Consider the following 55,036-nt stretch of genomic DNA (forward strand, 5'->3'; position numbering starts at 1 on the left):
CGAGGACAAGCTGGCGCTGCGGTGTCAGCCGGTAACCCCGCTGCCGCAGATCACTCTTCCAGTCGGTGCTCACCACGCCCCCAGTGTAGGCAGCCGCGCCCCCGGCCCCGACGGACCGTTCGGAAGCGGCCCACGTGAAGGGAGAGGGCATGCTCGAAGGAGACGGCCTACTTGAAGAAGGCGATCCCGTCGTCCGGCAGGTCACCCAGGTCCTTGGCCCAGGACTCGACCTGCTCCGGGGTGACGACCTTCTTCAGGTGCGCCGACATGTACGGCCGGAGCGGCACGTCGGGGGTGGCCTTCTCGCCCACCCACATCAGGTCGCTCTTGACGTAGCCGTAGAGACGCTTGCCGCCGGTGTACGGGCCGGAGGCCGCGGTGCGCGCGACAGCGTCGGTGACCAGGTCGATCTGGGGCTTCTGGTCGGCGAGCTCGCCGTGCCAGATCTCGACGATGCCCTGGTCGCGGGCCATGACGACCTCGACCTTGCGGTCCTTGTCGATGCGCCAGTAGCCGCTCTCGCTCTCCAGCGGCTTGACCTTGTTGCCCTCGGCGTCGAGCACCCAGGAGTGCGAGACGTACTCGACGAAGTCCCGGCCGTCGTGGCTGAAGGTCACGGACTGGCCGAAGTTGCACTTCTCGGCGCCGGGGAAGTCGGAGACGCCCGCGCCTTCCCACGTACCGAGGAGGAACGCGAGGGGGACGAGGTCCGGATTCAGGTCGGACGGGATCTCGATCATGAGCAGCTCTGTCGATCTGTAGTGATATGGGGGACTATCGCTGACCCTGGTACAGCTTCTTCACGGTCAGACCGGCGAAGGCGAGGACGCCGACGCAGACCAGAACCAGCAGAGCTTCGAAGAAAACGATCACGGGGTGCTCCTCGAATGAGCGTGAAGGCAATAGCGGGCCGGACCCCAGCTTAGTGGGCCCGGGTCCGGCCCGTTCTGTGAGGTCCCGCGTCAGCCGAGCAACTGGTTCTGCAGGATCACCGTCTGGTGGAACGGGACCTGGGCCGCCTCGCCCTTGCGGCTCTGCACGATCAGGGCGAGCGTGTCACCGGCCGCGAGATACGCCCCGCGGGTCTGCTCGGCCCCGTACGGCTTCTGCTCCTTGTAGACGTACGCCGCCGTGTCCGGCACGTCGCCCGAGTTGTTCCACCGGTCGTCGAACTGGACCTCCGGCTTGCCCGCCAGGGACCGGCCGGCGCGCAGGCCCACGTCGAGCACGCGGTCCTTGAACGTCTCCGCCGAGTCGGCCGAGTCGAACCGGAGCAGGTAGACGTGGGTGCGGGTGCCGTCGGGCATGGTCCAGCCGCGGGCCGCGACATGCCGTACGGCGTAGTCGGCCAGCGCCTGCCGCAGCTCGGCGTGGCTCTCCTTGTCGTACTCCTCGACGAACCGGTCCTCGCTCACCCAGCCGCCGTTCAGCTTCTTGTCGGGCGTCGCGCCCTTGGGCGCGGGCAGCAGCAGTTTGCGCAGGTCGGCGTGGTGGATCTCGCCGCGATTGCCGTCCGTGAAGGGCCGCGGGGTGCCTTTGGGGAGTGCCGGGAGGGACAGCTTCGGGTAGTCCCAGCGGCCGTCGTGCTCCGTCGCGAGGCCGGGGACGTCCGTACGCTCCATGGAAGTGATGCCGTACGCGGTTCCGGCCCCCACTCCTCCGAGCACCAGGACGGCGACGGCCCAGCGGGCGACGGCCCGAAGGACGCGGCGGGGCGGCTTGGGTGCGGCGCCCCCGGTCGGCTGGGCAGCGGCCGCCGCCGGCGCGGGCTCGAGTGCGGACGCAGGCGCAGGCGCGGGCTCGGAAGCAGGCGCGGGCTCGGAAGCAGGCGCGGGCTCGGAAGCAGGCGCGGGCTCGGAAGCTGGCGCGGGCGCAGGCTCGGAAGCAGGCGCAGGCTCGGGCTCGGCCGCGGACTCCGGCTCGGGCGCCGGCTCGGCTTCCGGGCCGGGGAGGGTCGTCGGCTCGGTCATATGTACTCCCCCGGGGACGAAATGTGGTCGAGCTGGTCCTTCACCAGCTCTGCCACCTGGGCCTTCTCGAACGGTTCTATGCCGAAGCCGCGGACGCTCACCAGGAATTCGGACTCGTAGGCCGTACAGACCATTCCGTCGAGCTTCGTCTTCTCCTTGTCCTTCAGGTCCCTCTCCTGGGGCATGAGGAAGCACGCGGACCGCTTGTGGCCCGTGATCTTCGGGCCCTTGGGCAGGTCGAGAAGACCACCCAGCAGCTCCGTCTGGAGCTCGTACGCGTCGTGGATGTACTTCTTGTCGTTCATCCGCGTGATCTCGATCTCCACGACGAGGTCGCTCGAGTTCGTGGCGAAGGAACGCACGGCGATGCCCCCGACACCCAGCTTGTCGACGCGCTTCTCGAACTCGCGGCGCTCCTTGCCGGACAGACCGCGGCCGTCCTCCTTCATCAGCGCGGCGGCCTCTTTGCCGCTCAGCTCGGCGTCATTGCCGTGCGACTCGATGTCCGGCCCCAGGCGGTAGCCCTCGGGTACCGGCAGCAGCAGCTTGCTCAGCGGCGTCGAGGCGCGGCCCCGGCCGACGTTCCCCGCTGGATCCTTGGCCGGGGTCTCGTGGGGCTCCGGCTCCACGTACACGACGGTCGGCGAGGTGCGGTCAGCGTTGTCGACGGTGACCTTGGTGTAGGCCAGCCCTCCGCCGACGGCCCCGAGGACGAGGACGGCGGGCAGTACGACACCGATGATCCGGCGGCCGCGAGGTGCCGCCTGCGGCGGCGCGGAGACCGGCTGGTCGTCCGGGACGACGGGCGGCAGGGCCGGGGGCTCGGCCGGAACCGGAGGCCTGGCGGCGGTCAGGTCGTCGTTCACAGGCGCTCCAGCTGTCGCTCGGCGAGAGTGCGGATGGCCGTCTTGCCGATCGGCTTGGTGTCGAAGATGTTGATGTCGGCCATGACCGTCCCGCGCTGGACGACGGCCCTGGCCCGGTAGAGCGGCAGGTAGCCCGCCTTCCGCTCGACGTCGTAGACGTAGTAGCGGCCGTTGCCGCTGCCCTTGAGCGGGTCGCCCTCGTTCCCTGCGCCGTCCTCGTCCTGCGGCATGTAACTGTGCTGCCCCACGGCGTGCTCACTGGCGCCGGCGGCCGAGTGGAACTGCACGAGGTGGATGTTCGTGCGCTTGTACTGCCCCTGCTCCCAGGCGGTCGCCGCGATGCGGCGGACGTCGGCCGCCACGAGCGTCTCGAACATGTAGTCCTCGCTCTCGAAGTAGAGGGCGTAGGACGCGAGGCTCACCCAGCCTTCCTCCAGCAGCACGCGGTCGCTCTTTCGCGCACCGTCCGGCCTGGGTACCAGGAGCTTGCGGAGATCGCCGTCGGTTTTGACCTGCCGGTCCTCCACGGCGGAGAGCGGCTCGGGCTCCTGGCCGGCCGGGAGCGGCTTGTCCGGGTACCCGAGCCCCTGCTGCGCCAGCGGGCCGAGCGGCGTGGGCTCCCGTTCGGCCTGTACGCCGTAACCGACGCCGATACCGCCTACGCATCCGAGCACGGCGGCCACGGCGACGATCAGTGCACCCCGCCCCCACCGCACCGGACGGCGCACGGCCACCGGCGGCGTCGGCTGCGCGGTCGCGTCCGGTGGCGTTCCCAAGGCGTCGGCCTGCGCCGCCTCAGCGTCCCGCCCGTCCCGCCCGTCCGGGCTGTCCTGCCTGTCCTGACTTTCCAAAGGGGTCCCCCCACGAGACCTGAGGCGCGAATTCCGTATCCGCGCACACAGCTGACTCACAGTGGGTGATCCGGGTTGTAGGGCCGCGCATTACAGTTCGGCATATGGCGAAGAAGCTCGTGATCAAGGTGACTGCCGGTGCCGACGCACCCGAGCGCTGCTCCCAGGCCTTCACGGTCGCGGCCGTCGCGGCGGCCAGCGGTGTGGCGGTCTCGCTCTGGCTGACCGGCGAGTCCGCGTGGTTCGCGCTGCCGGGACGGGCGGCCGAGTTCGAACTGCCGCACGCGGCGCCGCTGCCCGACCTGATCGAGACCATCCAGGCGAACGGGCTCATCACCCTGTGCACGCAGTGCGCGGCACGTCGCGACATCACGGAGAAGGACACCCTCGAAGGTGTACGGATCGCGGGCGCGCAGGTGTTCGTCAGCGAGATCATGCCGGAGGACGTGCAGGCGCTCGTCTACTGACTTCGCCCCCTGACCTCGTCCACCGACGCGGCCCCGCGCCTACTGCCGCGGCCGGCGCTTGCCGTCGAGTTCGTCCCACCACTCGTCGGACTTCGGGTCGCCGGAAGGGTCGTCCCACCAGCGGTCGTCCGGCCCGCGCCGGTTCGCCACCATCGCCGCGATCGGGGGGATGACCATGGCGACCACGCACATGCCCACGGCCACCGGAACCGACCAGAGCCGCACCACGGCCCAGGCGGAAACAAAGAGGACGAGACAGCCGCCCATCAGCAGGAAGTAGGCGTGACGGCGCCGGGCGTACATGCCTCCAGCGTACGACCGCGCCCGGACACGTCCGAAGCGCACGACCGCACCCGGGCACGACCGAAGGGCCGCACCTCGTTCCCGGTAAGCGTCCAACCCCCAGGAGGTGCGGCCCTTCGGCCGGTCAATGAATCAGACGGCGATGGCCACCTCGGAGAGGCCACCCGTCTGTGCGACGACCGTGCGGTCCGCCGTGGCGCCGGGGACGAGCGCACGCAGGGTCCACGTGCCCTCGGCCGCGTAGAAGCGGAACTGTCCGGTCGCCGAGGTCGGGACCTCGGCGGTGAACTCCCCGGTCGAGTCCAGCAGACGGACGTAGCCCGTCACCGGCTCGCCGTCACGGGTCACCTGGCCCTGGATGGTGGTCTCACCGGGCTTGATCGTCGAGGCGTCGGGGCCACCGACCTGCGCTCCACACATGCTGTTTCTCCTTGCAGAAGGTCGGTCGGGTTACTTGTTGGCGCCGAGCTCGATCGGCACGCCGACGAGGGAGCCGTACTCGGTCCACGAGCCGTCGTAGTTCTTGACGTTCTCCTGGCCGAGGAGCTCGTGCAGCACGAACCACGTCAGCGCGGAGCGCTCGCCGATGCGGCAGTAGGCGATGGTGTCCTTCGACAGGTCGACCTGCTCGTCCTCGTAGAGGGCCTTGAGCTCCTCGTCGGACTTGAACGTGCCGTCGTCGTTGGCGTTCTTCGACCACGGGATGTTGCGGGCGCTGGGCACGTGGCCGGGGCGCTGCGACTGCTCCTGCGGGAGGTGCGCCGGGGCGAGCAGCTTGCCGCTGAACTCGTCGGGCGAACGCACGTCGACCAGGTTCTGGCCGCCGATCGCGGCGACGACGTCGTCGCGGAAGGCGCGGATGGATTTGTCCTGCGGCTTGGCCTTGTACTCGGTCGCCTCACGGACCGGCACCTCGGCGACCAGGTCGCGGGAGTCGAGCTCCCACTTCTTGCGGCCGCCGTCGAGGAGGCGGACGTCGCTGTGGCCGTAGAGCTTGAAGTACCAGAAGGCGTAGGAGGCGAACCAGTTGTTGTTGCCGCCGTAGAGGACGACGGTGGAGTCGTTCGCGATTCCCTTCGCCGACAGGAGCTTCTCGAAGCCCTCCTGGTCGATGAAGTCACGGCGGACCGGGTCCTGGAGGTCCTTGGTCCAGTCGATGCGGATCGCGTTCGTGATGTGGTTCTTGTCGTAGGCCGAGGTGTCCTCGTCGACCTCGACGATGACGACCTTCGGGTCGTCGATGTGGGCCTCGACCCAGTCGGCGTCTACCAGGACGTCGCTGCGGCTCATGGTGGTTCTCCTCCGGGGCAGTGTGCGGCGGTGGTGCGCGAGGGGTTGTGCGCGAGAGGTGTGCGGGTACGCGGAAGTCGCGTCGATCAGCACGGGGCGGCCCTGACAAGAGGTCGAAGGGCCAGGGGATACGGGGCAGGGCTCCCGCTCAGATGGAGCGACAGAGCATGGCGGCGACGCGGCACAGGTCTACTGCCCGCCGCTTCGTGAGATCCGCCTGTCGCTGCTTCATGGACCGATCGTAGGGACGAGTCGGGCGCCGTGTCACCGGCGTGTCGCATGGTGAGACGCGATCGTCCACTATGCGAAACAGCAAGGATGCGAGTGGCGCGACGCAGACGGTCGGCGTGACCTGGGCCACAAGCCTTTCTGCCCAGCGGACACAGTCGTCTCACCATTCGGCCGAACCGCCCCCGTGGGTCAGCCCGCCAGCCGGACGTCCTTGCCGGTGACCGTGATCACGACGCCGTCGGGACCGGCCTCGACCTTCGTGAGCTCGAGCCCCTCCGGGAGCCCGCCCAGTTTCCGGTCGAAGTCGGTCTTCTGGCGGACCTCGCCCTCGAGCCCCGGAATGCCCTCGCCGGGCACCTTGTCGGCCCGCACCCGGATCGTGTCGCCGTCGACGATGCTCACGGTCGAGACGACGCTGCGCGTGATCTTGCCGAACACCGGAAGCGTCACGGACCCGGTCACCTTGACCTTGCCGTTCTGGCCGTACGCGACGCTCACACCGTCGTCGGCCGCCTCGGTGAGGTCCGCGTACGAGATCCGGGCGGTGCCCTCGGCGCGGGCAGCCGTAGCGCTCGAGTACCCGTCGGACACGCGGACGTCGAACAGGTCCGCGGTCATCTCCTCGATCCGCACCGGGCGGCCCGCCGCCCGCGTCTCTATGCCGGTGAGGCTGATCGTGACCTCGTCGAACGTCTTGTCCATCGCCTGCGTCAGGAACGGGAAGCCCTTGATGGACACGTCCGTCGAATCGGCCGTCCCCTCCTGGACCTTGATGCGCTCAGCCGCCTCCGACTCGGCCATGTTGACGGCGATCCGGTCCACAGCGACGAACAGGGCGCCGAGGACGACGACGATGACGGTCAGTATTCGCAGTGCACGCATGTGTTCGGTGTCCCCCACCCTGTCTGGCACGGACGCCCGTTGAGCCCGAATCCGTCCGGACGACGCCTGCGCAATGATCGACGTCCGGCGGCCTGTGATGGTTCCGCACCTGCCCGCGAGGGGGTGGGGCTATGCGAGCGCGCGGCCGATCAGATGGACGGCAGGAGCCGCCGCCGTCAGGGGCAGCGCCACACCCGCCGTCATGTGGACGAAGCGGGAGGGGTAGTCGTAGGAGGCGACCCGCAGGCCGATCAGCGCGCATCCGCCCGCCGCGAGGCCGAGCAGCGCGCCCTCGGCGCCCAGGTCGGTGAGCCCGCCCACCGCGATGCCGGCACCGGCCGCGGCCAGCAGGGACAGGACGACGGAGGCCGGTCCCGGAAGCGGCAGCGCACGGGCGAGCGTGGCCACGGCGACGGCGACGGCGCCGACGACCACCGCGTCGCCCGCGGCGGCGAGATGGCCGGTCGCGAGGATCGCCAGGGCCGCCGAGGCGACGGTCGCCATCAGGCCCTGCATCCTCTCGTCGGGGCCCGCTTGACTGCGCAGCTGGAGGACGAGCGTGAGGAGCACCCACACACCGAGCGTGCCGACGATCGCGGCGGCCGCGTTCCCCTCCCCGGAGGCGAGCAGCGCTGTGTCGGCGGCCACGCCGCCCAGAAAGGCGAGCGCGATGCCCTGCCGGGCCGGCCACATGCCGTTGAGCCGGAACCAGCCGGCCGCCGTCACGGCCTGGAGCAGCACGAGCGGTACGAGCAGCGCGTACGGGCCGAGTGCCGCGCCGCCGACGAGCAGCAGTGCCAGCACTGCGGTCAGTCCGGCGGGCTGCATCCCGGGCGCGATGATCGGCGAACGGCCCTCCGCGCGGGCGCGCTGCGCGTCGGTGATCCGGGCGTTGCCGCCGATGCTGGGCGTGCTGTAGCCGGTGGCGTCGGCCGCCGGTTCGGACGCGGCGGCCGTCTGCGCGGCCGCCGGTCCGTATGCCGCATGCGCCTGCTCCTCGGAGTGGGCGTACGCAGCCGTGTGCGCGTGATCCGGGTCGGGAGCCGCGCCGGGGGCGTACGCGTCGGCGTGACCGTACGGGGCGCCGGGCGTACGAGCCTCCGGCGGCAGCGGCCCGCCGCCGACCGGTGTTACGGGGTGGTATGCGGTGTCTGCCGCGGGCGGCACGACGTTGCCGTAGGCCGTCGCCCCTTCCGGCGCGGGCTGCGCCGGCCGCACGACCGGCTGGTACTGCGTGTCCCAGGTCTCGCCCTGCCAGGTCTGCGTTTCACCGGCGCCCTGATGCGGCTGCTGGCCGTACATGTCCTCGTAAGACGGGTACGGCTGCTGCTGCCCGGACGGATACTGCGGATACTGCTGATCGCTGCTCATGCTGTGCGGTTCACCCTCCTGCGAACGGCGGGAGCACCTCGACCGTGCCGCCCTCGGCCAGCCGTACGGTCTCATGTGCGCGGGTGCCGACGGGGTCGCCGTCGACGAGGAACGAACACCGCTGCAGCACCCGGGTCAGCTGCCCCGGGTGCCGCTCGCGCACGGCGTCGAGCGCCTCCGCGAGCGTGTCCGCCGCGTACGGCTCCTCGGCCACCTGGGCGGCCGCCTTGGCCGCGGCCCAGTAGCGGATGGTTCCCGCTGCCATAGCGGCACTCCTCTCGTTCATGTGCGCGCCGCTCACCATGATGGGCTATCGGCCGGTGAGCCAGTCCCCCAGGCGCCGCAGCAGCGCCTCGTCCGCGGCGTTCTCCGCGTGTCCCATGCCCGGCTCCACCCACAGCTGGGCCGCTCCCTCGGGAGCCGCCGCGGACAGGATGCGGGGGTGGTCGAGCGGGAGGCAGGGGTCGCGGTCACCGTGCACGGTCAGCAGCGGTGTCGGCGCGATCAGAGGCACGGAGTCCACGGGGGAGAAAGGGATCGGGTCCCAGTCCTGGTGGTGGATGCGGGTACGGAATCCGTAGCGGCCGACGAGCCGGCCCGTCGGCCGGGTGACGACCCAGTGCAGCCGCCCCATCGGCGCCGTACCGCGGTCGTACCAGCGGGCGGGGGCGCTCACGGCGACCACTGCGTCCGTACGTGCCTCCGTACGCCCCCTCGTGCATCCGCTTCCCGTACAGCGCCGCGTGTCGCAGCACCACGGAGCCGTCCTCCCCCACAGCCTTCGGCGTGGGAGCTCCCCAGAAGCCGACCGTCATCACCTTCGTGTGCGGAGAGAGCGGACCCACTCCACGGCGGCGGCCAGTGTCCAGCACCTCGCGGTCGCCGACCGGTCGAGCGCCCTCGGGAGCGGCCGTGCCCGCGGAACGAGAACGTCATCACGTCCGCGTACTGCGGGAACGTCCGCTCGGCACGGTGCACGGCGGGCCGGTCGAGGGCCGGTGAAACCGTGCGCGACGACGATCGCCGTGTCGGCGGGACCGGCCGCGGACGGCTCGAAAAGGGCCTCGATCCGGACACCGTCGGATGTCATGAGAATGGCACGCCGGGGACCGGACGTGATCTTGGATACGTCCACAGTGTGAAATCGGCCCTCTCCCCCGGATCTCATGTGGGCTATTCTGCTGACAGAGGATCCGGGCAAAGCAGCCCCCGGGTCCTTTTGTGTTTTCCGGCCGGTGTTACGGGCTGGTGAACAATTGCTCACAAGGCTCTCGAGGCGCGAGAGAGCTGTTGTACGAAGCAGTGCACGTCCTCGCAGGGACCGAGGAGGAACCGACGTCATGGACGAGCGAACCACGAACGACGAACGCAGGACGATCAGGGCAGGTGGGACACGATGAGCTCACTGCTGTTGCTGACCAATGCGCTTCAGCCGTCGACGGAGGTGCTTCCCGCCCTCGGCCTGCTTCTGCACAACGTACGGGTGGCGCCTGCCGAGGGCCCTGCCCTGGTCGACACCCCCGGTGCCGACGTGATTCTTGTCGACGGCCGCCGCGATCTGCCGCAGGTGCGGTCGCTGTGCCAGTTGCTGCGGTCCACGGGCCCCGGCTGCCCGCTGATCCTGGTGGTGACCGAGGGCGGCCTCGCGGCCGTGACCGCGGACTGGGGCATCGACGACGTCCTGCTCGACACGGCCGGACCGGCCGAGGTCGAGGCACGGCTGCGGCTCGCGACGGGTCGCCAGCAGATCACCGTCGACGACTCCCCGATGGAGATCCGCAACGGCGATCTGTCGGTGGACGAGGCGACGTACAGCGCCAAGCTCAAGGGCCGGGTCCTGGACCTGACCTTCAAGGAGTTCGAGCTGCTCAAGTACCTCGCACAGCACCCCGGACGGGTCTTCACCCGGGCCCAGCTGCTGCAGGAGGTCTGGGGCTACGACTACTTCGGCGGCACCCGCACGGTCGACGTCCATGTACGGCGACTGCGCGCCAAGCTCGGCCCCGAGCACGAGTCGCTCATCGGAACCGTGCGGAACGTCGGCTACCGCTTCGTCGCGCCGGAGAAAGTCGAACGCGCGGCCGAGGAGGCCAAGGCGAAGGCATCCGATGCCGTCGTCCGTCCGGAGGACACCTCCGAGGTGGAGGAAGCCGCCGTACGGCCTGCCCAGAGGTAGGTCACCCCGCGTAGACTTCGCGCGTGGCCAAGGTGACGCGGGACGATGTGGCAAGACTGGCGGGGACGTCGACCGCGGTCGTCAGCTACGTCATCAACAACGGACCCCGGCCGGTCGCACCGGCCACGCGCGAGCGGGTACTCGCAGCGATCAAGGAGCTGGGGTACCGGCCCGACCGGGTCGCCCAGGCGATGGCGTCCCGGCGCACCGACCTCATAGGAATGATCGTTCCGGACGCCCGGCAGCCGTTCTTCGCTGAAATGGCACACGCGGTCGAACAGGCCGCGGCCGAGCGCGGGAAAATGGTCCTTGTCGGGAATTCCGACTACCGCGACGAGCGCGAGGTCCACTATCTGCGGGCCTTCCTCGGAATGCGGGTCTCAGGCCTGATCCTGGTCAGCCAGGGGCCCAGCGAGCGGGCCGCGGCGGAGATCGAGGCGTGGGACGCGCGGGTCGTACTGCTCCACGAGCGCCCAGAGGCGATCGACGACGTCGCCGTCGTCACCGACGACATCGGCGGCGCGCAGCTCGCCACGCGGCACCTGCTGGAGCACGGGCACGAGTACGTCGCCTGCCTCGGCGGCGTCGAGTCGACGCCCGCCGTCGGCGACCCGGTGGCGGACCACGTCGAGGGCTGGCGCCGGGCCATGCTCGAATCCGGCCGGTCGACCGAGGGCCGTCTCTTCCAGGCGCCGTACAACCGCTACGACGCGTATCAGGTCGCCCTGAAGCTGCTGGCCGGACCGGACCGTCCGCCGGCGATCTTCTGTTCCACGGACGACCAGGCGTTCGGTGTGCTGCGGGCGGCGCGTGAACTGCGGATAGACGTGCCGGGCGAGCTGGCGGTGGCGGGCTTCGACGACGTGAAGGAAGCGGCACTGACGGACCCGCCGCTGACAACGATCTCCTCGGACCGTCCGGCGATGGCCAGGGCGGCGGTGGATCTGGTCCTGGACGACGGCCTGCGGGTGATGGGGTCGCGGCGTGAGCGGGTGAAGCTGTTCCCCTCGGGGCTGGTGGTCCGCCGCTCGTGCGGCTGCGGAGAGTAGCGATACCGCCCCGAATCCAGGAGGCTGAGCCCCTCAGGGCCCTCACGCTTATATGGGGCATACACGGTTCTGCCGGGCTTCTCAGAGCCGCCTCAGACTGCTCTCATCTACGTCGCCGACAGTCGTTTCCATGACGGACCACTACCGCAGCGGCAACGACACCGACGATCGCCACCAGTACCCCCAGTACCCCCAGCCGTACGGCGACCAGCACCTCCAGCAGCCGTACGGCGCCCCGCTCGCAGGCGGCGGCTACCCGCCGCCCCCGGCCCACCACCCCGCCCCCCAGCCGAAAACGAGGGCCAAGCGGCCCGTCGCGTTGATCGCCGCCGTCGCCATCGTCGCCGCGGCCATCGGGGGCGGCGCCTCCGCGCTCGTCGGGGAGCTCACCGGTGACGCGGGCAGCGGCGGCTCCGGCACGGTCGCCGGCACCAACGTCTCGCAGAGCAGCAAGGGCACCGTCGCCGGCGTCGCGCAGGCCGTGTCGCCGAGCATCGTCGAGATCAGCGCCACGTCCGACGCCGGCCAGTCCACCGGCTCCGGCGTGATCATCACGTCGGACGGCGAGATCGTCACCAACAACCACGTCATCTCCGGCGCTTCGGTGATCAAGGTCCGGCTCAGCGACGGGAAGACCTACGAGGCGGACGTCCTCGGCACCGACCCCGACAAGGATCTCGCCCTCATCAAGCTCAAGGGCGCGTCCGGACTGAAGGCCGCCGCGCTCGGCGACTCGAGCGAGGTCAAGGTCGGCGACGAGGTCGTCGCGATCGGCTCACCGGAGGGCCTGACCGGCACGGTGACCAGCGGCATCGTGTCCGCCCTGGACAGGGGCGTCACCGTGGCCAAGGACGAGGGCCGCCGGCAGCAGCCGGATCCCCGGGAGAACTGGCCCTTCGAGTTCGGCGGAGAGCAGTTCAACGGCGACACCGGCGACTCGACCACCACCTACAAGGCCATCCAGACCGACGCCTCCCTCAACCCGGGCAACTCCGGCGGCGCGCTGATCAACATGAACGGCGAGATCATCGGCATCAACTCGGCGATGTACTCGCCCAGTTCGGCCACCGGCTCCACCGCGGGCAGCGTCGGCCTCGGCTTCGCGATCCCCATCGACACCGTGAAGGCGGACCTGGACGGCCTGCGTTCGGGCGACGGCAACTGATCGCGTGCGAGGCTGGGTCCATGACTGAAGGCGAGCGCATCCTGATCGTCGACGACGAGCCCGCCGTGCGCGAGGCGCTCCGGCGTTCCCTCGCGTTCGAGGGGTACGGCACCGAGGTCGCCGTCGACGGTGTCGACGCCCTCGCCCGGGCGGAGGCGTACGCGCCCGACCTGATCGTGCTCGACATCCAGATGCCCCGGATGGACGGCCTGACCGCCGCCCGCCGGCTGCGGGCCGCCGGATCCCGGGTGCCGATTCTGATGCTCACGGCTCGCGACACCGTCGGCGACCGCGTCACCGGGCTCGACGCGGGCGCGGACGACTACCTCGTGAAGCCGTTCGAGCTCGACGAGTTGTTCGCCCGTGTCCGCGCGCTGCTGCGGCGCAGCTCGTACGCGACCGGGGCCGGCGCGGGGGCCGACGACGACGACGTCCTGTCCTTCGCCGACCTGCGGATGGATCCAGCGACCCGAGAGGTCACCCGCGGCACCCGCCGTGTCGAGCTGACCCGCACCGAGTTCACGCTGCTGGAGCTGTTCCTGGCGCACCCCCGGCAGGTGCTCACCCGGGAGCAGATCCTCAAGTCCGTCTGGGGCTTCGACTTCGAGCCGAGCTCCAACTCCCTCGATGTGTACGTCATGTACCTGCGGCGCAAGACGGAGGCGGCCGGCGAGCCGCGTCTGGTCCACACGGTGCGCGGCGTCGGGTACGCGTTGCGCACCGGCGGCGCCGAGTGACGAACAGGTTCCGCGCCCTGCCCCTGCGCTCCCGGCTGGCGCTGCTGGTGGCGACGGCGGTGGCGATCGCCGTCGCGGCGGCGGCGAGCGTGTGCTGGCTGGTGGTGCGCAGCGCGCTGGTCGACTCGCTGGACAACGCCTTGAGCTCCAACCGGATGGCGCCGCGGCAGGCGCTCGTCTTCGTCGACCCGTCCGGCCAGTGCCGCAGGGCGACACCCGTCGGGCCGGACACGAACCCCTTCAAGTCGACGATCCAGTTGCTGGACCGCGAGGGGAACAGCTGCGTCGTCCTCGGCGAGGAGTCGGTCGAGATCACGGACGCCGACCTCGAGGTCGCCGACGGCCGGTCGGAGTCCTCCTTCCACAACGCGACCGCCTCCAACGGCGACGAGTACCGCGTCTTCACGTATCCGATCGAGGGCTACGCGGGTGCGGTGATCGTCGCCCGCCCCCTCAGCGAGGTCGACGACACCCTCGGCGATCTGACGCTGGTGCTCGCCCTGGTCGCCGGCGCCGGTGTGCTCGGTGCGGGCGCGGCCGGGGCCTGGGTCGCCCGCGCCGGTCTGCGGCCGGTCGACGAACTGACCGGCGCGGTCGAGCATGTGGCCCGCACCGAGGATCTGAGCGTGCGCATCCCGGTCGACGGAGAGGACGAGATCGCCCGGCTGTCGCGCTCGTTCAACGCGATGACCGCCGCGCTGGCCTCCTCGCGCGACCTCCAGCAGCAACTGATCGCCGACGCGGGGCACGAGCTGCGCACCCCGCTGACCTCGTTGCGTACGAACATCGAGCTGCTCGCCCGGAGCGAGGAGACCGGCCGGGCGATCCCACCGGACGACCGCACGGCGCTGCTCGCCTCCGTGAAGGCGCAGATGACGGAGCTGGCCGCACTCATCGGCGATCTGCAGGAACTGTCCCGCCCGGACGCCGCCGCCGGAACCCGGGTGCAGGTGGTGGCGCTCCACGAGATCGTGCGGAGCGCGCTGGACCGGGCCCGGCTGCGCGGGCCCGAGCTGGAGTTCGCCACGGATCTCGCGCCCTGGTACGTGCGCGGTGACGAGGCTGCCCTCGAGCGGGCACTGGTCAACGTCCTGGACAACGCGGTCAAGTTCTCCCCGCCGGGCGGCGGGATCGAAGTGGGCCTGCGGGACGGCGAGCTGACCATCAGGGACCACGGACCGGGTATCCCGTCGGAGGACCTGCCGCACGTCTTCGAGCGTTTCTGGCGTTCGCCCTCTGCCCGGTCGCTGCCGGGCTCGGGCCTCGGGCTGTCGATCGTGGCCCGTACGGTCCAGCAGGCGGGCGGCAGCATCGTGCTGGCTCCGGCGCCGGACGGAGGGACCCGCGCGGTGATCCGGCTGCCCGGCGCGGGGACCCCGCCGCCGACGACCTGACTGCGCCGCGACACCACCACCGGCCGGCCCCACAGAGGGCCCCACCGCCCTGAAGCACCCCGGCGCCCTCGCGAGACGAAACGTCTTGCGGGACGCCCGGGAGGTGCGTTACGGTCACCCAAACGAGACGGACCGTATCGTCTTGATCATGGGTATCCCCTGTCGCCCACGGAAGGGCCGCCACTTGTTCCCAGTCGCCACCGCCCCCGCCGTCTCCCAGCTCACCCTCACCGACGTCACCAAGCGCTACGACGACCGGATCGTCCTCGACCGCGTGTCGTTCACCCTCCGCCCGGGCGAGAAGGCCGGCGTGGTCGGCGACAACGGCTCCGGCAAGTCCACGCTCCTGCGCCTGCTCGCCGGCGCGGAGCAGCCCGACAACGGCACGGTCACCGTGGTCGCGCCCGGCGGCACCGGTCACCTCGCCCAGACCCTCGACCTGCCTGCCGCCGCCCGGGTCGGCGACGCGATCGACCTCGCGCTGGCCCCGCTGCGCGCCCTGGAAGGCCGTATCCGCGCCGCCGAGGCGTCGCTGCACCGCACCGGCGAGGACGGCGCCGAGGCGTACGGGCGACTGCTCGCCGAGTTCGAGGCGCGCGGCGGTGGCGACGCCGACCGCCGGGTCGAGGTGACCCTGCACCGGCTCGGCGACCGCTCCCCCCTCGACCGCGACCGGCGTCTCGGCACCCTGTCCGGCGGACGCCGCGCCCGCCTGGCGCTCGCCGCGACCCTCGCCGCGGCCCCGGAACTGCTGCTGCTCGACGAGCCGACCAACGACCTCGACGACGAGGCCGTCGCCTGGCTGGAGGAGCATCTGCGGGCCCACCGCGGCACACTCGTCGCGGTCACCCACGACCGCGCGTTTCTCGACCGGGTCACCTCCACGGTGCTGGAGGCGGACCGGGACCTGAGGACCGTCCACCGCTACGGCAACGGCTACGCCGGGTTCCTCACGGCCAAGGCCGCCGCCCGCGCGCGCTGGGTGCGCGAGCACGACGAGTGGCGCGCCGAGATCGAGCGGCACTCCCGGCTGGCGGAGACCAACATCGGGCTGCTGTCGGCGATCCCGCGCAAGGCGCCGGCCTCGTTCAGCGGGGCGGGAGCGTTCCGGGCCCGCTCGCGGGCGCACGGCGCGATGAGCCGTATCCGCAGCGCCCGCGAGCAGGTGCAGCGCCTGCGGGCGGCACCGGTGCCGCCGCCACCGGTGCCGCTGCGGTTCGCCGCCCGGGTGGAGGGCGAGGCCGCGGGCGGGATCGTGCTCACCGGTGTCCGGGTGCCCGGCAGGCTGTCGCTGGACTCACTGGAGGTGCCCGCCGGCGGCCGGCTGCTGGTGACCGGGCCGAACGGCGCCGGCAAGTCGACCCTGCTCCAGGTCCTGGCCGGCGAACTGACCCCCGCCGCGGGCTCGGTGACACGGCCCCGGCGGGTGGGCTTCCTGCGCCAGACGGCACCGCCGGTGCCCGACGGCCGCACGGTCCTTCAGGTGTACGGCGTGGAGCGGGCGGACACGCTGTCCGCGACCGGCCTGTTCCGGTCGCAGGATCTGACCAGGCCGGTGCGGGACCTGTCCACGGGCCAGCGGCGGCGGCTCGAACTGGCCCTGCTGCTCGCCGGGCCAGTCGATCTGCTGCTGCTCGACGAGCCCACCAACCATCTCTCCCCCGACCTCGTGGAAGAGCTGGAGGCGGCGCTCGCCCGGTACGCGGGGACGCTGGTCGCGGTCACCCACGACCGCCGGATGCGGGCGCGTTTCGAGGGCCCCGAACTCCCGCTCATCGGGGAAGGATGACCTGACACTGTCAACGCTTTGGACTCCCGACAGCGTCAGGGCCATGTACCCGCAGCCGTTCACGCCTCCCATTACCGCCCGTCCGGCCAGGCCCCGCGCCGCACCGGTCCACTGGTCGCCGCGCTGGTCGTCGGGCTGTTGATCGGCGGCGGTGGGGGCGCGACCTGGGCGCTGGTCGGGGGCAGTTCCGGTTCCGGTGAGGCGGCCGACGACGCGCGCGGCGCATGCGACGCGCTCGCGGGCTTCGAGCCGTCGCAGTTCATGAAGAAGGGCGACAAGGGCCTGGTGGCCCTCAACCGGTGGAACGGGGCCGTGGTCCTGTCCGCCGCGGCGGCCGCGGGCGACCCGGAGCACAAGCCGCTCGCGACGGCCCTGCGCCGGGCCGCGGACGTGCACGCCCAGCCCTTCGAGTTCGACGACCGGGCGATGAAGGAGATCTCCACCGCCCACGGCATCTGCGACGACCTGTAGTCCGCAGGCCGGTTGGCCGAGGGCCGGTTGGCCGCGTGTCGTTCACCCTCCGCCCGGGCGAGAAGGCCGGCGTGGTCGGCGACAACCAGTCCGGGGGCCGGTTGGCCGGGGACTGGGCTCGGGCCCCGGGCCCGCGGAAGACCGCTCAGCCGTTGTGGCGGATGAGCGACTCCACGAGGCCGGCACGGGTGTTGGGGTAGTCCATCGCCACGATGCCCAGCCCGCGCCAGCCGCTCGCCTCGGAGCCGTCGATGAAGGAGTGGACGCGCGGGTTGAGGTCGTCGGAGTTCCAGCGGGGCGGCAGATACGCCGACGTGCTCACGTAGTTGACGAACAGCTTGCCCGGCTGCTGGACCGCCTTGCGGAAGTGCGACTCGATCTTCGAGTACTTGGGGTTCGGCAGGGCGTTCCAGTCGTCCTGGATGTCGAACAGCTCCCCGTCCGCGTAACGGACGCCGGGCAGACCTCCGTTGTCGCCGAGGAGCACGACCCGGCCGCGCGCCTCGCCCAGTGCGGGGATGCCGTCGCCGATCCGGAACAGCGGCCGCCAGCCGCGGTTGTCCAGGTAGTCGTCGAAGATCGCGCGGAAGGTGGCGTCGCTGTCCTGCGAGTACTCCTGCTTGACCCGCATGAGCACGGTCTCCGAGGGGTGCGCGGCGAGGAACTGCCGGCAGGCGACGAGGACATCGCCGAACATCATGTTCTGGTAGGACGGGCCGTGGTGGATGGCGAACGAGCCGCTGGTGACCCGGCACCGTATGTCGAGGAAGCGGATTCCGCCGGCGAGCTGCTGGGCGATGGTCGTGTTCTGGCACTCGCTCCACGGTCCGCCGAAGCGGGCGCCCGAGTCGTGGGTGCCGGGAATCGTCAGCCGTTGCAGGGGAGTCGAGTCGGTGGCACCGGCCATCCAGTCCTGCGTGGACAGGGTGCGGGCCGGTGCGGCGGTGGCGTGGGGGGCGCCGATGAGGGCGGTCGCGGACAGAGCCGCGGCGCCCATGAGGAATCTCCGTCGGTCCATGGCAGCGGAGTATGTCGCGTCCGCGTCAAGTTCACCAGACATCGGTACCGGGCCGGTAACGCCGGTGGGGCGGCAGGCCGTCGGCCCACCGCCCCACCGTTCGACGTCCCTACTGGACGACCGTGATCCGGTCGGCCGCCGGGGGCGTGATCGGCGCGGTGGCCGAGGAGTTCGCCGCCAGGTAGGCGTTGAAGACATCGAGGTCGGAGGCGCCGACCAGCTTGTTGGTGTGCTCCTTGAGCACCGCGAAGCCGTCACCGCCGCCCGCGAGGAACTCGTTCATCGCGACCCGGTACGTCTTCGACGGGTCGATCACCTCGCCGTTCAGCTTCACCGAGTCCACGACGATCCGGTCGGCTCCGGTCTTCGTCAGGTCCAGGGTGTAGGTGAAGCCCCTGGAGACCTGGAGGATCTTCGGCGAGGCCTCGTTCGGGCCGCTGACCTGCTGCTGGAGCGCGGTGATCAGCTGAGCACCGGTCAGATCGACGATGTTCATCATGTTGGTGAACGGCTGGACCGTGAAGGCCTCCCCGTACGTCACCACACCGTCGCCCTCGCCGCCCGACGCCTTGAAGACCAGATCGGAACGGATACCGCCCGGGTTCATCAGCGCCAGCTGCGCTCCACCCTTGTCCGCCGGCGCGAGGCCCGCGAGCTGCGCGTCCGCGATCAGGTCGCCGAGCGGCTTCTCCGGAGTGGTCGCGCCACGGCCGTTGATGTCCGCGGAGATGAAGCCCTGCGGGCGGCTCGCGATCGGCGCCGCCAGCTTGTTCCAGCGGGTGATCAGGTCGGTCATGTCCTGGGCCTTGGCCTGGTCACGGCTGACGACGTGGTTGGCCGACCTGACCTGCGTACGCACGATGTCCTTGGTGCGGCGGTCGTAGGTGAGCGTGGTGTCCGTGTAGAGCTTGCCGTACGAGGACGCCGAGGTGACCATGCGCGGCTTGCCGGACGGGTCCGGGATGGTGCACACGTACGCCTGGTGGGTGTGGCCGGTGACGAGCGCGTCGACCTTCGGCGTGATGCCCTTGGCGATGGCGGCGACGGGGCCGGAGATGCCGTCGCCCGCACCCGGCGAATCGCAGTCGTAGTTGTACGACGTCGACGCCGGCGAGCCGCCCTCGTGGATCAGCGCGACGATCGACTTCACGCCCTTGCGGTCGAGCTCACGGGCGTACTTGTTGATCGTCTCGACCTCGTCGTGAAACTTGAGGCCCTTGATGCCGTTGGCGCTGACGATGTCCGGCGTGCCCTCGAGGGTCACACCGATAAAGCCGATCTTGACGCCGTTCTTCTGCCAGACCGAGTACGGCTTGAGGATCGGCCTGCCGGTCTTCTCCTGGGTGACGTTGGCCGCCAGGTACGGGAAGTCCGCGCCCTCGAACTCCTTGCCCTCCTCGAAGCAGCCGTCCGTCGGGTGACAGCCGCCCTTCTGCAGACGGGCCAGCTCGACCGCGCCCTCGTCGAACTCGTGGTTGCCCACGCCCGTCACATCGAGGTCCAGCTTGTTCAGCGCCTCGACGGTCGGCTCGTCGTGGAAGAGACCGGACAGCAACGGGCTCGCGCCCACCAGGTCTCCGGCGGCCGCGGTGACGGAGTACGGGTTGCCCTTGCGCGCGGTGCGCAGCGAGGTCGCCAGGTACTCGACGCCACCGGCCGGGATCGACTTGACCGTGCCGTCGGGCTGGGTCTCAAGGACGCTGCCGGCGGAACCGGCCGGCGGCTCCAGGTTGCCGTGCAGGTCGTTGAAGGAGAGCAGCTGCACATCGACGGTGCGCGGCTTGTGGTGGCCGTGGCCGTGCCGGTCCTCGGAGGTGGCTCCGGCCGGCAGCGCGGCGACGAGCGCGCCGACGGTCGCGAGCCCGGCGGCGGCTGCGAGAACGCGACGGTTCCGCCGGGCCGCGCGATGGTTGGGAGGTGTCGCTGACATCTGTCCCCTTGTCAGTTCCAGCGTGGTGTGAGGGTCGGAGCCTCTCGGCCCTGGGGCTGCCCGGCCTTGATCCCCCGGCAGCGTCCTGCCGCAGCCTAGAGTCAACGCGCGTAGCGCGACAGGGGGATGCGGGTTACGACCTGGTTGCCATCGGCCGCGAAGGGGCGATCAGCCGTATATCACCCGTCCGATGCCATTCCCGACGAGTCGTGCGCCACCCCGGGTCGCGCTCCCCCGCCGTACCCTCGAGCCATGACGATCGACGCAGTGATTCCGGAGCCCGGCCGGCAGATCCAGTCCCTCGACGAGCTGACTCCCGAGCAGGCAGAGGCCGTGCTCGAGGTACTCGCGGAGGCTGCACGGTCCGACGGGATGCAGGCCGTCTCCGAGCAGGGGCGGCTTCAGTTGCGCGGTGGACGGCGGGAAGGCGTGCGGCACTTCCTGCTCACGGTCGGCGACCAGCTCATCGGCTACGCGCAGCTCGAGGACACGGACCCCGTCGAGGCCCCCGCGGCCGAACTGGTCGTGCACCCGAGCCACCGCGGACGGGGCCACGGGCGCGCGCTGGGCACGACGCTGCTGGACGCGTCGGGCAAGCGGCTGCGCATGTGGGCGCACGGGGGCAAGTCCGCCGCTCGGCACATGGCCCAGGTCCTCGGCCTGACGCTCTTCCGCGAACTGCGCCAGCTGCGGCGCCCCTTGAGCCTGCAGGGCATCGCCGAGCCGGCCTACCCGGCCGGCGTCACCGTGCGCACCTACCGGCCCGGCGAGGACGACGCCGCGTGGCTCGCGGTGAACGCCGCCGCCTTCGCGCACCACCCCGAGCAGGGCTCATTGACCCAGCGGGACCTGGACGACCGCAAGGCCGAGCCGTGGTTCGACCCGAAGGGGTTCTTCCTGGCCGAGCGGGAGGGGGAGATCATCGGCTTCCACTGGACGAAGGTGCACGCGGAGGAGCAGCTCGGCGAGGTGTACGTCCTCGGCATCCACCCCGCCGCCCAGGGCGGCGGCCTCGGCAAGGCACTCACCGCGACCGGCCTGCGGCACCTGGCCGCACAGGGGCTGCCGACCGCGATGCTCTACGTCGACGCCGACAACCCGGCGGCGCTGCGGGTGTACGAGCAGATGGGCTTCGTCACCCACGAGGTGGATCTGATGTACCGCACGGAGACCTGACAGGCGGCACCGGTCAACAGACCAGGGGGCGGCGTCCGTTGACGCCGCCCCCTCTCTTGCTGCACCATTCCACTACTCAACTAGTGAAAGGGTGGTGCAGCGGCATGGTCGAGTTCCGTATCGACCGGCGCAGCGGCGTCGCCACATATCTCCAGATCGTGCAGCAGACCAAACAGGCGCTTCGACTGGGCCTGCTGGAGCCCGGCGACCGGCTGCCGACGGCTCGCGAAGTCGTCGAGGCGACCGCGATCAACCCGAACACCGTGCTCAAGGCGTACCGCGAACTCGAACGCGACGGCCTCGTCGAGGCCCGCCGAGGCCTCGGCACGTTCGTGACCCGCACCCTCGGCGGCCAGGCCGCCGACACACCCCTGCGGGCCGAGCTCGCCGACTGGGTGGACCGGGCGCGCCAGGCCGGCCTGGAGCAGGACGACATCACCGCGCTCTTCACCTCCGTACTGGAGGAACGCGCGCAGGACGACCACAAGGGGGACGGCGCATGACGGCGACCGCGATCGAGGCGAACGGCCTCGGCCTGGACTACGGGCGGCGCGGCCGCCCGGCCCTGTATGACTGCTCGTTCCGGGTACCCGTCGGGCGCGTCTGCGCCCTCGTCGGCCCCAACGGCGCCGGCAAGTCGACCCTCCTCGCCCTCGCGGCGGGACTGCTCCGGCCCACCGACGGCGCGCTGCGGGTGCTCGACGGCACACCGTCGGACGCACGCGAGCGGATCGCGTACGTCGCCCAGGACAAGCCGCTGTACCCGCAGTTGACGGTCGGCGAGACGCTTCGACTGGGACGTGAGCTGAACCCGGCCCGCTGGGACGCGGCCACCGCCGAACGGATCGTCGCGGAGGGCGGCGGTCTCGATCCGCGCGCCCGGATCCGAACCCTCTCCGGCGGCCAGCGCACCCGCGTCGCGCTCGCCCTCGCGCTCGGCAAGCGCCCGGAACTGATGCTGCTGGACGAGCCGATGGCCGACCTCGACCCGCTGGCCCGGCACCGGCTGATGGCCGCGCTGATGACCCGGGCCGCCGACCACGGCACCACCATCGTGATCTCCTCGCACATCCTGTCCGAGCTGGAGACGACCTGCGACTACGTACTCCTCTTCGACGAGGGCCGCGTACGCCTCGCCGGAGAGACGGAGGACCTGATCGCGGCCCACACCCTCCTCACGGGTCCGGTCGCAGACCTGCCCGACCACACCGTCGTCGAATCCCGCACGACGGGCCGTCAGCTGACCGCGCTGGTACGGGGGTCCGGCGCGGTCGGCAAGGGCTGGCGGACCGCTCATCCTTCCCTGGAGGAACTGCTCATGGCACATCTGCGCAGCCCCGACGCCCCGCCGCTGTTCACGCCGAGCGCGGAGGTGGCGGCCGCATGAGCTCGCTCACCACCTCCCGCCCGCGTCTGCGGGGAGTCACCTGGGTCGTCGTCCGGCAGCACCGCCGCCTGATCACCACCACCGCCGCACTGCTGGTGATCGCGGCTGTCGTCGCGTCGGGCCTGCGGATCGCGTTCGCACTGACCCCGTACGAGGAGAACGCCGAAGGTCTCTTCACACGCTCCGCCTACCGGGGCGGACTCGCAGCCCTCGCCGACTTCCTCGCGAGCGCGGCCGTGCTCCTGCCGCTGCTCGTCGCGGCAGTCGTGGCGGGACCGGTGATCGCCCGGGAGCTGGAGAGCGGAACACACAAGCTGGTCCGGTCGCAGTCGATACCGCCCACCCGGTGGTTCGCCGCCAAGGTCACCGTGCCCGCACTGGCCATGGGCGTCGTCGCCGTGGGCCTGACCGGCATCTTCCACATCCTGCGGGGTCCGGTGGTCAGCGACTACAGGCTGGGCTGGCAGGAGCGGCAGGTGTTTCTCACCCTCGGGCCGACACTGGCCGCCCACTGCCTGCTCGCGGTCGCCGTCGGCGCACTCACCGGCCTGCTGGTACGCCGCACCATGATCGCGATGTCCGTCGCGGGTCTGGCGACCGGGATCGTCATGGCCGTCATGTTCGCCGTGTGGGGACGTCTGTGGACGCCCGCCACCGCCACGAGCTCCGACCCGGACAGCATGCAGTTCGGATCCAGCGAGTTCATCCTGGACAGCGGCCTGCTGACCGCGTCGGGAGAGCGGCTCCCCGACAGCGTGTGCTTCGTGCCGCAGGACGCAGCCTGCTTCACGGAGCACGATGTCGTCGACAGATGGTGGGACTACCATCCGCCGTCGCATCTGTGGCCGCTCCAGTTGGTCGAGACCGGCATCGTCCTGGCCCTGACCGCCGCCGTGGCGTACGCGGCGTTCCGGATCTTCCGCCGCCGGCATGCCTGACCAGCCGCCGGCACGCCTGACCGGCCGGAGGAACCAACGGCCCCCGGGAACGAAGCGACCCCCGGGGGCCGCGCCACGCTTTCCCTCACGTCATATCCTTGTTACCGGGCATTCAGACGCCCTTGCGACCCTCAGCCAATGCAGCCTGCTGTGACCGCCTCCCCCAACGGGAGAAATCCTCTCGCTCGCGCCCTTTCCGACGCGCCGGTGACACCGTCCGCGCGGAACAATGGGCCCATGAGCCAGCAGCCCGCCGAGGTACCGGTCCAGCACCCCCAGCCGTCCGTCGCTTCCATAGCCGCGCACCGGCCGCACACCGTCGCAGCCACGGTGTCCGACCTCGAACCCGACATCGACTCGGATCTCGACTCCTACGAGGAGGACCTCGAGGCGGTGCTGGGCACCGAGCTCCCGCAGGGGCGGTTCCTCGACCGGGAGCGCAGCTGGCTCGCGTTCAACGAGCGGGTCCTCGAGCTCGCGGAGGACCCGGCCACGCCGCTTCTGGAGCGCGCCAACTTCCTCGCGATCTTCGCGTCCAACCTGGACGAGTTCTTCATGGTCCGGGTGGCCGGCCTCAAGCGCCGGATCGCGACGGGCGTCGCCACCCGTTCGGCTTCCGGTCTGCAGCCCCGCGAGGTCCTCGACCTGATCTGGACCCGCTCGCGTGAGCTCATGGCCCGGCACGCCGCCTGCTTCCAGCAGGACATCGCCCCGGCCCTGGCCGACGAGGGCATACACCTCATCCGCTGGCCCGATCTCACCGAGAAGGAGCAAGCCCGCCTCTTCACGCTCTTCCGGCAGCAGATCTTCCCGGTGCTGACCCCGCTGGCCGTGGACCCCGCGCACCCGTTCCCGTACATCTCCGGCCTCTCGCTCAACCTCGCGGTCGTCGTCCGCAACCCCGTCAGCGGCCATCGCCACTTCGCCCGGGTCAAGGTCCCCCCGCTGCTCTCCCGTTTCCTCGAAGCCTCGCCGCAGCGGTATGTGCCGCTGGAGGACGTCATCGCGGCCCACCTCGAGGAGCTGTTCCCGGGCATGGAGGTGCTGGCGCACCATATGTTCCGGGTGACCAGGAACGAGGACCTGGAGGTCGAGGAGGACGACGCGGAGAACCTGCTCAAGGCGCTGGAGAAGGAGCTCATGCGGCGCCGCTTCGGCCCGCCGGTGCGTCTGGAGGTCGAGGAGTCGATCGACCCCTACGTCCTCGACCTGCTGGTGCGCGAGCTGAAGGTGTCCGAGGCCGAGGTCTATCCGCTGCCCGGCCCGCTGGACCTGACCGGACTCTTCGGCATCTCGGCACTGGACCGGCCGGAGCTGCGGTACCGCAAGTTCGTCGCGGGCACCCACCGTGAGCTGGCCGAGGTCGAGTCGGCGTCCGCGCCCGACATCTTCATGGCGCTGCGCGAACGGGACGTGCTGCTGCACCACCCGTACGACTCCTTCTCCACGTCCGTCCAGGCCTTCCTCGAGCAGGCGGCCGGCGACCCCGACGTCCTCGCGATCAAGCAGACGCTGTACCGGACCTCGGGCGACTCCCCGATAGTGGACGCGTTGATCGACGCCGCCGAGTCGGGCAAGCAGGTCCTCGTCCTCGTCGAGATCAAGGCCCGCTTCGACGAGCAGGCCAACATCAAGTGGGCGCGCAAGCTGGAGGAGTCCGGCTGCCATGTCGTCTACGGGCTCGTCGGTCTCAAGACCCACTGCAAGCTGTCGCTGGTCGTCCGCCAGGAAGGCGACACGCTGAGGCGCTACTCGCACGTGGGGACGGGCAACTACCACCCCAAGACCGCCCGGCTCTACGAGGACCTCGGGCTGCTCACCGCGGACCCGCAGGTCGGCGCGGATCTCTCCGACCTGTTCAACCGGCTGTCCGGCTACTCGCGGCGCGAAACGTACCGGCGGCTGCTGGTCGCGCCCAAGTCGCTGCGGGACGGGCTGATCTCCCGCATCAACAAGGAGATCACCCACCACCGGGCCGGACGCCCCGCCTACGTCCGCATCAAGGTCAACTCGATGGTGGACGAGGCGGTCATCGACGCCTGCTACCACGCCGCGATGGCGGGCGTGCCGGTGGACATCTGGGTGCGCGGCATCTGCGCGATACGCCCCGGCGTGGCCGGCCTCTCGGAGAACATCCGGGTCCGCTCGATCCTCGGCCGCTTCCTGGAGCACTCCCGGGTCTTCGCCTTCGGCAACGGCGGCGAGCCCGAAGTGTGGTTCGGCAGCGCCGACATGATGCACAGAAACCTCGATCGCCGGATCGAGGCGCTGGTACGGGTCACCGACCCGGCCCACCGCGCGGCTCTCACCAGGCTGCTGGAGACCGGCATGTCCGACACCACGTCCTCCTGGCACCTCGGCCCGGACGGCGCGTGGACCCGGCATGCCACGGACTCCGACGGCCAGCCGCTGCGGAACGTACAGGAGATGCTCATAGACGCCCGGAGGCGCCGGCGTGCACAGCCCTGAACCTTCCCGGCCGGACACCGTTCTCGCCAGCACCGCGGGCGAGGCGGTGGCCCACTATCTGCACGCGCAGGCGGGCGACTTCCTGCGCAGCCTGCGCCGACATGGGGAGAGCGGCGCCGAGACGGCGGCGGTGGCGGAGTCGGCCCGTGCGCTGCGGGCCGCGTCCCGCCGCATCAGCGGGACGCTGCACACATTCCGCCCGCTGCTGGACCCGGCCTGGGCGGACGGCCTGCGCACGGAGCTGGCCTGGCTGTCCACGACCCTGGCCCAGGAACACGCGTACACGTCCCGGCTGTCCCGGCTGCTGGACGCACTGTCCCGCCTGTCGGGCACCGCCCCGTTGCCGGCCGCCCGCGGCGACAGCCCGCCGCTCGACGGCTTCGGGTTGCCGGCCGGTCCCCTCGGAACAAGCGGCTCCGGCACGGGCTCCGACCACCGGTCCGCCCACACCACGGCCGGGTCGAGCACCGCGGAGGACGCACAGGCGCTCCGCGCCGCAGGCACCACCGACGCGGGCGCGCACGAAACGACGGGCCGACCCCGGGCGGGGGACGACCCCGTGCCCGGCGCCCCCGACGGCCATGAACGCAAACTCGCCGGACCGGGCGCTCCTGGCGCCGCGGGCAACGACGGCCGCACCGGCACCGGCACCGGGCGTGAACCCGCCCGCGCGGGCGGTCGGAGCGGCGCACCCGCAGGCGGCGGCGGTGTGCTCGCCGTCGGGGCCGCGCGGGCCGGGGCGTTGCTGGAGCGGCAGCTCACGCTGGCCCGGACGCGCGCGCACTCCGCCGCACTCCAGGCACTCGGCTCCTCCCGTTTCCACGCCGTCGCCGACGCCGTCGCTTTACTGGCCTCCGACCTCCCGCTGGGCCCGGCCGCCGCCGGCCCCGCCGCACAGACGCTGGCGCTGCCCGCCGAGGCCGCCGAACGGCGGCTGCTGGAGGCGGTCGCCGGTCTGCCGCTGGGCCGGGCCGCCCATCCGTACAACGCGGAGGCCCTCGTCAACGGCCTCGCCGCCGCGGCCGCCGGTGAGGCACAGGACGCGCCCTGGCACGAGGTCCGCAGGCTGCTGCGCCTGCACCGCTACGCGCAGGAGGTGCTGCGCCCCGGCAGCAGCCCGGTGCTGTGCCACGCCGGCCTGATGCTCGACCGGCATCGTGACGCCGCGGAGGCCGCCACCGCGGCCGCCACCGCAGCCCGTACACCGCGGATCGCGCCCGCCACGGCGTACGCCCTCGGTGTGCTGCACGCCGACCAGCGGCACGAGGTCGAGGCGGCCAGGTTCGCCTTCCAGCAGCAGTGGCGGCACGCCACGTCGGCGCTCTCGCCGGCGGTCACGACGGCGGTCACGGCGCCATGAGCGGCGGCGACACCGTGCTCGCCGCGGGATGCGTGCTCTGGCGCCGCTCCCCGTACGGCGACGGCGGCATCGAGATCTGCCTGGTCCACCGGCCCAAGTACGACGACTGGTCGCACCCGAAAGGCAAGCTCAAGCGGGGGGAGGACACCCTGGGCGCCGCGATGCGGGAGGTCCGGGAGGAGACCGGTCACCGCTGTGTCCCCGGCGCCCGTCTCCCCACCGCCCGCTACCTCGCGAACGGCCGGCCCAAGGAGGTCACCTACTGGGCCGCGGAGGCGACCTCCGGGTCCTTCGCCGCGGGTGCGGAGGTCGATCGCATCGTGTGGCTGCCGCCCGCCGCCGCCCGCATCCGGCTCACCCATCCGCGGGACCGTGCGCTCGTCGACGCGCTCCTGCAGGCACTGCACACAGCGTGACCCGACGGAAGCGTCCGGTATGCCTCGCCAGCAGCCCAGATACGCCGAACGGGTGAACGCACGGGCGAGCACCGTGTCGCCGGGCACGGTTCACCTTGCGTTCACTCTCTCCCGTCGGCCGCTTCATCTCATCTGCCTAATTTCGGCCGTACACGGTGACCGGCACGGAGCCGGTCCCCCCACCCCGACGCACGCCGCCAACTCGGGCGGCCACTGGAAGGAACACCCGAAGTGAAGCTTCAGCGCAAGAACGGGCTTCGCGCCACCGCGCTCGGTGCCCTCGCCCTGTCCGGCGCCCTGGTCCTCACGGCGTGTGGTTCGGACGACAACACGGCCCCCGGTGACGGCGGCGACAAGACCAACGCCGCCTCGAACATCAAGTGCGACGACGCCAAGGGCCAGATCCTCGCGGCGGGCTCGAGCGCACAGAAGAACGCCATGGACCTGTGGGTCAAGAACTTCCAGGCCGCGTGCTCGGGCGTCGAGGTCAACTACCAGCCCATCGGTTCGGGCGGCGGTATCACCAAGTTCACGCAGGGCCAGGTCGCCTTCGCCGGCTCCGACTCCGCGCTCAAGCCGGAGGAGGTCGAGGAGTCGAAGAAGATCTGCAAGGGCGGCCAGGGCATCAACCTGCCGATGGTCGGTGGCCCCGTCGCCATCGGCTACAACCTGGAGGGCGTGGACAACCTCGTCCTCGACGCCCCCACCCTCGCGAAGATCTTCGACTCGAAGATCAAGAAGTGGAACGACCCGGCCATCGCCAAGCTCAACCCGGACGCGAAGCTGCCGGACTCGGCCATCCAGGCCTTCCACCGCTCCGACGAGTCGGGCACCACGCAGAACCTGCACAAGTACCTCAGCGAGGCCGCTCCGACGGACTGGAAGCACGACCCGAAGTCGAAGTCGTGGCTGGCCCCCGGCGGCCAGGCGGCCAACGGCTCCTCCGGCGTCGCCGCCCAGGTGAAGCAGACCCAGGGTTCGATCGGCTACTTCGAGCTGTCGTACGCGACCTCGCAGTCGATCCCCGCCGTCAAGGTCGACACCGGCGCCGGCGCCCCGGTCGAGGCGACCAGCGCGAACGCCTCCAAGGCCATCGCCGCCGCCAAGGTCAAGGGCACCGGCAAGGACCTGGCCCTCTCGCTCGACTACAAGACCAAGGCCGAGGGCGCGTACCCGATCATCCTGGTGACGTACGAGATCGCCTGCGACAAGGGCAACAAGGCGGAGACGCTGCCGACCCTGAAGTCCTTCCTCAACTACACCGTCAGCGAGGAGGGCCAGAAGGTCCTCGCCGACGCCGGCTACGCGCCGCTGCCCGCCGAGATCGCGACCAAGGTCCGCGAGATCGTCCCCACCCTGTCCTGATGTCCGGCCGGGGCCGGTCCGCCATCGCGGACCGGCCCCGGCATCCGGTGCACCGCCGCCTGGAGCCCGACGGCTCCGCAGACCGGAGACCCCGATGGATACAGCAACCACCACACCAGTCCCACCGCCTCGCGCGCCTCGAGAAGAGCGCACCGGCCGCGGCAAGCCCCGCCCCGGTGACCGCATCTTCCTGGGCCTGTCCCGGGGAGCGGGCATTTCCCTTCTGGTGATCATGGCCGCGATCGCGGGATTCCTCGCGTACCGCGCCGGCATCGCCATCTCGAAGGACGACGCCAACTTCCTCACCACGTCCGAGTGGAACCCGGCCGGCAGCCCGCCGGTCTTCGGGATCGCCGTACTCGCCTTCGGCACGGTCGTGAGCTCGGTCATCGCGATGGTCATCGCCGTACCGATCGCCGTCGGTATCGCGCTGTTCATCTCGCACTACGCGCCGCGGAAGATCGCCGCCCCACTCGCCTACGTCGTCGACCTGCTCGCCGCCGTGCCCAGCATCATCTACGGCCTCTGGGGCGCCATGTTCCTGGTCCCCTACCTCGACGGCCTGAACAGCTGGCTCAACGAGTACCTCGGCTGGACGTACATCTTCGAGAAGACCGGCGAAGGCGTCGCCCGCAACCTGTTCACCGTGGGCATCCTGCTCGCGATCATGATCCTGCCGATCATCACCAACGTCACCCGCGAGGTCTTCCTCCAGGTGCCGAAGATGCACGAAGAGGCCGCCCTGGCGCTCGGCGCCACCCGCTGGGAGGTCATCCGGATCTCGGTGCTGCCCTTCGGCCGCTCCGGCATCATCAGCGCCTCCATGCTGGGCCTCGGCCGTGCGCTGGGCGAGACGATGGCCGTCGCCGTCGTCCTCTCGCCGAGCTTCATCATCTCCGGGCACCTGCTGGACCCGGGCGGCGGCACGTTCGCACAGAACATCGCCGCGAAGTTCAACGAGGCGGACGAATTCGGCCGTGACGCGCTGATCGCCTCCGGCCTCGTCCTGTTCGTGATCACTCTGCTGGTCAACGGCGCGGCCCGCGCGATCATCGCCCGCCGCAAGGAGTACTCGGGGGCCAACGCATGAGCCAGCTCGTCAAGGACCGTCCGGTGACCCCCGTGCGCTCCGGCCCCCTCTCCCACGCCCGCCTCCCGCGCTGGGCCCCGACCGCCATTGCCGTCGGCTCGATCGCCGCGGGCTGCGCCATCGGCCTGGCCGCAGGCTGGCAGAGCCGCGTCCAGTGGGGCATGATCGCCGCCCTGCTCTTCGTACTCGCCACCTACGTGATCACCACGAAGGTCGAGAACTCCCGCCAGGCCAAGGACCGCGTCGCCACCAGCCTCGTCTGGGTGTGCTTCGTCCTCGCCGTCGTGCCGCTGTTCTCGCTGGGCTGGGTCACGATCAGCAAGGGCATGGAGGTGGTCGACGGCTACTTCATCAGCCACTCCATGAACGGCGTCCTCGACGCCGAGCCCGGCGGCGGTATCTACCACGCCCTGCTCGGCACCATCGAGCAGGTCCTCATCGCCGCGGTCGTCGCGGCCCCCATCGGCCTGCTCACCGCGATCTACCTCGTCGAGTACGGGCGCGGGAAGCTCGCCAAGGCCGTCACCTTCTTCGTCGACGTCATGACCGGCATCCCGTCGATCGTCGCGGGACTGTTCGTCCTCGCCACGTGGAACCTGATGCTGGGCTTCGGACCCTCCGGTTTCGCCGGCGGCATGGCCCTCGCCATCCTGATGATGCCGGTGGTCGTCCGCTCCACCGAGGAAATGCTGAAGCTGGTCCCGAACGAGCTGCGCGAGGCCTCGCTGGCCCTGGGCGTGCCCAAGTGGCGCACCATCCTGAAGGTGGTCCTGCCCACCGCGATCGGTGGCATCACCACCGGCGTGATGCTCGCCGTCGCGCGTGTCACCGGTGAGACCGCCCCGGTGCTGCTGCTCGTTTTCGGCACGAAGCTGATCAACCCGAACCCCTTCGAAGGCGCCCAGTCCTCGCTGCCGCTGTACGTGTACGAGCAGTACGCCGTCGGCACGGACGCCTCGATCGGGCGCGCCTGGGGCGCCGCCCTGGTCCTGATCGCTTTCGTCATGATCCTCAACCTGGTGGCCCGCGGCATCGCCCGCTGGAAGGCCCCGAAGACCGGAAAGTAGAACCACCATGGCCAAGCGAATCGATGTATCGGGCCTGACCGCCTACTACGGCTCCCACAAGGCGATCGACGACATCTCCATGACCGTGGAGCCCCGCTCGGTGACCGCCTTCATCGGCCCTTCCGGCTGCGGCAAGTCCACCTTCCTGCGGACGCTGAACCGCATGCACGAGGTGACGCCCGGCGGCCGCGTCGAGGGCAAGGTCCTGCTGGACGACGAGAACCTGTACGCCTCGAACGTCGACCCCGTCGCCGTGCGCCGCACGGTCGGCATGGTCTTCCAGCGGCCGAACCCCTTCCCCACCATGTCGATCTTCGACAACGTGGCGGCGGGCCTGCGGCTGAACGGCTCGTACAAGAAGAACCAGCTGGCGGAGATCGTCGAGCGCTCCCTCAAGGGCGCGAACCTCTGGAACGAGGTCAAGGACCGACTGAACAAGCCCGGCTCCGGCCTCTCCGGCGGACAGCAGCAGCGTCTGTGCATCGCCCGCGCGATCGCGGTCGAGCCGGACGTGCTGCTGATGGACGAGCCCTGCTCGGCGCTCGACCCGATCTCGACGCTGGCGATCGAGGACCTGATCGGTGAGCTGAAGGAGCGCTTCACGATCGTCATCGTGACGCACAACATGCAGCAGGCGGCGCGTGTCTCCGACCGCACGGCCTTCTTCAACCTGGCGGCGGTCGGGCAGCCCGGCAAACTCATCGAGATCGACGACACCGAGCGGATCTTCGCCAACCCGTCCGTCCAGGCGACCGAGGACTACATCTCGGGGCGCTTCGGATAAGGCGTCTTCGGGTGCTGCATGGCGGTGCCACCCGCAAGACGACGGGCCCGCTCCTCTCCCGGGGGGCGGGCCCACCCCTTTCCTCCCGCCTCGGGGACACCGCCCCCACACCCCGTGCGCCTCGATCCCCGGCGGGGCCGAACCTGCCGGCCTCATCGGGCCCCGCCCCGAAAGCCGGCGAGGCTCAACTTGCCGCGGCCACCACCCGGGCGCCGTGCACCGCAAACGCCGGCGAGGCTCAACTCGCCGGCGTCGTCGGGGCACCACGCCGAATTTCGCGCCTCAAACGCCGGCGAGGCTGAACCTGCCAGGGCCACCTCCCCGACACCGTGCGCATCGAACGCCGGCGGAGCTGAACTTGCCCGTCCCCGCCGCCCCGGTGCGATGCGCCTTCAATCGCCGGCGGAGCTGAACCTGCCGGGAGCTCGGACGCGAGGTGCCTCAAACGCCGGCGGGGCTGAACCCGCCGACCTCGTCGGGCCCGCCCCGAACCCCGCGCCTCGAACGCCGGCGAGGCTGAACCTGCCCGGCCGCCGGCAAGGCGAGACGTGCCGGAGACAACGTTGACGCGCAGCGACCATCCGCCGTCCAGCGGGTACCCGAACGGCGGCCGGCGTAGGAAGCGCCCCGCTGCGCCTCAAGGCCGCAGGGGAATGCGCGGGCACCGCGCCGAGGGCGTGCGGGGCCCGGGACAGCCCCGGATCCCTGAGCGATGCGGGGTCCGGGGCTTGCCCCGGTTCGGGAAGTGGCGGGGGTGGGGTGGGGAACAGCCCGCCGCAGGCGACCCGCCACGCCCGTCAGCCGAAGATCATGTAGACGACGCCATAGCTCGCCGCCGCCACCATCGCCGCCGCCGGCATCGTGATGAACCACCCCAGGATGATGTTCTTCGCGACGCCCCAGCGCACCGCGTTCACGCGCTTCGTCGCGCCCACGCCCATGATCGCCGACGTGATCACATGTGTCGTCGAGATCGGCGCGTGGAAGAGGAACGCCGAGCCGAACATGATCGACGCACCCGTTGTCTCCGCCGCGAACCCCTGTGGCGGATCCAGTTCGATGATCTTGCGGCCGAGTGTCCGCATGATGCGCCAGCCACCCGCGTACGTGCCCAGCGACAGCATCACCGCACACGCGATCTTGACCCACGTCGGGATCGGGTCGCCGGCGTTCTCGACATCGGCGATGACCAGGGCCATCACCACGATGCCCATGGTCTTCTGCGCGTCCTGGAGACCGTGACCGAGTGCCATGGCCGCCGCCGAGACGGTCTGCGCGATACGGAAGCCGCGCTTCGCCTTGTGCGGGTTCGCCTTGCGGAACATCCACATGATCGCGACCATCACCAGATAGCCGACGATCAGGCCGACCACGGGCGACACGAACATCGGGATGACGATCTTCTCGAGCACACCGGTCCAGATCACCTCGGTCCCGCCGGCGAGCGCAGCGCCGACCATGCCGCCGAACAGCGCGTGCGACGAGGACGACGGCAGGCCGAAGTACCAGGTGATCAAGTTCCAGACGATCGCTCCGACCAGCGCGGCGAAGAGGATGCCCATGCCGCGCGCCCCGACGGGCGTCTCGATGAGTCCTTCGCTGACGGTCTTCGCGACGCCCTGTCCGAGGAAGGCGCCCGCGAGGTTCATCACCGCGGCCATCGCCAGCGCCGCGCGCGGCGTCAGTGCCCGGGTGGAGACGGACGTCGCGATCGCGTTCGCGGAGTCGTGGAAGCCGTTGGTGTACGTGAAGAAGAGCGCGACCCCGATGGTCACGACCAGGGCAAGGATGTCCACGAGGTTCAGGACTCCTTGACCGCGATGGTCTCCACCGTGTTCGCGACGTGCTCGAACGCGTCCGCGGCCTCCTCGAGCACATCGACGATCTGCTTGAGCTTGAGGACCTCCATGGCGTCGTACTTGCCGTTGAAGAGGTGGGCGAGAAGCTTGCGGTGGATCTGGTCCGCCTGGTTCTCCAGCCGGTTGACCTCGATCCAGTACTCGGTGAGGTTCTCCATCGTCCGCAGGTGCGGCATCGCCTCAGCGGTCAGCTCGGCCGCCCTCGCGAGGACCTCGATCTGCTGCTCGACGCCCTTGGGCAGTTCCTCGACCTGGTAGAGGACGACGAGGTCGACGGCCTCCTCCATGAAGTCCATGATGTCGTCGAGGGACGAGGCGAGGTTGTAGATGTCCTCGCGGTCGAACGGCGTGATGAACGAGGAGTTCAGCTGGTGGAAGATCGCGTGGGTCGCGTCGTCCCCGGCGTGCTCGGCTGCCCGCATCCGTTCCGCGATCTCGGCCCTGGCGGAGGACTCCGCTCCGAGCAGTTCCATCAGGAGCTTCGAGCCCGTGACGATGTTGTCCGCGGATGCGGAGAACATGTCGTAGAAGCTCGTCTCCCTGGGGGTCAGACGAAATCGCACGTGGGGTCCTCGGGGTGCTTTGGATTCGGTCAGGCTGATGCTAGGTGCATCATCCGGCCACGGCTAACCGGCAGTATCCCAGTGTCGCCCATGGGGCAAGGCGAGCAGCACGGGCCCCCACCGGATTCCGCACGATTCGTTAACATATACCCACGAGGGGTATAGACCCCCTTTCTGGACAACGGGAGGACGCGATGACGACCACCGAGGCGGCCGGCCCCCCGGTCACGGACCAAGAAACCGACCACGACCGCGGCGTGCACGGGTATCACCAGCAGAAGGACGAGCACCTCAAGCGGCTGCGGCGGATCGAGGGCCAGATCCGCGGGCTGCAGCGGATGGTCGACGAGGACGTGTACTGCATCGACATACTCACTCAGGTCTCGGCGTCCACCAAAGCCCTGCAGTCGTTTGCGCTCCAGTTGCTGGAGGAGCACCTGCGGCACTGCGTCGCGGATGCCGCGGTGAAGGGCGGCGACGAGGTCGACGCCAAGGTCGAGGAAGCGACGAAGGCGATCGCCCGCCTGCTCCGCACCTGACTCGCCAACCCCGCACCCGCCCCGATCCCCGTCTGCTCCCAGCGGTCGCCGCGCCCCGATGGGCACGCCGTGTGGCTTGATCTTTTCGGTCCGGGGCGTTCCCCGGTCACTGGCGGCGGCTGCGCTCGGCCGCCACCATCAGCACCTCGTCGATACGGTCTGCGCTGAGGCGTTCCTCACGCGCGGCCGACGCGGCGATCATCAACTCGCCGCACAGCTCGATCTCGGCGAGGGCCACGTGGTCGTCCTGGACGGTCGTCGTACTGGGCGGAGCCACGCGCATTCACCTCTTCCGGCCGGTGTCGGTTTCCTAGCGTAGGGAGCGGTGCACGCCCCGCGCATGGCACGTCCGGACCATTTCGGCCCTGACTCTCCCGGCTCAGATCCCCCTGGCCTCCCCGGCGGGGGCCGCCGTGTGCCGCGCCTCAGGGTTCGATTTTGCCTGCGTAGATGTCTCTCTTGTCCGGGAGCCGCACCACGACCCGCGACCCGAAGTCGAAGAGGACCGTGGTCGACGTCACGTCGACCGTGCTGCCTTCGTTGGCGAAGGTGAAACGGTGCTTCACCTTGCGCAGCCTGCCCTGGTCGTCGAGGTAGGCGTCGAACGGCACCGCGCCTTGGACGAACCCTTTCGCCGCCGCGGTCAGCGACGCCCTGGCATGCGGTTCCGCGACCCGCGCGGCCCGCCCGATGTCGGTGGTGCCCCGGAAGTGCCGTACCTTCCGGCCGGCGAGCTCGACGTCGCCGATGTACGTCACCCGGTCCGCGCCGCGCAGCAGCGCCGCCGCGGCGAGCGGGTCGGTCGCGCCTCCCGTGACCAGATTCCCGTCGTCCAGGGTGGTCGTGTCGACCCTGACCCACTTGTCCGCCGGCACGCCCGCGCCCCGGTTCTTCATGTACAGGGCGCCGGGCGTCAGCAGCTCGGTGATCGGCTTGTGCTCGTCCTCGCCGGCGGCGTCCGGCGGAAGGACCACCCGAAGCCGCCCCATGCCGCGCTCGAAGTCGTACTCGCCCTCGCCGCGAATGCTGACCCGGGTGCCGCCGCTCGCCATCTCCAGGGACGTACGCGCCTTGGAGGTCCCGGCTCCCGCGAGGGTGTCCGCGGCCCTGCGCACTTCGTCGGCCGAGCCGCCGGCCCCGCCCGCACCACTCTTGCCCTCCTCCGCGGCGGCGCCGCCGCCCGAGCATCCGGTCGCCGTCACCACGGCCACGGCTGCCGCGACGGCGAACGCCCCGCCCCTGCGCATGTGCTGTTGCACCACCATCGCCTGCCAACCCCCAACGCCGGACCGCTGCTTGTGCGAGCCCCCGCCCTTCCCCTCAAGCCAGAGGGAGCCCGGGGACACCCATTCGCATAACGACCGCCTCGTCACGTCGTCACGCCGGGCCCGGGCTTTGCGGCCTCTTCGGCAGCAGTACGGTGGAGCCGTGCCCCAGCAGGACCCCTCCGCCGACGCTCCAGCGCCACACGTGACCACGACCGTCGAACGCGGCTCGTTCGCGCTCGCCCGCTGCACCTGCGGATGGGCGGGCCCGGCACGACGGTCACGGGACCGGGCCCGAGCCGACGCCCGCTCCCACGCCCATGCGCCCACGGCCTGATCGCCCCGTGCGATCCGCCCGTACCAGTGCGCATGAGTTCACCGGCGGGGGAACCTGCGTGCCCCGGGAGCCGTCTCGTTCCCCAGGAGGTTCCATGGACAGGCGTGCGCTGCTCACCACCGCTGTCGCCCTCACCGCGACTGCCGCAACGGGCTGTACGGGCAAGGGCGAGAAAGCGGCCGCGCCGAGCGGCACCGCCACCACGTTCACCCCGCCCCGTCCCTCCGCCACCGGGTCCTCGGCTCCCGACTGGGCCGCCCTGGCCCGTGGTCTCGACGGGCAGCTGATCCGGCCGGGGGACGCCGCGTACGCGAGCGCCCGGCAGCTGTACAACACGCGCTTCGACTCGCTGAAGCCCGCCGCCGTCGCCTATGTGGCCGGCGAGAACGACGTGAAGGAGTGCCTCGCCTACGCGAAGGCGCACGCCACCCCGGTGTCCATCCGCAACGGCGGCCACTCCTACGGAGGCTGGTCCTCCGGCAACGGACGCCTCGTCATCGACGTCTCCTCCCTGGACCGGGTCGAGGCCGACGGTTCGATCGGCGCCGGCGCCAAACTCGTCGACGTCTACAAGACCCTCGCCCGGCACGGGCGCACCATCCCCGCCGGCTCCTGCCCCACGGTCGGCGTCTCCGGCCTGACCCTCGGCGGCGGCCACGGCGTCACCTCCCGCGCCTACGGCCTGACGTGCGACAGCCTCACCGAGGCGACGATCGTCACCGCCGACGGCCGGCGGCTCACCGCGAGCGCGGACGAGAACCAGGACCTCTTCTGGGCGCTGCGCGGCGCGGGCAACGGCAACTTCGGTGTCGTGACCCGGCTCCGGTTCCGTACGCACCCCACACCCGACACCGTCACCGCCTTCCTCAACTGGCCTTGGGCCAAAGCGGAGTCGGTGCTCGCCGCATGGCAGCGCTGGGGACCGGAGCAGCCGGACGAGATCTGGTCCTCGCTCCATCTCGCCGCCGGTCCCGGCGGCTCCCGTCCCACCCTCTCGTTCTCCGCCTTCACTCTCGGCCGGGAGAGCGACCTGCGGAACGCGGTCGACCGGCTCGCGGACGCAGTCGGTTCACCGGCGTCGTCGGTCGCGCTGCGTCCCCGCAGCTACCGGGACGCGATGCTCGGCTACGCGAACTGCCTGTCCCTGACCGACGCCCAGTGCCATCTGCCGGGCACCACGCCGGGCCGCGACCGGCAGGGCGCGCTGCCCCGTGAGACGTACGCATCGGCCTCGGACTTCTACGACCGCGACCTCCCGGAGGGCGGACGGCGCGCGCTGATCGCGGCGGCAGAGGCGTTCACCCGTATCCCCGCGAACGTGGGCGGCGGCGCCGGTTCGATCGCGCTCACCGCGCTCGGCGGCGCAGTGAACCGAATGGATCCGCTGGCGACGTCGTTCGTGCACCGGCGCTCGCGGATGCTGGCCCAGTACATCGCCGCCTGGCAGCCGGGCACCGGCGGCTCCGCCCAGCAGCGCTGGCTGAAGGAGAGCCACGCGGCGATGCGGCGGTACGCATCGGGGGCGGCGTACCAGAACTACGCCGACCCGAATCTGGCCGACTGGCGCCGGGCCTACTACGGCCCGGCCCTCGACCGACTCACCCGCCTGAAGCGGCAGTACGACCCGGACCGGCTGTTCGACTACCCCCAGGCGCTCTAGACCCACCCTGTCCATGGGCCGGGTCGGCTCGAGCAAGCCCCTTCTCCGGCGGCGAGTTCCGCGCGCCGCCCAGTCGTCAGCCTCGCGCAGGATGCCTGCTCGTCGCCGCCGCGCGGCGAGCTCGCGCCGCGCACGACGGTGTCCACGCCGTCGACGGCCGCGGCCGGTCCCGTGCCCCCGCGCAGGTCCACGGCGTACGGCTGGGAGTGCCGGCTCAGCATCCGCACCTCGGCCCCGTCAGCGCGCAACCGCTCGGTGACGAGCCGGCCGAGCGTTCTGGTGCCGTCGGGTCACCAGGATCGTGGGCATCGCAGTTCTCACCCCTTCGGTGCGCGCGCTCATGCCCCGGCAGCGGCCACGATGCGCTCAGGCGGCGAGGCCGTTCTCGCCGTGGCCGTCGGCCCTCGGCTCCGGGATGTCCAGCGCTTCCGGCTGCAGCGCACCGGCTGCCGCGGCCCGCTTCGACCTCACGAGCCGGCCGAGGTGGCGCGAGGCCGCGATCGCCGAGACCAGCGGGGTGAGCAGCGCGAGAGCGAGCGGGGCGAGCAGCAGCGCCACCGCCGTGCCGAGCGCGAAGCCGCCGATGACATCGGTCGGGTAGTGCACGCCCATGTACACCCGGCAGAAGCCCTCCGCGACGGCGAGACCGAACGCCGCGAGGCCGAATCCGCGGTGGGCCAGGAAGAGCCCGGCGGCGATCGCCATCGCCATCGTCGCGTGGTCACTGACGAACGAGTAGTCGGTCTTGCCGGCGACGAGGACCTCGAGTCCCCGATGATCGAGGAACGGCCGCGGCCGTTCGACGAAACCGCGGATGGGGACATTGATCAGCAGCGCGATTCCGGCGGCGAGCGGTGCCCAGATCAGCCCGGCGACGGCCGAGACCGAGTCCTCCGCGGTGCCGCGCCGGCGCACGCTCCACCAGCACCAGAGCACCACCAGCACCATGGCGAGCATGATCCCGTACTCGCCGACGAACTCCATCGTGCGGTCGAGCCAGGTGGGCGCTTCCTTGGCGAGGCCGTTGATGTCGTAGAGCAGGCTGACATCCGGGTTCGCCCCGTCCGTTGCGAGTCCAGCCATCTGCTGCGGCCCCTTGCCTTGTACCTGGACGCACGTGCCTGTGCGCCGCCCTATCAACCCCCGTGGTCAGTGCGGTGTGTGCTGCATGGTCAGTGCGGCCTTCCCTGCCCAGGGAACGACGTCATCGGTGGTTGCGTTCCACTCTCCACCGAACGATCACGATGACGTTATCGAAGAGTGACACGTCACCGCAGCTCAGAGCCCTGCCGGGACCGTCGCATTCCGGCCACTCGATCATCTTCCGCTCACGCGTTCGGAGCCTCGGGCAGATCCGTCGGCAGGGCCCGCGCACCGTCCTCGGTGACGCGGGTGGCGCCGAAGTAGTCCGGGGTGTCGATCTTGTCGAACCGGATCAGCGCGCCGGTGTACGGGGCGTTGATCATGTATCCGCCGCCGACGTACAGCCCGACGTGCCGAATCGCCCGCGAGTTGACCAAGTCGTCGGAGAAGAAGACCAGATCGCCCGGCAGCAACTCGTCGCGCGAGGGGTGCGGCCCCGCGTTGTACTGGTCGTTCGCCACGCGCGGAAGCTCAATCCCCACGGTGCGGTAGGCCGCCTGCGTCAGCCCCGAGCAGTCGAAACGGCCGCCCTGCTCCGGCGTTCCGTTACCGCCCCACAGGTATTTGGTGCCGAGCTTCCGCTGCGCGAAGTAGATGGCCCCGGCCGCCTGCCGCGACGGCTCCACCCGCCCGGCCGGCCGGGCGAAACTCTTCTCGAGAGTCCGGATGACCTTCACGTAGTTCCGGGTCTCGCGGTACGGAGGAACACCCCCGTGCTTGATGACCGCGTACGCACCGGCGTTGTACGCAGCGAGCATGTTGTCGGTCGGGTCGCCCGGCGCCTTGCGAACATATCCAGCCAGTTCGCAGTCGTACGAGGCCGCCGACGGAATCGCGTCCGCCGGGTCCCACACATCGCGGTCGCCGTCCTTGTCCCCGTCGATTCCGTGCGTCGCCCAGGTGCCCGGAATGAACTGCGCGATGCCCTGCGCCGCTGCGTGGCTCTGCGCCCTCGGGTTCCAGCCGCTCTCCTGATACAGCTGGGCAGCGAGCAGCGCGGGGTTGATGGCCGGGCAGAGGTTCCCCCACTTCTGCACCAACGGCTGGTACCGCGCGGGCACGGCCCCCTTGGCGAGGTCCACGGCACCGTTCTTGCCGTTCCCTCCGAGCAGCCCGGACGCCGCCGAATACGTACCGACGACAAGCAGCGCGACGAAGCAGAGACAGAACCCGATCGAGAGCCCAGCGACCAGCCACGCCTTACGCACCGTCAACCACCTCTCGACGCCTGGTAGTCCACCCGCCGTCAGTGTAGGCGGCGGGTCACGCCGGCGAGGGTGATGCCGGCGGCCCCGCGCATCGACCTGTACCCCACCCGCGTCTCCAGAGAGGCACCCCGCGGCATGTGATCACTGACCGGTCCCTGACGACCGTTCGACCCGCCGGCGCGGGCGGCGTCTCGAGTCGCCCCACGGTCTTCGCCGTGCCCGCCTCCGTTGAGGTGCGCGGGAGGCACCTCACGGGTGCGGGACGCCGCCGGGGCCGCGGAAGGTGATCCGGTAGGCACTCGGCGAGATGCCCAGCGCCGCGGGGAAGTGCTGGCGCAGATTGGCCGCCGTGCCGAACCCCGCCTGCTCGGCGATCCGGTCGACCGGCAGGTCCGACTCCTCCAGCAACTCCCTGGCCCGTTCCAGGCGTTGCACGATGCCCAGCTCGATGGGGAGCAGTACCTGGCGGGCCAGGTCCGCGACGCGGTGCGAAACATGGAGCTTTCGCGGTCCCAGTCGTGGGTCAGCTCCCAGCCCCGCCCCGCAACTGCTGTCGCAGAGGCTGGGCTGCACCTTCCGGCATCCGAGGACTCGCGACCCGATCCACGTCAAGCGGAACGACTCCACGACCACCTGTTCGTCGACGCGTACGCCGAGTGCGGGCGTGTCCTCGCCGGCTACGACTCCACTGCCGAACGGACGGCCGACTGAATCCCGGCACGCCGGCCGCACGCGGCGATCAGTCCCCCTCGACCACCTCCACCCACAGGAGCTTGCCTCCCTGATGGAGGGTGGTCGCCCCCCAGCTGTCGGCGCACATCTCCACGATGCGCAGGCCTCTGCCGCGCTCGGCGTCCGCATCGGGCGGGGCGGTCGGGTCGCCCTTGAAGGGGGGCGGGATCTCCGGGTTGGCGTCCCACACGCCGATCCGCAGCCGCCCCGGCGCGGGCTCGCGGAGCCGCAGACCGCAGGTGCCCTCGGCGTGCTGCAGCGCATTGGTGACGAGTTCGTCGGCGAGCAGCTCCGCGGTCTCGACGAGCGCACCGAGGCGGTGGGCGTGAAGCACCGCGCGCAGGGTGTGGCGCGCTACGCCCGGGGCGCGGGGGTCGTGCGGGAGTTGGAGGGCGTAGGTCCAGGGCGGGGACACGGTGGCCATGGAAGTCTCCTTGCCGACAGGGCGGTTGGGGTGTGATACGTGCCCGGTGACCGAATCGCTCCGCCGAGCGGGTACTTCCGTGCCGCACTCCCCGGGCCCGCGCCACCGTCGCGCCACCGTCGCGCTCCTCGTGCCTACGGTTTGCGGCCCACCCCGCCGTACATCGCGACCTCGTCCGGCGCCGACGGATCGGACGCGTCCGGGCGCCACCGGTTGCACGAGACCACGCCCGGCGGCAGGAGTTCCAGGCCGTCGAAATAGTGCTCCACCTGATCCGGCGTGCGCTGGGTCAGACGAGGAGTGCCGTGTTCGTTCCAGAACGCCACGGCCGCGTCCACGTCCGGCATCGACGGGCTGGTGATCGTGTGGGACAGCACAAGATGGCTGCCGGACGGCAACGCGTCCATGACGCGGCGCACCACGCCGTACGACTCCTCGTCGTCCTCGACGAAGATGACGACCCCCAGCAGCATCAGTGCGACCGGCTCGGAGAAGTCGAGCGTCCTGGCCGCCTGCGCCAGGATCGCGTCCACGTCCCTGAGGTCGGCGTCGAGATAGTCCGTGCGGCCTACCGGCGTGCCCGTCAGCAGTGCTCGGGCGTGGACGAGGACGAGCGGGTCGTTGTCCACGTAGACGATCCGCGCGTCGGGCGCGACGCTCTGGGCGACCTGATGCGTGTTGTCGGCGCTCGGCAGTCCGGTGCCGATGTCGAGGAACTGCCGGATCCCCGCCTCCGCGGCGAGGTACCGCACGGCACGCCCCAGAAACTTCCGGTCGGCCAGGGCGTAGTCCCCGATGCCGGGGTGCAGCGCACGGATCTCGTCACCGACCGCGCGGTCGACCGGATAGTTGTCCTTCCCGCCGGTCCAGTAGTTCCAGATCCGGGCGGTGTGCGGGCGCGTGGTGTCGATGCGGGCGGCTGTGTACGCGTTGTCGGTCACCCGCCGCAGCGTAGGCAACTCCGCCTTGGTACAACAGGGTTGAGCCGACCGGGGTTCACGCCTGACGCCCCGCGGAACTGGTCTGGACCAGTAGCCGCTACCCTGTGTCACGCGGCCCGGAAGGCCGCGATCAGATCCCCTCCGGTGACCACGGCAGGGGCCGGCATCACAGCACCACAGGAGCACCACGTGAAGAACGCTGCGAGCGTGACGGACGCACCCGCCACACAGGACGCGCGCAACGGGGGAGAGACGGAACGCCGCGGCGGCGACTCCGGCGGCATGGCGGCAACGGTGACGTTCATCGCTCTGCTCGCCCTCGCCCTGGGTCTGCTCGGCTACATGGTGGCCAGCGGCTGACCCTGCGGGCCGACCCTCCAGAGGGAGGCGGCAGAGTAACGCGGCGGCACGGATCCGGACGGATCCGCGCCGCCGTCGTCGCATCCGGCGCGAACCACCCCAAAGGTGGAACAACGACAGTCATTGCTCGAAGTCACCCTCCGTGATACACAGAGTAACCATGCACACACTCGCACGGCCACGGGACGCGCCGCCGCAGGTCAGGGCAGCCGGTTCGGTCATACGTGCGGAGATCGGGTAAAGAGACCCTCCAAGTCGGCATACGCGGGCGGTTTCATCAGCGAAGATAGAACCAGGCCCGCGCCGAGGGGCGTGGGCGGCGAACAACCCAACAGGGGCGGTGAGTTACATGATCCTGGCAGCCGAAAAAGGCGACATCACCACCATCATCGGCGGAATCGCCCCGAACTGGGGGCCGTTCGGGAGCCTGGGCAACGAGGCGCGAGTGATGATCGAGGTCGTGATGGCCATTGCCATCCTCCTGTGCCTCGGCATCGCGATCTGGGGCGCGGCCAAACAACGCATCGGCGCGACGGCACTTCGCGACACGTTCAGCGCCGAACAGGGCAAGGGCCTGATCGTCGCCGGTCTGACCGGCGTCTTCATCATCGGCTCACTGGGGACCTTGTTCACCATCGTCTACGGGATGGCTGTCTAAGCGCCCGTCAGTCCTCTCCGGGCATGCCCGGGCCCACCGTTCGAGGTTGCGTCTCCCTGATGTCGAGTCACCACACCGCGCCGACACGGCAAGCAGTACGTCCACCACTGGTTGAGGGGGCCTGGGCGACATGAGCCTCGGCGACGATCACGGCTATGGCGGCGCGCCGGGCGGCCGTACGAGCGAGGACTTCGGCGGCTCGGGCCAGACCCGCACCCGCCTCCCGGGCAACACCGACACCGACATCTACGGCGGCGCACGGCGCACCGGGCGCGGCAGCTCGCGGTCGCTCGTCGCGGTGGTGGGTGTGGTGGTCCTGCTGATCGCGGCGATCGCCTTCGCCAACCAGGGCGGGGGCGGAACGGACGACGGCGCGTCCGGCGAGGCCGGCGGCAAGGGCCCGTCGGCCCAGCCGACGGCCGCGTCGGGCGTCCGCCCGGTGAAGGGCAACGAAGGCGGCATCCCGACGGGGTACGCGCGGGACGAGCAGGGGGCGCAGAGCGCGGCGGCGAATTACGCGGTGGCGCTTGTTTCGGCGGACATCCTCAAGCCCGACCGGCGTCGCGAGATCGTGCATCAGCTCTTCCTGCCCGAGAAGGTCTCTGAGCTGCAAGCCAACCTCGATCAGGCCTACGACCAGCCGTTTCTGGACAAGCTCGGCCTCGACGCGAACGGCAACGCTGCCCCCGGCATGACTTACGTGTCGCGTACCTCGCCAGTCGGAACCAAAGTCACCGCGTACTCCAGCGCAAGTGCAACGGTGGAGGTGTGGTGCACCGGAGTGTTCGGCACCGCCGGCGTCAGCTCCACCAACCCCGTGACCAACGACTGGTTCACCATGACGCTGAAGCTGCGCTGGACCGAGGCGGACTGGAAGGTCGAGAGTTTCTCCCAGAAAGACGGCCCCGCACCGGTGAACGCGGACCGTACAGCTTCCAATGCCGACGAAATCGCCAAGGCGGTCGAGCAGTACGGAGGGTTCACGTATGCCCGGTAGCCCACGGCGCGCGCTCTCGTTCGCAGCCGTTTTTGCCGCGATCCAGTCAGCAACAGTACTCACGGCAACGCGCGTATTCGCGGCCCCGACACCAACACCCACACCCAGCGACCAGGACAAGTGCGACCTGATCGTCGGCCCCGCCCGCGACTACTGCGAAGACGGGGAAGGCCCCGCCAACCCCGGGCGGTCCCCCCTCGACGACCCCACCGCCGCCCTCGACCCCCTGTCCTCCCTCGCTCGTGGCTGCGCCGACGCCGCCGTGTGGACCATCGGGAAGCTGTCCCAGGCCGTGGAGTCGACCGCGACCGTCGACTTCACGAACCTGACCTTCCTCGCCCACTACGCCATCGTCTTCGCCGCTGCCTCGATCCTCACGATCATCCTGTGGCTGCTGGCCGTCGCCAAGCGGGCGATCCGGGGTGTGCCGTTCATGACCGCGGTCTCGGAGGCGATCGGCTTCCTCTGGCTGACCGTTCTCGCGTCCGCGTTCACGCCGCTCATCCTTTTCACGATCGTCTCGGTGACCGACAGCGTCACCGAGGTCATCGCCGGCGGCTCGTCCGATCAGACGGACATGTTCTTCGGGAACTTCGCCGACGCGCTCAAGAAGGGCGACGACATCGGCGGCGGGCCGATCATGCTGATCGTCGTCTCGCTCGTCACGATCCTCGCCGCCGGTGTGCTCTATCTCGAGCTGTTCATCCGTGCGGTGCTGCTGTACGTCGGCGCGCTCCTCGGCGTCGTCGTCTACGCGGGGCTCGTCGACAAGAACATGTGGGGGCACGTCCGCCGCTGGGCCGGGATCATGATCGCAATCATCCTGGTCAAGCCGGTGATCGTGATCGTGCTCGGCCTCGCGGGTGCGCTCTCCGCCGACGACGGGCCGAACTCGTTCTCCGCCGTCGTCTCCGGGCTCGCGATCATCCTCCTCGCCATCTTCGCCTCCGCGATGATCTACCGTTTTGTCCCCGGTTTCGGCGACGAGATCGCCGCGTCCCGCAACAACCGCATCCAGAACGGCGCCGAGAGCAAGGCGGCCGCCGTCATCAGCTCTCCTGCGGCGCTCGTGTCGCAGGGCATCAAGACGCACAGCACCCGCGGCAACCAGAACACCGGCGGGGACGGCGGTGGCGGTCCCCGCCCCGCCAACGCCGTCAGCGGCGGCGTGGCCGCCCACAGCAGCCGCACCGCGAACCCGGGCGCCGCCGCGCCCGCGCCGCGTAACAGCGCCCCGACCAGTGGCACCCCGCACAGCAATCGCAACAGCACAGGAGGTGGCCGGCGTTGACGACCCAGTCCCAACCGATCACGCCCCGCCGCACGTACCTCATCGGCCGGGCTCGGCCGAATGCGGTCATCGGCAAGAACCGCGAGACCGGCGAGATCGCGCTGATCATCGCCGGCGCGTTCCTCGGCATGATGAGCGGGCTGCTGGTCCCCGTCCTGTCCCTGCGGATCGTTCTGCTGATGGGCTTCCCGATGCTGGCGCTCGCCGCCGTGTACGTGCCCTACAAGCAGCGCACCTTCTACAAATGGTTCGAGATCAACCGCAGCTACAAGCGTTCGCTCCGCGGTGGCCGCACGCTCTACCGCTCCGGTGCCGTCGAGGCGGGCACCCGGTTCGACGGCCGGGAGGTCGAGGTCGGGCCGCCGCCGGGCATCGGCCGTATCAACTGGCTGGCGGCGCCGTTCGGCCCGGACGAGATCGCCGTTCTGCTGCACGCGGACCGCCGCACGGTCACCGCCGCGATCGAGATCGAGGGCCCGGGCGTCGGGCTGCGGGACAGCGAGGACCAGGAGGCCCTCGTGGACCGCTTCGGCACGCTGCTGAAGCATGTCGCCAACGGTGACGGCTTCGTGACGCGTCTTCAGGTGCTGGCGCGTACGCTCCCCGCCGACCCGGACGCGCACGCCAAGGACGTCGCCCAGCGCGGCAACGCCGCTTCGCCCGCCTGGCTCCAGCAGTCCTACGAGCAGCTGCAGTCGATGGTGTCGACGTCCAGCGAGCAGCACCGCGCCTACCTTGTCGCCTGTATGCACTACTCCCGCGACCTGGCCGCGGAGGCGCACACCATGGCCCGCGCCGCCCGGCACGCGTCCGGCGCCAAGCGGCTCGACAAGGACGCCGGTCTCGCCGTCGTCATGGCGCGCGAACTCACCGACATCTGCGCCCGGCTGGCGGAGGCCGACATCCGGGTACGGCAGCCGCTCGGCCAGTCCCGGCTCGCCTCCCTCGTCCACTCCATGTACGACCCGGACCATCCCATCGACCACATCCAGGCGATGACAAAACGGAACGCCTGGCCGGCCGAGCTCGACGCCGTCGAGCCCACCTACCTCCAGGCCAAGACCCGCGAGTCGTCGACCCGCGCCCCCTGGTGCCACTCCACCGCGTGGGTGAAGGAATGGCCGATGACGCCCGTCGGCGTCAACTTCCTTGCCCCGCTGCTCGTCCACACCCCCGATGTGATCCGTACGGTCGCCGTCACCATGGACCTGGAGCCCACCGAGGTCGCCATCGAGCGGATGCTCACGGAGAAGACCAACGACGAGGCGGATGCCAGCCGCGCCGCCAAGATGAACCGGACCGTCGACCCTCGCGACATCGCCGCGCACGGTCGGCTCGACCAGCGGGGTGAAGATCTCGCGAGCGGTGCGGCGGGGGTCAACATCGTCGGGTACATCACTGTGTCGTCGCGTTCGCCCGAGGCCCTGGCCAGGGACAAGCGCACGATCAGGGCCTCCGCCGGCAAGTCGTACCTGAAGCTGGAGTGGTGCGACCGCGAGCACCACAGGGCCTTTGTGAACACCCTGCCGTTCGCGACCGGCATCCGCCGATAGGGGCCCGTGTGATGCGAGATCCGCTGTCCGTCCTCACGGATGCCTTCACCTCCTTCCTCTTCGGGAAGGTGGAGACCACCCGGCTGCCCGTCCGTACCTCCACGGGCCAGGCACAGGCCGTCTACCTCCCCACCGCCGCGCCCGGCCTCGGCGACTCGGGCGTGATCATCGGCCGTGAGGTCTACAGCGGCAAGGGCTACATCTACGACCCCTTCCAGCTGTACGGGCAGCAGCTGCCCGCCCCGCACTGGCTGGTGCTCGGCGAGTCCGGCAACGGCAAGTCGGCGCTCGAGAAGACTTATGTACTACGGCAGTTGCGGTTCCGCGACCGCCAGGTGGTGGTGCTCGACGCGCAGGGTGAGGACGGCGTCGGCGAGTGGAACCTCATCGCGCAGGAGCTGGGAATAACCCCCATCCGGCTCGACCCGATGACTGCCCTCGACGGCGGTATCCGCCTCAACCCGCTCGATCCGTCGATCACCACGACCGGCCAGCTGGCGCTGCTGCGCACCATCATCGAGGTCGCCATGGGCCACGGCCTCGACGAGCGGGCCGGCTTCGCGCTCAAGGTGGCGCACGCGTTCGTCAACCAGAGCATCACCGACCGGCAGCCGGTCCTCACCGACATCGTGGAACAACTGCGGCACCCGGAAGCGGAGTCCGCGGAGGCGATGAACGTCGACATAGACGACGTACGCGCCTGGGGCCTGGACGTGGCGCTGGTGCTGGACCGGCTCGTCGACGGCGACCTGCGCGGCATGTTCGACGGGCCGACCACCGTCGGTATCGACCTGGACGCACCACTGATCGTCTTCGACCTGTCGCACATCGACCGCAACTCCATCGCGATGCCGATCCTGATGGCGATCGTGGGCGTGTGGCTGGAGCACACCTGGATCCGCCCCGACCGGAAGAAGCGCATCTTCCTGGTGGAGGAGGCCTGGCACATCATCAACAGCCCGTTCGTCGCGCAGCTCTTCCAGCGACTGCTGAAGTTCGGGCGCCGGCTGGGTCTGTCGTTCGTGGCAGTGGTGCACCATCTGTCCGACGTGGTGGACGGCGCCGCGGCGCGGGAGGCGGCGGCCATCCTCAAGATGGCGTCCACCCGGACGATCTACGCGCAGAAGGCCGACGAGGCCCGGGCCACCGGGCGGGTGCTGGGGCTGCCTCGCTGGGCGGTCGAGATCATCCCGACGCTCACGCCCGGTATCGCGGTGTGGGACGTCAACGGCAATGTCCAGGTGGTCAAACACCTGGTGACCGAGGCGGAGCGACCACTCGTCTTCACCGACCGCGCCATGACGGAGTCCTCGGGCCCGGCGGTGCCCGAGCACGTCCAGGCCGCGGAATGGGAGGCGGAGCAGCGGGCGCAGCTGATCGAACAGCAGCAGTTGGACGAGTCGTCAGAGTCGACGGTGGCCTGAGATGTACGAAGGCGGCCGTCCGGAACGGGGCCGGGTGCAGCGTGGGCGCGGCGGGGGTGTCCCCGACGGTCTGTTGGTCGGGCTGCTCGGCTTCCTTCTCGGCCTGACGGTGCTGGTGTGGTCGGCGACGGGCCTCGCGGGCCTCTTCGCGCACGGCGCGTGGCCGACCGGCGTCACCTTCACCAACACGCCCCCAGCGATGCGGGCACTGGTCTCCGCCCCGCACGACCTGGTCGGCGCCTGGCCCGCCACCCCACCGGCGGAGCTCTCCGGGTACGGGCTGTTCTGGGGCCTGCTGATCGGTCAGTTGATGGTGCTGATCGTGCTGACGGTGTTCACGCTCGGCACGGTGGCCCGCTGGCGCGCGGTCCGCGCAGCGGCACGGGAGGGCGAGGACGTACGCAGCGGGAGACGCGAGCCGGGGTCGGAACCGTATCGGCCTCGCGTACCTGACCTGCCTGCCATGCAGCAGGAGCGTGCCGTCGCACAGCAGGCGCCCGCCCCAGGCCCGGTCGTGGCGACGGCCCCCGAGACGCGGGCGGGGGAACTGCCGCCCACAGCGCCGCCCCCCATAGCGCCGCTCGCGACCGTCCCCGCTCCCCGTGCCCGTACGCCCCGTGTGCTGTACGGCGACCCCGCCGCCCGGCGCCCCGCCGCCCTCCAGGCTCTCCTGGACGCCGAGGGTCCCGCGCTCGTCGTCACCTCCGACCCCACGGTGTGGGCCGAGACCAAGGACGCCCGCGCCAAGCTCGGCCCCGTGCTCGTCTACGACCCCGGGCATCTGTGCGACACACCGGCCCGCCTCCACTGGTCGCCGACCGCCCACTGCGAGGACGACCGGTCCGCGGCCGCCCGCGCGGCCGCCCTCCTCGCTCCCGTACGCCCCAGGGCACTCGTGGACGCCACCATGGCGGACACTGCGGAAACGCTCCTGCGCTGCTGGCTGCACGCCGCGGCCGTGGACAAACGCCCGTTCCGCCAGGTCCACCGCTGGGCCCAGGGCAGCGGCGCCCACGAGCCCGTCCGCATCCTCCGCACGAACCCCAAGGCCACCGCCGGACTCGCCGGCCTGCTCGAGTCGGCACTCACCGCGTATCCGCAACGGCGTGAGGTCGCACAGCAGTTGGTGATCCGTGCTCTCTCGGCGCTCTCCTCGGTCCACATCCGCGAGGCGTGCGCGCCGAACCGAACCGATTCGCTCGCCTTGGAATCATTCGCGAAAGAAGCGGGCACGCTTTATGTGGTGGGGGAACCGATCGAGGACCCTCGCACCCACCCCGGAGCGATGCCTCTGTTGACGGCATTCGCCTCAGACGTGGTCGAGCACGGCCGCCGCATGGCCGCACGGTCATCCGACGGTCGGCTCGACCCACCAATGACCCTCGTGCTCGACGACGTCGCGGCCGTCGCTCCGCTCCCCCTGCTCCCCGAACTGCTGGCTACGGGCCGGGACCAGGGCATGCCCGCCATCGTCCTGCTCCGCTCCGCCGAGCAGGCCCGCGCCCGCTGGTCCGGGCCGCTGCCTCTGTCCTGAGAGCCGCGGTCCGGCAGTCCGTTCCTCCGCCTGCCCGGTCCGGGTGCCGGCCTGTCCCTACCGCCGGACCTCGTACTCGAGCGCCATCTCGTCGTCCGGCACGGGAGCCGTGTCACCGCTCGGGACGAAACCGACCTTGCGGTAGAGCGCCGCGGCCCGCACGTTGTCCGAGTGGAAGAGCAGTCGCACCCGCTCGACCGGCGGCGACTGAAGCCCCCACGACCATTCCAGCGCTGTCCGGAACAACGCCTCCGCGAGCCCGCTCCCGCGCGCCTCCGCCCGTACGAACACCCCCACCACGTGCGTCTGCTCGACCGGTGCCGGCTTCCCGATGCGCGACTCGCCCTTGTGCTCGACGAGCACGGACACCGTGCCGTCCCACCGGCCGCCCGGCGCCTCCGCGACGAACTGGACGACGTCCTCCCCGGCCGCTGCGGTCGAGGTGCGCTCCTGCCAGAAGGAGTCGGGGTGCGCGGCTGCCTGCTCGTACGACTCGTAGAACGCGATCGGGGCAAGGGGGTCCTGGAGGGCCGCGAGCCGAAGGTCCCGTGCCCGGTCCCACTCCTCGGCGCGCACGCGCCGGATGACGTGTTCCATCCCCTGATACTGGCCCTGACGTGCACCACCGAGCAACGCCGTTTCCCCGTCGTACCCCGGTACTACGCCCGGCCAGCTCTGCCGACTCCGGTCGGACGCCCGGCCGTCCGCTGCTTCGTAGCGTCGACGACATGACCACGCCCCACGGCATCGAAGCCGTCGAACTCACCAAACGCTACGGCGCGAAGACCGTCGTCACAGATCTCACTTTCTCTGTCAGGCCGGGCTCCGTCACCGGCTTCCTCGGACCGAACGGCGCAGGCAAGTCCACGACCATGCGCATGCTCCTCGGCCTCGACGCCCCCACCCGCGGCCACTCCTCGATCGGCGGACGCCCCTACACCGCTCACCCGGCACCGCTCACAAAGGTCGGCGCCCTGCTCGAGGCCCGATCGATCCACCCCGGCCGCACCGCGCGCAACCATCTGCTCGCCCTCGCCCACACCCACGGCATCCCGGCCGCCCGTGCCGACGAGGTCATCGGTCTGACCGGACTGACCGACGTGGCCGGACAGCGGGTCAAGGGCTTCAGCCTCGGCATGGGGCAGCGTCTCGGCATCGCGGCCGCGCTCCTCGGCGACCCGACGACGCTCATCCTCGACGAACCCGTCAACGGCCTCGACCCGGAAGGCGTCCTCTGGATCCGGACTCTGCTGAAGTCCCTGGCCGCCGAGGGCCGCACGGTCCTCGTCTCCTCCCACCTCATGAGTGAGATGGCGCTCACCGCCGACCACCTCGTCATCATCGGCCGCGGCCGGCTGCTCGCCGACACGACTGTCGAAGCGTTCATACGGGACTCCGGCGCGTCGGCCGTGAAGGTGGTCTCCCCCGACGCCGCCTCGCTCGCCGCGCTCCTCGCCGGCCCCGGCGTCGACGTCGAAGCAGCCGGTCCCGGCGAGCTGCTCGTACACGGCACGGACAGCGGGACAGTCGGCCGCACCGCCGCCGCGCACGGCATCGCCCTCTACGAACTCACCCCCGTCACCGCCTCGCTGGAGCAGGCCTTCATGGACCTCACACACGACGCGGTCGAATACCAGGCCGCTCCTGTCGCAGGAGCCGACTCGCTCGAAGGAGCCGCAGCGTGAACACGTACCGACTGACTCCCGCCCGCGTCCTGCGCTCGGAATGGCACAAGCTGTGGACGCTGCGCTCGACCTGGATCACGCTGCTGACGGCGAGTTCCCTGACGCTCGGCATCGGGCTGCTCATGGGCGGCACCTACGAATCAGGCGGCGGAGACGGTGACGTGGACACCGTCGTACTCACCCTCATCGGGCTGCAGCTCGCGCAGATCGCCTTCGCCGTCCTCGGCGTCCTCGTCACCGCGGGCGAGTACTCGACCGGCATGATCCGCGCCTCCATGACCACCGTGCCGCACCGGCTTCCGGTGCTGTGGTCCAAGGCAGCGGTATTCGCAGCGGTCACCTTCACCGTCAGCCTGGTCACAGCCTTCGTCACTTTCCCCGCGGCGCAGCTCCTCTTCGCGGGCACCGACCAGGAGGCATCACTCGGCGACCCGGGCGTGTTCCGCGCCCTGGTGGGCAGTTCCACCGGTCTCACGTTGCTGGGGCTGATCGCCCTCGGGCTCGGCGCGCTGCTGAGGTCGGTTCCAGGGGCCATCGGCGCGTTCATCGGCGGCGTCATGGTCCTCCCCGAGGTGGTCACCATGATCCCTTCCGATGTCGTGGCGGACGCCGTGGAGTACTTCCCGGTCAATGCTCTGGAAGCTCTCACTTCGGCGGAGGCCGTGCCAGGTGCGGCGTCTCCGGGCGCGGCACTGCTCGCGCTGACCCTCTGGGCGGCGGGAGCACTGGCCGTCGCCGGTGCGATGCTGAGGCGCCGGGACGTCTGAGCCGGGGACGTACGAGCCGGGGGACGTACGAGGATGTGGGAGTGCGCATGGCTCAGCAGAACCACCGACCGACGTCCGGCCCCGCCCCGGAGGGCTGGTCGACGGGCGCCCAGCCGCTCACACGCCGACTGCAACGCCTGACTGCGCGACTGCGCGCCTTCGACGACCGCCGCCCGCTGGTCTGGGACCTTCACCTCACCTGTGCGTTCGTGCTCGCCGCGATGGTGGACGCGACGGGCGGCTGGCGGAACGTCGCCTTCAACCTCGACGTGCCGCTGTGGCTCGTCGTCGCGATGAGCATCGGCTTCTCCGTGCCCCTGCTGTGGCGGCGCAGCCATCCGCTCGCCGTGCTGCTGCTGATGCTGCCGTTCTCCCTGGCGAACGGCGCGAGCGGCGCCCATCTGCAGGCCTCGTTCCTGCAGATGATCGCCGTCTTCAACATCGCGCTGCGCCTGCCGCTGCGCACCCTGGCGGTCTGCTTCGGCACGGTGCTCGTGCCGCTGGCAGTGGGGGCGACGTGCTACCCGGTGGGGAGTTGGGACCAGCAGTTCGTACCGATGCTGTACAGCTTCGCCCTCGTGGCACTGCTGGGCCTCGCGGTACGCTCCCGACAGGAGTACACGGCCTCCCTGGTCGAGCGGGCCCGGCAGCTCGAGGTCGAACGCGACCAGCAGGCACGGCTCGCGGCAGCCGCCGAACGCACTCGTGTCGCCCGGGAGATGCACGACATCATCGGCCACAACCTCTCCGTCATCACCGGCCTCGCCGACGGCGGTTCCTACGCGGCAGCCAACTCCCCCGAACGCGCCGCCCAGGCACTCGAGGCCATAGGCACCACCAGCCGCCAGGCCCTGACAGAACTGCGCCGGCTCCTCGACGTGCTCCGGGACGAGACCTCGGCTGCCGCAGAGCTCTCGCCACAGCCCGCCCTCGCCGACCTGGCCCAACTGGTCGAAGGCGTAAGGGCGGCGGGCCTTCCCGTGCAGCTCACCGTCGAGGGCGGTCCCGAGGCACTCGCCGCAGGCCGCCAGCTCGCCGTCTACCGGGTGGTGCAGGAAGCCCTCACCAACACCCTGAAGCACGGCGGACCGCAGGCGACGGCGACGGTGGATCTGGCGTACGGGAGCGGTGGCGTGACAGCCACGGTCACGGACACCGGCGCCGGTGCTTCTGCCCGGCCGGCCGCTGCCGGTCGCGGGTTGGCCGGGATGCGGGAACGAACGAGCATGTACGGCGGCACACTTGAGGCCGGTCCGCTGCGCCGGCCTCCCGGAGGCTGGCGCGTCCACCTCCACCTCCCGAAGGAAACCGACCAGTGACGACCGTGCTCATCGCCGACGACCAGCCCATGCAGCGCTTCGGTTTCCGGATGCTTCTGGAGAGCCAGAACGACATGACGGTGGTGGGCGAGGCGGGCAACGGCACCGCGGCCGTGCGTTCAGCAGCCGAACTCAACCCGGACGTCGTCCTGATGGACATCCGCATGCCCGGCCTCGACGGTATCGAGGCCACCCGCCGCATCGTCGCCTCCGGCTCCCGCACCCGCGTGCTGATCGTGACGACCTTCGACCTCGACGAGTACGCGTACAAGGGCCTGCGTGCCGGCGCCAGCGGGTTCCTCATCAAGGACGCGCTGCCCGAGGAACTTCTCTCGGGCATCCGCGCGGTGGCCGCAGGCGACGCCGTCGTGGCCCCGAGCCTCACCCGCCGCCTCCTCGACACCTACGTCCAACACCTTCCGGAAACCGGTCCGGGCACATCGGCGTCTTCCGTCGTCGACGCACGTCTGGCAAGGCTGACGGAACGGGAGCGGGAAATCCTGACGGTGATCGGCCAGGGCTGGACAAACACAGAGATCGCGAGCCGGCTGCACCTGGCGGAGTCGACGGTGAAGACCCATGTGAGCCGCATCCTGGCGAAGACGGGGGCCAGGGACCGGGTCCAGGCGGTCATCCTGGCGTACGACACCCAGCTGGTGAAAGCGTCCTGAAACGCAGAAAAGCCCCGCACCATGACGGTGCGGGGCTTTCCCACAATGATTGTTCGGCGGCGTCCTACTCTCCCACAGGGTCCCCCCTGCAGTA

The 55,036-nt window shown here is 70.5% G+C and carries 55 protein-coding genes and 2 pseudogenes (1 of these 57 only partly in view); 32 read left to right on the top strand and 25 right to left on the bottom strand.

Going from position 1 to position 55,036, the window contains the following annotated elements; all coding sequences use genetic code 11:
* From ACIQ7Q_RS17360 to ACIQ7Q_RS17380, 5 genes are all read right to left on the bottom strand, one after another.
* Positions 1 to 76 carry the beginning of a Fur family transcriptional regulator gene (locus tag ACIQ7Q_RS17360; protein ID WP_403861956.1) on the bottom strand. The gene continues 362 nt to the left of window position 1, outside the view, so 76 of the gene's 438 nt are visible here — the first part of the coding sequence; the start codon lies at positions 74 to 76; the stop codon falls past the left edge of the window.
* A gap of 91 nt (positions 77 to 167) precedes the next feature.
* Positions 168 to 740: an FABP family protein gene (locus tag ACIQ7Q_RS17365; protein ID WP_403861959.1), complete on the bottom strand. Its 573-nt coding sequence runs from the start codon at positions 738 to 740 to the stop codon at positions 168 to 170.
* 222 nt (positions 741 to 962) lie between these two features.
* On the bottom strand, positions 963 to 1,970 hold the full coding sequence (locus tag ACIQ7Q_RS17370) for a hypothetical protein (protein WP_403861962.1): 1,008 nt from the start codon (positions 1,968 to 1,970) through the stop codon (positions 963 to 965).
* On the bottom strand, positions 1,967 to 2,836 hold the full coding sequence (locus ACIQ7Q_RS17375; RefSeq protein WP_403861965.1) for a hypothetical protein: 870 nt from the start codon (positions 2,834 to 2,836) through the stop codon (positions 1,967 to 1,969). The genes ACIQ7Q_RS17370 and ACIQ7Q_RS17375 overlap by 4 nt, the downstream gene beginning before the upstream one ends.
* The gene (locus ACIQ7Q_RS17380; protein ID WP_403861968.1) at positions 2,833 to 3,687 is read right to left on the bottom strand and encodes a hypothetical protein; all 855 of its coding nucleotides are present in this window, start codon (positions 3,685 to 3,687) and stop codon (positions 2,833 to 2,835) included. The genes ACIQ7Q_RS17375 and ACIQ7Q_RS17380 overlap by 4 nt, the downstream gene beginning before the upstream one ends.
* A 104-nt stretch (positions 3,688 to 3,791) precedes the next feature.
* On the opposite strand from ACIQ7Q_RS17380, the gene ACIQ7Q_RS17385 reads away from it, so the two are divergent.
* Positions 3,792 to 4,154, top strand: coding sequence for a DsrE family protein (locus ACIQ7Q_RS17385; RefSeq protein WP_403861971.1), 363 nt, complete (start codon positions 3,792 to 3,794; stop codon positions 4,152 to 4,154).
* A gap of 39 nt (positions 4,155 to 4,193) precedes the next feature.
* Here ACIQ7Q_RS17385 and ACIQ7Q_RS17390 read toward each other — a convergent pair whose 3' ends face one another.
* The 7 genes and pseudogenes from ACIQ7Q_RS17390 to ACIQ7Q_RS17420 form a co-directional block, all read right to left on the bottom strand.
* Complete coding sequence (locus ACIQ7Q_RS17390; RefSeq protein WP_403861974.1) at positions 4,194 to 4,457, bottom strand: DUF3099 domain-containing protein; 264 nt, start codon at positions 4,455 to 4,457, stop codon at positions 4,194 to 4,196.
* A 132-nt stretch (positions 4,458 to 4,589) separates the two neighbouring features.
* The gene (locus ACIQ7Q_RS17395; protein ID WP_356631610.1) at positions 4,590 to 4,877 is read right to left on the bottom strand and encodes a DUF1416 domain-containing protein; all 288 of its coding nucleotides are present in this window, start codon (positions 4,875 to 4,877) and stop codon (positions 4,590 to 4,592) included.
* Positions 4,878 to 4,907: 30 nt separating this feature from the next.
* Positions 4,908 to 5,747 carry a sulfurtransferase gene (locus ACIQ7Q_RS17400; protein WP_403861978.1) on the bottom strand — a complete coding sequence of 280 codons (840 nt, stop codon included), beginning with the start codon at positions 5,745 to 5,747 and terminating at the stop codon, positions 4,908 to 4,910.
* Between the two features lie 420 nt (positions 5,748 to 6,167).
* Positions 6,168 to 6,860 (bottom strand): DUF2993 domain-containing protein, encoded by a 693-nt coding sequence (locus tag ACIQ7Q_RS17405; RefSeq protein WP_403861981.1) that lies wholly within the window; start codon positions 6,858 to 6,860, stop codon positions 6,168 to 6,170.
* Positions 6,861 to 6,989: 129 nt separating this feature from the next.
* Positions 6,990 to 8,231, bottom strand: a complete 1,242-nt coding sequence (locus ACIQ7Q_RS17410) for a hypothetical protein (protein ID WP_403861984.1) — start codon at positions 8,229 to 8,231, stop codon at positions 6,990 to 6,992.
* A 10-nt stretch (positions 8,232 to 8,241) separates the two neighbouring features.
* On the bottom strand, positions 8,242 to 8,496 hold the full coding sequence (locus ACIQ7Q_RS17415) for a MoaD/ThiS family protein (RefSeq protein ID WP_403861987.1): 255 nt from the start codon (positions 8,494 to 8,496) through the stop codon (positions 8,242 to 8,244).
* A gap of 45 nt (positions 8,497 to 8,541) precedes the next feature.
* Positions 8,542 to 9,321: pseudogene (locus ACIQ7Q_RS17420) on the bottom strand (alpha/beta hydrolase).
* A gap of 306 nt (positions 9,322 to 9,627) precedes the next feature.
* On the opposite strand from ACIQ7Q_RS17420, the gene ACIQ7Q_RS17425 reads away from it, so the two are divergent.
* The 7 genes from ACIQ7Q_RS17425 (at position 9,628) to ACIQ7Q_RS17455 (ending at position 17,012) form a co-directional block, all read left to right on the top strand.
* Complete coding sequence (locus tag ACIQ7Q_RS17425) at positions 9,628 to 10,407, top strand: response regulator transcription factor (RefSeq protein WP_403861990.1); 780 nt, start codon at positions 9,628 to 9,630, stop codon at positions 10,405 to 10,407.
* 23 nt (positions 10,408 to 10,430) lie between these two features.
* On the top strand, positions 10,431 to 11,456 hold the full coding sequence (locus tag ACIQ7Q_RS17430) for a LacI family DNA-binding transcriptional regulator (protein WP_403861993.1): 1,026 nt from the start codon (positions 10,431 to 10,433) through the stop codon (positions 11,454 to 11,456).
* A 130-nt stretch (positions 11,457 to 11,586) separates the two neighbouring features.
* A complete protein-coding gene (locus ACIQ7Q_RS17435; RefSeq protein WP_403861996.1) occupies positions 11,587 to 12,621 on the top strand; it encodes a S1C family serine protease in 1,035 nt (344 codons plus the stop codon).
* Between the two features lie 20 nt (positions 12,622 to 12,641).
* Complete coding sequence (locus ACIQ7Q_RS17440) at positions 12,642 to 13,358, top strand: response regulator transcription factor (RefSeq protein ID WP_403861999.1); 717 nt, start codon at positions 12,642 to 12,644, stop codon at positions 13,356 to 13,358.
* Positions 13,355 to 14,752: an ATP-binding protein gene (locus ACIQ7Q_RS17445; RefSeq protein ID WP_403862002.1), complete on the top strand. Its 1,398-nt coding sequence runs from the start codon at positions 13,355 to 13,357 to the stop codon at positions 14,750 to 14,752. The genes ACIQ7Q_RS17440 and ACIQ7Q_RS17445 overlap by 4 nt, the downstream gene beginning before the upstream one ends.
* Before the next feature lie 148 nt (positions 14,753 to 14,900).
* The gene (locus ACIQ7Q_RS17450) at positions 14,901 to 16,541 is read left to right on the top strand and encodes an ABC-F family ATP-binding cassette domain-containing protein (RefSeq protein ID WP_403862005.1); all 1,641 of its coding nucleotides are present in this window, start codon (positions 14,901 to 14,903) and stop codon (positions 16,539 to 16,541) included.
* An 18-nt stretch (positions 16,542 to 16,559) separates the two neighbouring features.
* On the top strand, positions 16,560 to 17,012 hold the full coding sequence (locus ACIQ7Q_RS17455; protein WP_403862008.1) for a hypothetical protein: 453 nt from the start codon (positions 16,560 to 16,562) through the stop codon (positions 17,010 to 17,012).
* 145 nt (positions 17,013 to 17,157) lie between these two features.
* On the opposite strand, the gene ACIQ7Q_RS17460 is transcribed toward ACIQ7Q_RS17455, so the two are convergent.
* Together ACIQ7Q_RS17460 and ACIQ7Q_RS17465 are read right to left on the bottom strand one after the other, a co-directional pair.
* Entirely contained in the window at positions 17,158 to 18,030 is an 873-nt protein-coding gene (locus ACIQ7Q_RS17460; RefSeq protein WP_403862010.1) for a phosphatidylinositol-specific phospholipase C domain-containing protein, read from the bottom strand.
* Between the two features lie 109 nt (positions 18,031 to 18,139).
* Positions 18,140 to 19,960, bottom strand: a complete 1,821-nt coding sequence (locus tag ACIQ7Q_RS17465) for a bifunctional metallophosphatase/5'-nucleotidase (RefSeq protein ID WP_403862013.1) — start codon at positions 19,958 to 19,960, stop codon at positions 18,140 to 18,142.
* 252 nt (positions 19,961 to 20,212) lie between these two features.
* On the opposite strand from ACIQ7Q_RS17465, the gene mshD reads away from it, so the two are divergent.
* The 11 genes from mshD to pstB all read left to right on the top strand — a co-directional run bounded on the left by mshD (position 20,213) and on the right by pstB (position 32,012).
* Positions 20,213 to 21,136 carry a mycothiol synthase gene (mshD, locus tag ACIQ7Q_RS17470; protein ID WP_403862016.1) on the top strand — a complete coding sequence of 308 codons (924 nt, stop codon included), beginning with the start codon at positions 20,213 to 20,215 and terminating at the stop codon, positions 21,134 to 21,136.
* 104 nt (positions 21,137 to 21,240) lie between these two features.
* Entirely contained in the window at positions 21,241 to 21,639 is a 399-nt protein-coding gene (locus tag ACIQ7Q_RS17475) for a GntR family transcriptional regulator (protein ID WP_403862019.1), read from the top strand.
* Positions 21,636 to 22,523, top strand: coding sequence for an ABC transporter ATP-binding protein (locus ACIQ7Q_RS17480; RefSeq protein ID WP_403862022.1), 888 nt, complete (start codon positions 21,636 to 21,638; stop codon positions 22,521 to 22,523). Before ACIQ7Q_RS17475 ends, ACIQ7Q_RS17480 begins: the two co-directional genes overlap by 4 nt.
* Entirely contained in the window at positions 22,520 to 23,461 is a 942-nt protein-coding gene (locus ACIQ7Q_RS17485; protein ID WP_403862026.1) for an ABC transporter permease, read from the top strand. Before ACIQ7Q_RS17480 ends, ACIQ7Q_RS17485 begins: the two co-directional genes overlap by 4 nt.
* 237 nt (positions 23,462 to 23,698) lie before the next feature.
* On the top strand, positions 23,699 to 25,930 hold the full coding sequence (locus ACIQ7Q_RS17490; RefSeq protein WP_403862029.1) for an RNA degradosome polyphosphate kinase: 2,232 nt from the start codon (positions 23,699 to 23,701) through the stop codon (positions 25,928 to 25,930).
* On the top strand, positions 25,917 to 27,290 hold the full coding sequence (locus ACIQ7Q_RS17495; protein ID WP_403862032.1) for a CHAD domain-containing protein: 1,374 nt from the start codon (positions 25,917 to 25,919) through the stop codon (positions 27,288 to 27,290). The genes ACIQ7Q_RS17490 and ACIQ7Q_RS17495 overlap by 14 nt, the downstream gene beginning before the upstream one ends.
* Complete coding sequence (locus tag ACIQ7Q_RS17500) at positions 27,287 to 27,706, top strand: NUDIX hydrolase (protein WP_403862034.1); 420 nt, start codon at positions 27,287 to 27,289, stop codon at positions 27,704 to 27,706. The genes ACIQ7Q_RS17495 and ACIQ7Q_RS17500 overlap by 4 nt, the downstream gene beginning before the upstream one ends.
* 231 nt (positions 27,707 to 27,937) lie before the next feature.
* Entirely contained in the window at positions 27,938 to 29,071 is a 1,134-nt protein-coding gene (gene pstS, locus ACIQ7Q_RS17505; protein WP_403862037.1) for a phosphate ABC transporter substrate-binding protein PstS, read from the top strand.
* A 94-nt stretch (positions 29,072 to 29,165) separates the two neighbouring features.
* Positions 29,166 to 30,161, top strand: coding sequence for a phosphate ABC transporter permease subunit PstC (pstC, locus tag ACIQ7Q_RS17510; RefSeq protein WP_403862040.1), 996 nt, complete (start codon positions 29,166 to 29,168; stop codon positions 30,159 to 30,161).
* Positions 30,158 to 31,228: a phosphate ABC transporter permease PstA gene (pstA, locus tag ACIQ7Q_RS17515; protein WP_403862043.1), complete on the top strand. Its 1,071-nt coding sequence runs from the start codon at positions 30,158 to 30,160 to the stop codon at positions 31,226 to 31,228. Before pstC ends, pstA begins: the two co-directional genes overlap by 4 nt.
* A gap of 7 nt (positions 31,229 to 31,235) precedes the next feature.
* Positions 31,236 to 32,012 carry a phosphate ABC transporter ATP-binding protein PstB gene (gene pstB, locus ACIQ7Q_RS17520; protein WP_403862046.1) on the top strand — a complete coding sequence of 259 codons (777 nt, stop codon included), beginning with the start codon at positions 31,236 to 31,238 and terminating at the stop codon, positions 32,010 to 32,012.
* Between the two features lie 797 nt (positions 32,013 to 32,809).
* Here the strand turns inward: pstB and ACIQ7Q_RS17525 are convergent.
* Together ACIQ7Q_RS17525 and ACIQ7Q_RS17530 are read right to left on the bottom strand one after the other, a co-directional pair.
* Positions 32,810 to 33,808 (bottom strand): anion permease, encoded by a 999-nt coding sequence (locus tag ACIQ7Q_RS17525; protein WP_403862049.1) that lies wholly within the window; start codon positions 33,806 to 33,808, stop codon positions 32,810 to 32,812.
* 5 nt (positions 33,809 to 33,813) lie between these two features.
* Complete coding sequence (locus tag ACIQ7Q_RS17530) at positions 33,814 to 34,434, bottom strand: DUF47 domain-containing protein (protein ID WP_403862052.1); 621 nt, start codon at positions 34,432 to 34,434, stop codon at positions 33,814 to 33,816.
* 194 nt (positions 34,435 to 34,628) lie between these two features.
* On the opposite strand from ACIQ7Q_RS17530, the gene ACIQ7Q_RS17535 reads away from it, so the two are divergent.
* A complete protein-coding gene (locus ACIQ7Q_RS17535; RefSeq protein ID WP_403862054.1) occupies positions 34,629 to 34,973 on the top strand; it encodes a metal-sensitive transcriptional regulator in 345 nt (114 codons plus the stop codon).
* A gap of 106 nt (positions 34,974 to 35,079) precedes the next feature.
* Here the strand turns inward: ACIQ7Q_RS17535 and ACIQ7Q_RS17540 are convergent, their stop codons facing one another.
* Together ACIQ7Q_RS17540 and ACIQ7Q_RS17545 are read right to left on the bottom strand one after the other, a co-directional pair.
* Positions 35,080 to 35,250, bottom strand: coding sequence for a hypothetical protein (locus tag ACIQ7Q_RS17540; RefSeq protein ID WP_403862192.1), 171 nt, complete (start codon positions 35,248 to 35,250; stop codon positions 35,080 to 35,082).
* A gap of 148 nt (positions 35,251 to 35,398) precedes the next feature.
* Positions 35,399 to 36,238 carry a hypothetical protein gene (locus ACIQ7Q_RS17545; protein ID WP_403862057.1) on the bottom strand — a complete coding sequence of 280 codons (840 nt, stop codon included), beginning with the start codon at positions 36,236 to 36,238 and terminating at the stop codon, positions 35,399 to 35,401.
* Positions 36,239 to 36,669: 431 nt separating this feature from the next.
* Between ACIQ7Q_RS17545 and ACIQ7Q_RS17550 the strand changes: the two genes are divergently transcribed.
* Entirely contained in the window at positions 36,670 to 38,235 is a 1,566-nt protein-coding gene (locus ACIQ7Q_RS17550; RefSeq protein WP_403862059.1) for an FAD-binding oxidoreductase, read from the top strand.
* Positions 38,236 to 38,294: 59 nt separating this feature from the next.
* On the opposite strand, the pseudogene ACIQ7Q_RS17555 reads toward ACIQ7Q_RS17550, so the two are convergent.
* The 6 genes and pseudogenes from ACIQ7Q_RS17555 to ACIQ7Q_RS17580 form a co-directional block, all read right to left on the bottom strand.
* Positions 38,295 to 38,544: pseudogene (locus ACIQ7Q_RS17555) on the bottom strand (nucleoside-diphosphate sugar epimerase); the annotation flags it as partial.
* 57 nt (positions 38,545 to 38,601) lie between these two features.
* A complete protein-coding gene (locus ACIQ7Q_RS17560; RefSeq protein ID WP_403862062.1) occupies positions 38,602 to 39,318 on the bottom strand; it encodes a phosphatase PAP2 family protein in 717 nt (238 codons plus the stop codon).
* A 245-nt stretch (positions 39,319 to 39,563) separates the two neighbouring features.
* On the bottom strand, positions 39,564 to 40,586 hold the full coding sequence (locus ACIQ7Q_RS17565) for an NlpC/P60 family protein (protein WP_403862064.1): 1,023 nt from the start codon (positions 40,584 to 40,586) through the stop codon (positions 39,564 to 39,566).
* Between the two features lie 249 nt (positions 40,587 to 40,835).
* Complete coding sequence (locus tag ACIQ7Q_RS17570) at positions 40,836 to 41,159, bottom strand: helix-turn-helix domain-containing protein (RefSeq protein ID WP_403862067.1); 324 nt, start codon at positions 41,157 to 41,159, stop codon at positions 40,836 to 40,838.
* Between the two features lie 166 nt (positions 41,160 to 41,325).
* Positions 41,326 to 41,742 (bottom strand): ATP-binding protein, encoded by a 417-nt coding sequence (locus ACIQ7Q_RS17575; RefSeq protein ID WP_403862070.1) that lies wholly within the window; start codon positions 41,740 to 41,742, stop codon positions 41,326 to 41,328.
* 134 nt (positions 41,743 to 41,876) lie between these two features.
* Positions 41,877 to 42,683, bottom strand: a complete 807-nt coding sequence (locus tag ACIQ7Q_RS17580; protein WP_403862073.1) for an SAM-dependent methyltransferase — start codon at positions 42,681 to 42,683, stop codon at positions 41,877 to 41,879.
* Between the two features lie 189 nt (positions 42,684 to 42,872).
* Between ACIQ7Q_RS17580 and ACIQ7Q_RS17585 the strand changes: the two genes are divergently transcribed.
* The 7 genes from ACIQ7Q_RS17585 to ACIQ7Q_RS17615 all read left to right on the top strand — a co-directional run bounded on the left by ACIQ7Q_RS17585 (position 42,873) and on the right by ACIQ7Q_RS17615 (position 50,500).
* Positions 42,873 to 43,043, top strand: coding sequence for a hypothetical protein (locus tag ACIQ7Q_RS17585; RefSeq protein WP_403862075.1), 171 nt, complete (start codon positions 42,873 to 42,875; stop codon positions 43,041 to 43,043).
* A 349-nt stretch (positions 43,044 to 43,392) separates the two neighbouring features.
* Positions 43,393 to 43,701 carry a hypothetical protein gene (locus ACIQ7Q_RS17590; protein WP_005315450.1) on the top strand — a complete coding sequence of 103 codons (309 nt, stop codon included), beginning with the start codon at positions 43,393 to 43,395 and terminating at the stop codon, positions 43,699 to 43,701.
* A 130-nt stretch (positions 43,702 to 43,831) separates the two neighbouring features.
* Complete coding sequence (locus tag ACIQ7Q_RS17595) at positions 43,832 to 44,698, top strand: hypothetical protein (protein ID WP_403862078.1); 867 nt, start codon at positions 43,832 to 43,834, stop codon at positions 44,696 to 44,698.
* Positions 44,688 to 45,989: a hypothetical protein gene (locus tag ACIQ7Q_RS17600; protein ID WP_403862081.1), complete on the top strand. Its 1,302-nt coding sequence runs from the start codon at positions 44,688 to 44,690 to the stop codon at positions 45,987 to 45,989. Before ACIQ7Q_RS17595 ends, ACIQ7Q_RS17600 begins: the two co-directional genes overlap by 11 nt.
* Positions 45,986 to 47,542, top strand: a complete 1,557-nt coding sequence (locus ACIQ7Q_RS17605; RefSeq protein ID WP_403862083.1) for an SCO6880 family protein — start codon at positions 45,986 to 45,988, stop codon at positions 47,540 to 47,542. Before ACIQ7Q_RS17600 ends, ACIQ7Q_RS17605 begins: the two co-directional genes overlap by 4 nt.
* 11 nt (positions 47,543 to 47,553) lie before the next feature.
* On the top strand, positions 47,554 to 48,966 hold the full coding sequence (locus tag ACIQ7Q_RS17610; protein ID WP_403862086.1) for an ATP-binding protein: 1,413 nt from the start codon (positions 47,554 to 47,556) through the stop codon (positions 48,964 to 48,966).
* 1 nt (position 48,967) lies between these two features.
* Positions 48,968 to 50,500: a type VI secretion protein gene (locus ACIQ7Q_RS17615; RefSeq protein WP_403862088.1), complete on the top strand. Its 1,533-nt coding sequence runs from the start codon at positions 48,968 to 48,970 to the stop codon at positions 50,498 to 50,500.
* Between the two features lie 57 nt (positions 50,501 to 50,557).
* Here ACIQ7Q_RS17615 and ACIQ7Q_RS17620 read toward each other — a convergent pair whose 3' ends face one another.
* Positions 50,558 to 51,097 carry a GNAT family N-acetyltransferase gene (locus ACIQ7Q_RS17620; RefSeq protein WP_403862090.1) on the bottom strand — a complete coding sequence of 180 codons (540 nt, stop codon included), beginning with the start codon at positions 51,095 to 51,097 and terminating at the stop codon, positions 50,558 to 50,560.
* A 131-nt stretch (positions 51,098 to 51,228) separates the two neighbouring features.
* Between ACIQ7Q_RS17620 and ACIQ7Q_RS17625 the strand changes: the two genes are divergently transcribed.
* The 4 genes from ACIQ7Q_RS17625 to ACIQ7Q_RS17640 are packed head-to-tail and all read left to right on the top strand — an operon-like array spanning position 51,229 to position 54,942.
* Complete coding sequence (locus tag ACIQ7Q_RS17625; protein WP_403862093.1) at positions 51,229 to 52,185, top strand: ABC transporter ATP-binding protein; 957 nt, start codon at positions 51,229 to 51,231, stop codon at positions 52,183 to 52,185.
* Positions 52,182 to 52,952 (top strand): ABC transporter permease, encoded by a 771-nt coding sequence (locus ACIQ7Q_RS17630; RefSeq protein WP_403862096.1) that lies wholly within the window; start codon positions 52,182 to 52,184, stop codon positions 52,950 to 52,952. The genes ACIQ7Q_RS17625 and ACIQ7Q_RS17630 overlap by 4 nt, the downstream gene beginning before the upstream one ends.
* 47 nt (positions 52,953 to 52,999) lie before the next feature.
* Entirely contained in the window at positions 53,000 to 54,271 is a 1,272-nt protein-coding gene (locus ACIQ7Q_RS17635) for a sensor histidine kinase (RefSeq protein ID WP_403862099.1), read from the top strand.
* Complete coding sequence (locus ACIQ7Q_RS17640; protein ID WP_403862102.1) at positions 54,268 to 54,942, top strand: response regulator; 675 nt, start codon at positions 54,268 to 54,270, stop codon at positions 54,940 to 54,942. Before ACIQ7Q_RS17635 ends, ACIQ7Q_RS17640 begins: the two co-directional genes overlap by 4 nt.
* Positions 54,943 to 55,036: the final 94 nt, after the last annotated feature.

Origin of the sequence: Streptomyces sp. NPDC096176 (assembly GCF_044763255.1) — a bacterium.
GTDB lineage: Bacteria > Actinomycetota > Actinomycetes > Streptomycetales > Streptomycetaceae > Streptomyces.

Bases quoted from the DNA above. Each gene is read 5' to 3' on its own strand.
- ACIQ7Q_RS17365 (WP_403861959.1), bottom strand. From the start codon at position 740: ATGATCGAGATCCCGTCCGACCTGAATCCGGACCTCGTCCCCCTCGCG.
- ACIQ7Q_RS17370 (WP_403861962.1), bottom strand. From the start codon at position 1,970: ATGACCGAGCCGACGACCCTCCCCGGCCCGGAAGCCGAGCCGGCGCCC.
- ACIQ7Q_RS17385 (WP_403861971.1), top strand. From the start codon at position 3,792: ATGGCGAAGAAGCTCGTGATCAAGGTGACTGCCGGTGCCGACGCACCC.
- ACIQ7Q_RS17390 (WP_403861974.1), bottom strand. From the start codon at position 4,457: ATGTACGCCCGGCGCCGTCACGCCTACTTCCTGCTGATGGGCGGCTGT.
- ACIQ7Q_RS17395 (WP_356631610.1), bottom strand. From the start codon at position 4,877: ATGTGTGGAGCGCAGGTCGGTGGCCCCGACGCCTCGACGATCAAGCCC.
- ACIQ7Q_RS17400 (WP_403861978.1), bottom strand. From the start codon at position 5,747: ATGAGCCGCAGCGACGTCCTGGTAGACGCCGACTGGGTCGAGGCCCAC.
- ACIQ7Q_RS17405 (WP_403861981.1), bottom strand. From the start codon at position 6,860: ATGCGTGCACTGCGAATACTGACCGTCATCGTCGTCGTCCTCGGCGCC.
- ACIQ7Q_RS17410 (WP_403861984.1), bottom strand. From the start codon at position 8,231: ATGAGCAGCGATCAGCAGTATCCGCAGTATCCGTCCGGGCAGCAGCAG.
- ACIQ7Q_RS17415 (WP_403861987.1), bottom strand. From the start codon at position 8,496: ATGGCAGCGGGAACCATCCGCTACTGGGCCGCGGCCAAGGCGGCCGCC.
- ACIQ7Q_RS17425 (WP_403861990.1), top strand. From the start codon at position 9,628: ATGAGCTCACTGCTGTTGCTGACCAATGCGCTTCAGCCGTCGACGGAG.
- ACIQ7Q_RS17435 (WP_403861996.1), top strand. From the start codon at position 11,587: ATGACGGACCACTACCGCAGCGGCAACGACACCGACGATCGCCACCAG.
- ACIQ7Q_RS17440 (WP_403861999.1), top strand. From the start codon at position 12,642: ATGACTGAAGGCGAGCGCATCCTGATCGTCGACGACGAGCCCGCCGTG.
- ACIQ7Q_RS17450 (WP_403862005.1), top strand. From the start codon at position 14,901: ATGGGTATCCCCTGTCGCCCACGGAAGGGCCGCCACTTGTTCCCAGTC.
- ACIQ7Q_RS17460 (WP_403862010.1), bottom strand. From the start codon at position 18,030: ATGGACCGACGGAGATTCCTCATGGGCGCCGCGGCTCTGTCCGCGACC.
- ACIQ7Q_RS17465 (WP_403862013.1), bottom strand. From the start codon at position 19,960: ATGTCAGCGACACCTCCCAACCATCGCGCGGCCCGGCGGAACCGTCGC.
- mshD (WP_403862016.1), top strand. From the start codon at position 20,213: ATGACGATCGACGCAGTGATTCCGGAGCCCGGCCGGCAGATCCAGTCC.
- ACIQ7Q_RS17475 (WP_403862019.1), top strand. From the start codon at position 21,241: ATGGTCGAGTTCCGTATCGACCGGCGCAGCGGCGTCGCCACATATCTC.
- ACIQ7Q_RS17480 (WP_403862022.1), top strand. From the start codon at position 21,636: ATGACGGCGACCGCGATCGAGGCGAACGGCCTCGGCCTGGACTACGGG.
- ACIQ7Q_RS17485 (WP_403862026.1), top strand. From the start codon at position 22,520: ATGAGCTCGCTCACCACCTCCCGCCCGCGTCTGCGGGGAGTCACCTGG.
- ACIQ7Q_RS17490 (WP_403862029.1), top strand. From the start codon at position 23,699: ATGAGCCAGCAGCCCGCCGAGGTACCGGTCCAGCACCCCCAGCCGTCC.
- ACIQ7Q_RS17500 (WP_403862034.1), top strand. From the start codon at position 27,287: ATGAGCGGCGGCGACACCGTGCTCGCCGCGGGATGCGTGCTCTGGCGC.
- pstC (WP_403862040.1), top strand. From the start codon at position 29,166: ATGGATACAGCAACCACCACACCAGTCCCACCGCCTCGCGCGCCTCGA.
- pstA (WP_403862043.1), top strand. From the start codon at position 30,158: ATGAGCCAGCTCGTCAAGGACCGTCCGGTGACCCCCGTGCGCTCCGGC.
- pstB (WP_403862046.1), top strand. From the start codon at position 31,236: ATGGCCAAGCGAATCGATGTATCGGGCCTGACCGCCTACTACGGCTCC.
- ACIQ7Q_RS17535 (WP_403862054.1), top strand. From the start codon at position 34,629: ATGACGACCACCGAGGCGGCCGGCCCCCCGGTCACGGACCAAGAAACC.
- ACIQ7Q_RS17545 (WP_403862057.1), bottom strand. From the start codon at position 36,238: ATGGTGGTGCAACAGCACATGCGCAGGGGCGGGGCGTTCGCCGTCGCG.
- ACIQ7Q_RS17550 (WP_403862059.1), top strand. From the start codon at position 36,670: ATGGACAGGCGTGCGCTGCTCACCACCGCTGTCGCCCTCACCGCGACT.
- ACIQ7Q_RS17560 (WP_403862062.1), bottom strand. From the start codon at position 39,318: ATGGCTGGACTCGCAACGGACGGGGCGAACCCGGATGTCAGCCTGCTC.
- ACIQ7Q_RS17575 (WP_403862070.1), bottom strand. From the start codon at position 41,742: ATGGCCACCGTGTCCCCGCCCTGGACCTACGCCCTCCAACTCCCGCAC.
- ACIQ7Q_RS17590 (WP_005315450.1), top strand. From the start codon at position 43,393: ATGATCCTGGCAGCCGAAAAAGGCGACATCACCACCATCATCGGCGGA.
- ACIQ7Q_RS17595 (WP_403862078.1), top strand. From the start codon at position 43,832: ATGAGCCTCGGCGACGATCACGGCTATGGCGGCGCGCCGGGCGGCCGT.
- ACIQ7Q_RS17600 (WP_403862081.1), top strand. From the start codon at position 44,688: ATGCCCGGTAGCCCACGGCGCGCGCTCTCGTTCGCAGCCGTTTTTGCC.
- ACIQ7Q_RS17610 (WP_403862086.1), top strand. From the start codon at position 47,554: ATGCGAGATCCGCTGTCCGTCCTCACGGATGCCTTCACCTCCTTCCTC.
- ACIQ7Q_RS17615 (WP_403862088.1), top strand. From the start codon at position 48,968: ATGTACGAAGGCGGCCGTCCGGAACGGGGCCGGGTGCAGCGTGGGCGC.
- ACIQ7Q_RS17620 (WP_403862090.1), bottom strand. From the start codon at position 51,097: ATGGAACACGTCATCCGGCGCGTGCGCGCCGAGGAGTGGGACCGGGCA.
- ACIQ7Q_RS17625 (WP_403862093.1), top strand. From the start codon at position 51,229: ATGACCACGCCCCACGGCATCGAAGCCGTCGAACTCACCAAACGCTAC.
- ACIQ7Q_RS17635 (WP_403862099.1), top strand. From the start codon at position 53,000: ATGGCTCAGCAGAACCACCGACCGACGTCCGGCCCCGCCCCGGAGGGC.